Source organism: Streptomyces sp. PL-25 (assembly GCF_058344915.1).
Genome location: NZ_CP136997.1, coordinates 4,042,339 through 4,096,496, shown reverse-complemented (window position 1 = coordinate 4,096,496; position 54,158 = coordinate 4,042,339). Strand labels below are relative to the sequence as shown.

At 72.3% G+C, this 54,158-nt stretch carries 60 protein-coding genes (2 of these 60 only partly in view); 24 read left to right on the top strand and 36 right to left on the bottom strand.

The window, feature by feature from the left end:
* A protein-coding gene (locus tag R4Z62_RS18525; protein WP_491520382.1) for a hypothetical protein crosses the window boundary here: on the top strand, window positions 1–528 show its 3' portion. The gene continues 411 nt to the left of window position 1, outside the view; 528 of the gene's 939 nt are visible here — the last part of the coding sequence; the start codon falls outside the window, past its left edge; its stop codon occupies window positions 526–528.
* 220 nt (window positions 529–748) lie between these two features.
* Here the strand turns inward: R4Z62_RS18525 and R4Z62_RS18520 are convergent, their stop codons facing one another.
* From R4Z62_RS18520 to R4Z62_RS18510, 3 genes are read right to left on the bottom strand one after another with little or no spacing between them, the layout of a single operon-like run.
* Complete coding sequence (locus R4Z62_RS18520; RefSeq protein ID WP_491520381.1) at window positions 749–1,129, bottom strand: hypothetical protein; 381 nt, start codon at window positions 1,127–1,129, stop codon at window positions 749–751.
* On the bottom strand, window positions 1,123–1,551 hold the full coding sequence (locus R4Z62_RS18515; protein WP_491520380.1) for an ATP-binding protein: 429 nt from the start codon (window positions 1,549–1,551) through the stop codon (window positions 1,123–1,125). Before R4Z62_RS18515 ends, R4Z62_RS18520 begins: the two co-directional genes overlap by 7 nt.
* 46 nt (window positions 1,552–1,597) lie before the next feature.
* A complete protein-coding gene (locus R4Z62_RS18510) occupies window positions 1,598–2,005 on the bottom strand; it encodes an NUDIX hydrolase (protein WP_491521892.1) in 408 nt (135 codons plus the stop codon).
* Window positions 2,006–2,120: 115 nt separating this feature from the next.
* Here R4Z62_RS18510 and R4Z62_RS18505 point away from each other — a divergent pair, with 115 nt between their 5' ends.
* Window positions 2,121–2,909, top strand: coding sequence for a GntR family transcriptional regulator (locus R4Z62_RS18505; RefSeq protein WP_491520379.1), 789 nt, complete (start codon window positions 2,121–2,123; stop codon window positions 2,907–2,909).
* A 76-nt stretch (window positions 2,910–2,985) separates the two neighbouring features.
* On the opposite strand, the gene R4Z62_RS18500 is transcribed toward R4Z62_RS18505, so the two are convergent.
* Window positions 2,986–3,747 carry a phosphoglyceromutase gene (locus R4Z62_RS18500; protein ID WP_491520378.1) on the bottom strand — a complete coding sequence of 254 codons (762 nt, stop codon included), beginning with the start codon at window positions 3,745–3,747 and terminating at the stop codon, window positions 2,986–2,988.
* A 219-nt stretch (window positions 3,748–3,966) separates the two neighbouring features.
* Between R4Z62_RS18500 and R4Z62_RS18495 the strand changes: the two genes are divergently transcribed.
* Window positions 3,967–5,340: an MDR family MFS transporter gene (locus R4Z62_RS18495; RefSeq protein WP_385499704.1), complete on the top strand. Its 1,374-nt coding sequence runs from the start codon at window positions 3,967–3,969 to the stop codon at window positions 5,338–5,340.
* A gap of 95 nt (window positions 5,341–5,435) precedes the next feature.
* Here R4Z62_RS18495 and R4Z62_RS18490 read toward each other — a convergent pair whose 3' ends face one another.
* A complete protein-coding gene (locus tag R4Z62_RS18490) occupies window positions 5,436–5,927 on the bottom strand; it encodes a DUF2000 family protein (protein ID WP_385499701.1) in 492 nt (163 codons plus the stop codon).
* A gap of 65 nt (window positions 5,928–5,992) precedes the next feature.
* Between R4Z62_RS18490 and R4Z62_RS18485 the strand changes: the two genes are divergently transcribed.
* Entirely contained in the window at window positions 5,993–6,862 is an 870-nt protein-coding gene (locus R4Z62_RS18485; protein ID WP_385499697.1) for a helix-turn-helix domain-containing protein, read from the top strand.
* Here R4Z62_RS18485 and R4Z62_RS18480 read toward each other — a convergent pair.
* Window positions 6,816–7,418, bottom strand: coding sequence for a type III secretion system chaperone family protein (locus R4Z62_RS18480; protein ID WP_385499695.1), 603 nt, complete (start codon window positions 7,416–7,418; stop codon window positions 6,816–6,818). The two genes, R4Z62_RS18485 and R4Z62_RS18480, sit on opposite strands and share 47 nt — an antisense overlap.
* Complete coding sequence (gene mshA / locus R4Z62_RS18475; protein ID WP_064533844.1) at window positions 7,411–8,748, bottom strand: D-inositol-3-phosphate glycosyltransferase; 1,338 nt, start codon at window positions 8,746–8,748, stop codon at window positions 7,411–7,413. Before mshA ends, R4Z62_RS18480 begins: the two co-directional genes overlap by 8 nt.
* Before the next feature lie 409 nt (window positions 8,749–9,157).
* On the opposite strand from mshA, the gene R4Z62_RS18470 reads away from it, so the two are divergent.
* From R4Z62_RS18470 to R4Z62_RS18460, 3 genes are all read left to right on the top strand, one after another.
* The gene (locus R4Z62_RS18470; protein ID WP_385500113.1) at window positions 9,158–9,895 is read left to right on the top strand and encodes a class I SAM-dependent methyltransferase; all 738 of its coding nucleotides are present in this window, start codon (window positions 9,158–9,160) and stop codon (window positions 9,893–9,895) included.
* Between the two features lie 323 nt (window positions 9,896–10,218).
* Complete coding sequence (locus R4Z62_RS18465) at window positions 10,219–11,352, top strand: C40 family peptidase (protein ID WP_355479422.1); 1,134 nt, start codon at window positions 10,219–10,221, stop codon at window positions 11,350–11,352.
* A 530-nt stretch (window positions 11,353–11,882) separates the two neighbouring features.
* Entirely contained in the window at window positions 11,883–13,145 is a 1,263-nt protein-coding gene (locus tag R4Z62_RS18460; RefSeq protein WP_064533847.1) for a PP2C family protein-serine/threonine phosphatase, read from the top strand.
* A gap of 56 nt (window positions 13,146–13,201) precedes the next feature.
* On the opposite strand, the gene R4Z62_RS18455 is transcribed toward R4Z62_RS18460, so the two are convergent.
* The 4 genes from R4Z62_RS18455 to R4Z62_RS18440 form a co-directional block, all read right to left on the bottom strand.
* Window positions 13,202–13,555 carry a DUF2516 family protein gene (locus R4Z62_RS18455; protein WP_037873825.1) on the bottom strand — a complete coding sequence of 118 codons (354 nt, stop codon included), beginning with the start codon at window positions 13,553–13,555 and terminating at the stop codon, window positions 13,202–13,204.
* A gap of 118 nt (window positions 13,556–13,673) precedes the next feature.
* Window positions 13,674–14,375: a hypothetical protein gene (locus R4Z62_RS18450; protein ID WP_018568767.1), complete on the bottom strand. Its 702-nt coding sequence runs from the start codon at window positions 14,373–14,375 to the stop codon at window positions 13,674–13,676.
* An 80-nt stretch (window positions 14,376–14,455) separates the two neighbouring features.
* Window positions 14,456–14,932 carry a helix-turn-helix domain-containing protein gene (locus R4Z62_RS18445; RefSeq protein ID WP_382847065.1) on the bottom strand — a complete coding sequence of 159 codons (477 nt, stop codon included), beginning with the start codon at window positions 14,930–14,932 and terminating at the stop codon, window positions 14,456–14,458.
* Between the two features lie 351 nt (window positions 14,933–15,283).
* Window positions 15,284–16,132 carry a putative RNA methyltransferase gene (locus tag R4Z62_RS18440; protein ID WP_491520377.1) on the bottom strand — a complete coding sequence of 283 codons (849 nt, stop codon included), beginning with the start codon at window positions 16,130–16,132 and terminating at the stop codon, window positions 15,284–15,286.
* Window positions 16,133–16,509: 377 nt separating this feature from the next.
* Here R4Z62_RS18440 and R4Z62_RS18435 point away from each other — a divergent pair, with 377 nt between their 5' ends.
* Genes R4Z62_RS18435 through R4Z62_RS18420 form a run of 4 tightly spaced genes read left to right on the top strand, consistent with a single transcriptional unit; the run spans window position 16,510 to window position 21,343 of the window.
* Window positions 16,510–17,262, top strand: coding sequence for a TnsA-like heteromeric transposase endonuclease subunit (locus tag R4Z62_RS18435; RefSeq protein WP_491520376.1), 753 nt, complete (start codon window positions 16,510–16,512; stop codon window positions 17,260–17,262).
* Window positions 17,263–17,306: 44 nt separating this feature from the next.
* Complete coding sequence (locus tag R4Z62_RS18430) at window positions 17,307–19,310, top strand: transposase (RefSeq protein WP_491520375.1); 2,004 nt, start codon at window positions 17,307–17,309, stop codon at window positions 19,308–19,310.
* Window positions 19,307–20,359 (top strand): AAA family ATPase, encoded by a 1,053-nt coding sequence (locus tag R4Z62_RS18425; protein WP_491520374.1) that lies wholly within the window; start codon window positions 19,307–19,309, stop codon window positions 20,357–20,359. The genes R4Z62_RS18430 and R4Z62_RS18425 overlap by 4 nt, the downstream gene beginning before the upstream one ends.
* A 3-nt stretch (window positions 20,360–20,362) precedes the next feature.
* Window positions 20,363–21,343, top strand: a complete 981-nt coding sequence (locus R4Z62_RS18420) for a TniQ family protein (protein ID WP_491520373.1) — start codon at window positions 20,363–20,365, stop codon at window positions 21,341–21,343.
* A 175-nt stretch (window positions 21,344–21,518) separates the two neighbouring features.
* Here the strand turns inward: R4Z62_RS18420 and R4Z62_RS18415 are convergent, their stop codons facing one another.
* Window positions 21,519–22,166 (bottom strand): RraA family protein, encoded by a 648-nt coding sequence (locus R4Z62_RS18415; RefSeq protein WP_491520372.1) that lies wholly within the window; start codon window positions 22,164–22,166, stop codon window positions 21,519–21,521.
* A 254-nt stretch (window positions 22,167–22,420) separates the two neighbouring features.
* Between R4Z62_RS18415 and R4Z62_RS18410 the strand changes: the two genes are divergently transcribed.
* Complete coding sequence (locus R4Z62_RS18410; RefSeq protein WP_491520371.1) at window positions 22,421–23,296, top strand: nitroreductase/quinone reductase family protein; 876 nt, start codon at window positions 22,421–22,423, stop codon at window positions 23,294–23,296.
* On the opposite strand, the gene R4Z62_RS18405 is transcribed toward R4Z62_RS18410, so the two are convergent.
* The 3 genes from R4Z62_RS18405 to R4Z62_RS18395 form a co-directional block, all read right to left on the bottom strand.
* Window positions 23,230–24,420: a phosphotransferase gene (locus R4Z62_RS18405; protein ID WP_491520370.1), complete on the bottom strand. Its 1,191-nt coding sequence runs from the start codon at window positions 24,418–24,420 to the stop codon at window positions 23,230–23,232. The two genes, R4Z62_RS18410 and R4Z62_RS18405, sit on opposite strands and share 67 nt — an antisense overlap.
* Window positions 24,421–24,633: 213 nt before the next feature.
* Window positions 24,634–25,353, bottom strand: a complete 720-nt coding sequence (locus tag R4Z62_RS18400; protein ID WP_107440636.1) for an HAD family hydrolase — start codon at window positions 25,351–25,353, stop codon at window positions 24,634–24,636.
* Window positions 25,353–26,231 (bottom strand): winged helix-turn-helix domain-containing protein, encoded by an 879-nt coding sequence (locus R4Z62_RS18395; RefSeq protein ID WP_491520369.1) that lies wholly within the window; start codon window positions 26,229–26,231, stop codon window positions 25,353–25,355. The genes R4Z62_RS18400 and R4Z62_RS18395 overlap by 1 nt, the downstream gene beginning before the upstream one ends.
* Window positions 26,232–26,381: 150 nt before the next feature.
* Between R4Z62_RS18395 and R4Z62_RS18390 the strand changes: the two genes are divergently transcribed.
* Window positions 26,382–26,570, top strand: a complete 189-nt coding sequence (locus tag R4Z62_RS18390) for a hypothetical protein (protein ID WP_064533855.1) — start codon at window positions 26,382–26,384, stop codon at window positions 26,568–26,570.
* A gap of 18 nt (window positions 26,571–26,588) precedes the next feature.
* Here R4Z62_RS18390 and R4Z62_RS18385 read toward each other — a convergent pair whose 3' ends face one another.
* The 3 genes from R4Z62_RS18385 to R4Z62_RS18375 all read right to left on the bottom strand — a co-directional run bounded on the left by R4Z62_RS18385 (window position 26,589) and on the right by R4Z62_RS18375 (window position 29,893).
* A complete protein-coding gene (locus R4Z62_RS18385) occupies window positions 26,589–27,503 on the bottom strand; it encodes a winged helix-turn-helix domain-containing protein (RefSeq protein ID WP_491520368.1) in 915 nt (304 codons plus the stop codon).
* A 347-nt stretch (window positions 27,504–27,850) separates the two neighbouring features.
* On the bottom strand, window positions 27,851–29,116 hold the full coding sequence (locus R4Z62_RS18380) for a GNAT family N-acetyltransferase (protein ID WP_491520367.1): 1,266 nt from the start codon (window positions 29,114–29,116) through the stop codon (window positions 27,851–27,853).
* Between the two features lie 93 nt (window positions 29,117–29,209).
* Window positions 29,210–29,893 (bottom strand): RsiG family protein, encoded by a 684-nt coding sequence (locus tag R4Z62_RS18375; protein WP_064533858.1) that lies wholly within the window; start codon window positions 29,891–29,893, stop codon window positions 29,210–29,212.
* Window positions 29,894–30,042: 149 nt separating this feature from the next.
* Between R4Z62_RS18375 and dtd the strand changes: the two genes are divergently transcribed.
* Window positions 30,043–30,468, top strand: a complete 426-nt coding sequence (gene dtd / locus R4Z62_RS18370; protein WP_064537508.1) for a D-aminoacyl-tRNA deacylase — start codon at window positions 30,043–30,045, stop codon at window positions 30,466–30,468.
* Window positions 30,469–30,486: 18 nt separating this feature from the next.
* Here the strand turns inward: dtd and ygfZ are convergent, their stop codons facing one another.
* The 6 genes from ygfZ to R4Z62_RS18340 form a co-directional block, all read right to left on the bottom strand.
* Window positions 30,487–31,452 carry a CAF17-like 4Fe-4S cluster assembly/insertion protein YgfZ gene (ygfZ, locus tag R4Z62_RS18365; RefSeq protein WP_064533859.1) on the bottom strand — a complete coding sequence of 322 codons (966 nt, stop codon included), beginning with the start codon at window positions 31,450–31,452 and terminating at the stop codon, window positions 30,487–30,489.
* A 10-nt stretch (window positions 31,453–31,462) separates the two neighbouring features.
* Window positions 31,463–31,900, bottom strand: coding sequence for a Fur family transcriptional regulator (locus R4Z62_RS18360; protein ID WP_018568780.1), 438 nt, complete (start codon window positions 31,898–31,900; stop codon window positions 31,463–31,465).
* Window positions 31,901–31,931: 31 nt separating this feature from the next.
* Complete coding sequence (locus R4Z62_RS18355) at window positions 31,932–32,507, bottom strand: heme-binding beta-barrel domain-containing protein (RefSeq protein ID WP_064533860.1); 576 nt, start codon at window positions 32,505–32,507, stop codon at window positions 31,932–31,934.
* Between the two features lie 225 nt (window positions 32,508–32,732).
* Entirely contained in the window at window positions 32,733–33,020 is a 288-nt protein-coding gene (locus R4Z62_RS18350; RefSeq protein ID WP_491520366.1) for a DUF397 domain-containing protein, read from the bottom strand.
* 75 nt (window positions 33,021–33,095) lie between these two features.
* Window positions 33,096–33,434 carry a DUF397 domain-containing protein gene (locus R4Z62_RS18345; protein ID WP_491521891.1) on the bottom strand — a complete coding sequence of 113 codons (339 nt, stop codon included), beginning with the start codon at window positions 33,432–33,434 and terminating at the stop codon, window positions 33,096–33,098.
* An 8-nt stretch (window positions 33,435–33,442) separates the two neighbouring features.
* On the bottom strand, window positions 33,443–34,285 hold the full coding sequence (locus R4Z62_RS18340) for a helix-turn-helix domain-containing protein (protein ID WP_491520365.1): 843 nt from the start codon (window positions 34,283–34,285) through the stop codon (window positions 33,443–33,445).
* Between the two features lie 185 nt (window positions 34,286–34,470).
* Between R4Z62_RS18340 and R4Z62_RS18335 the strand changes: the two genes are divergently transcribed.
* The gene (locus R4Z62_RS18335) at window positions 34,471–34,857 is read left to right on the top strand and encodes a hypothetical protein (protein ID WP_491520364.1); all 387 of its coding nucleotides are present in this window, start codon (window positions 34,471–34,473) and stop codon (window positions 34,855–34,857) included.
* Window positions 34,858–34,951: 94 nt separating this feature from the next.
* Window positions 34,952–35,314 carry a DsrE family protein gene (locus R4Z62_RS18330; RefSeq protein ID WP_491520363.1) on the top strand — a complete coding sequence of 121 codons (363 nt, stop codon included), beginning with the start codon at window positions 34,952–34,954 and terminating at the stop codon, window positions 35,312–35,314.
* A 38-nt stretch (window positions 35,315–35,352) separates the two neighbouring features.
* Here R4Z62_RS18330 and R4Z62_RS18325 read toward each other — a convergent pair whose 3' ends face one another.
* From R4Z62_RS18325 to R4Z62_RS18290, 8 genes are all read right to left on the bottom strand, one after another.
* A complete protein-coding gene (locus tag R4Z62_RS18325) occupies window positions 35,353–35,610 on the bottom strand; it encodes a DUF3099 domain-containing protein (protein WP_026252680.1) in 258 nt (85 codons plus the stop codon).
* A gap of 97 nt (window positions 35,611–35,707) precedes the next feature.
* A complete protein-coding gene (locus R4Z62_RS18320) occupies window positions 35,708–35,995 on the bottom strand; it encodes a DUF1416 domain-containing protein (protein WP_004986406.1) in 288 nt (95 codons plus the stop codon).
* Window positions 35,996–36,037: 42 nt separating this feature from the next.
* Window positions 36,038–36,883, bottom strand: coding sequence for a sulfurtransferase (locus R4Z62_RS18315; protein ID WP_064533863.1), 846 nt, complete (start codon window positions 36,881–36,883; stop codon window positions 36,038–36,040).
* A gap of 124 nt (window positions 36,884–37,007) precedes the next feature.
* Entirely contained in the window at window positions 37,008–37,088 is an 81-nt protein-coding gene (locus R4Z62_RS18310; RefSeq protein WP_350751515.1) for an Ms5788A family Cys-rich leader peptide, read from the bottom strand.
* A gap of 187 nt (window positions 37,089–37,275) precedes the next feature.
* Window positions 37,276–38,001, bottom strand: a complete 726-nt coding sequence (locus R4Z62_RS18305; protein WP_064533864.1) for an LmeA family phospholipid-binding protein — start codon at window positions 37,999–38,001, stop codon at window positions 37,276–37,278.
* A gap of 189 nt (window positions 38,002–38,190) precedes the next feature.
* Entirely contained in the window at window positions 38,191–39,555 is a 1,365-nt protein-coding gene (locus tag R4Z62_RS18300) for a hypothetical protein (RefSeq protein WP_491520362.1), read from the bottom strand.
* Between the two features lie 3 nt (window positions 39,556–39,558).
* Window positions 39,559–39,813: a MoaD/ThiS family protein gene (locus R4Z62_RS18295; protein ID WP_064533866.1), complete on the bottom strand. Its 255-nt coding sequence runs from the start codon at window positions 39,811–39,813 to the stop codon at window positions 39,559–39,561.
* A gap of 46 nt (window positions 39,814–39,859) precedes the next feature.
* Window positions 39,860–40,822, bottom strand: a complete 963-nt coding sequence (locus tag R4Z62_RS18290) for an alpha/beta hydrolase (RefSeq protein WP_491520361.1) — start codon at window positions 40,820–40,822, stop codon at window positions 39,860–39,862.
* Window positions 40,823–41,060: 238 nt separating this feature from the next.
* On the opposite strand from R4Z62_RS18290, the gene R4Z62_RS18285 reads away from it, so the two are divergent.
* The 6 genes from R4Z62_RS18285 to R4Z62_RS18260 all read left to right on the top strand — a co-directional run bounded on the left by R4Z62_RS18285 (window position 41,061) and on the right by R4Z62_RS18260 (window position 47,006).
* The gene (locus tag R4Z62_RS18285) at window positions 41,061–41,846 is read left to right on the top strand and encodes a response regulator transcription factor (RefSeq protein ID WP_491520360.1); all 786 of its coding nucleotides are present in this window, start codon (window positions 41,061–41,063) and stop codon (window positions 41,844–41,846) included.
* A 117-nt stretch (window positions 41,847–41,963) separates the two neighbouring features.
* A complete protein-coding gene (locus R4Z62_RS18280) occupies window positions 41,964–42,986 on the top strand; it encodes a LacI family DNA-binding transcriptional regulator (protein WP_078510108.1) in 1,023 nt (340 codons plus the stop codon).
* A 131-nt stretch (window positions 42,987–43,117) separates the two neighbouring features.
* On the top strand, window positions 43,118–44,320 hold the full coding sequence (locus tag R4Z62_RS18275) for a S1C family serine protease (protein WP_491520359.1): 1,203 nt from the start codon (window positions 43,118–43,120) through the stop codon (window positions 44,318–44,320).
* Window positions 44,321–44,433: 113 nt separating this feature from the next.
* Window positions 44,434–44,673 (top strand): hypothetical protein, encoded by a 240-nt coding sequence (locus tag R4Z62_RS18270; protein WP_491520358.1) that lies wholly within the window; start codon window positions 44,434–44,436, stop codon window positions 44,671–44,673.
* Window positions 44,674–44,805: 132 nt separating this feature from the next.
* Complete coding sequence (locus R4Z62_RS18265) at window positions 44,806–45,555, top strand: response regulator transcription factor (RefSeq protein WP_064533870.1); 750 nt, start codon at window positions 44,806–44,808, stop codon at window positions 45,553–45,555.
* Window positions 45,552–47,006, top strand: a complete 1,455-nt coding sequence (locus R4Z62_RS18260; RefSeq protein ID WP_491520357.1) for a HAMP domain-containing sensor histidine kinase — start codon at window positions 45,552–45,554, stop codon at window positions 47,004–47,006. The genes R4Z62_RS18265 and R4Z62_RS18260 overlap by 4 nt, the downstream gene beginning before the upstream one ends.
* A 92-nt stretch (window positions 47,007–47,098) precedes the next feature.
* On the opposite strand, the gene R4Z62_RS18255 is transcribed toward R4Z62_RS18260, so the two are convergent.
* Window positions 47,099–48,301, bottom strand: coding sequence for an IS110 family RNA-guided transposase (locus tag R4Z62_RS18255; protein WP_491518842.1), 1,203 nt, complete (start codon window positions 48,299–48,301; stop codon window positions 47,099–47,101).
* A gap of 276 nt (window positions 48,302–48,577) precedes the next feature.
* Here R4Z62_RS18255 and R4Z62_RS18250 point away from each other — a divergent pair, with 276 nt between their 5' ends.
* Window positions 48,578–50,395 (top strand): immunity 49 family protein, encoded by a 1,818-nt coding sequence (locus R4Z62_RS18250; RefSeq protein WP_491520356.1) that lies wholly within the window; start codon window positions 48,578–48,580, stop codon window positions 50,393–50,395.
* 63 nt (window positions 50,396–50,458) lie between these two features.
* Window positions 50,459–51,379 carry a mycothiol synthase gene (gene mshD, locus R4Z62_RS18245; RefSeq protein WP_382847090.1) on the top strand — a complete coding sequence of 307 codons (921 nt, stop codon included), beginning with the start codon at window positions 50,459–50,461 and terminating at the stop codon, window positions 51,377–51,379.
* On the opposite strand, the gene R4Z62_RS18240 is transcribed toward mshD, so the two are convergent.
* The 3 genes in view from R4Z62_RS18240 to R4Z62_RS18230 are tightly spaced (at most 41 nt apart) and all read right to left on the bottom strand, a layout consistent with a single transcriptional unit that may run on beyond the window.
* On the bottom strand, window positions 51,357–52,025 hold the full coding sequence (locus R4Z62_RS18240) for a hypothetical protein (protein WP_064533874.1): 669 nt from the start codon (window positions 52,023–52,025) through the stop codon (window positions 51,357–51,359). The genes mshD and R4Z62_RS18240 overlap by 23 nt on opposite strands.
* A gap of 41 nt (window positions 52,026–52,066) precedes the next feature.
* Window positions 52,067–53,647 carry an ABC transporter permease gene (locus tag R4Z62_RS18235; protein ID WP_491520355.1) on the bottom strand — a complete coding sequence of 527 codons (1,581 nt, stop codon included), beginning with the start codon at window positions 53,645–53,647 and terminating at the stop codon, window positions 52,067–52,069.
* A protein-coding gene (locus R4Z62_RS18230) for an ATP-binding cassette domain-containing protein (protein ID WP_355479469.1) crosses the window boundary here: on the bottom strand, window positions 53,647–54,158 show its 3' portion. It continues 349 nt past the right edge of the window; the window shows 512 of its 861 coding nt (coding positions 350–861); the start codon falls outside the window, past its right edge — the gene reads right to left on this strand; it ends in the stop codon at window positions 53,647–53,649. Before R4Z62_RS18230 ends, R4Z62_RS18235 begins: the two co-directional genes overlap by 1 nt.

The window sequence follows — 54,158 nt, the reverse complement described above, 5'->3', positions numbered from 1 at the left end:
TCCGGTTCGAATGTAAGTAGTGGTGAGATAGCGCAGATTGTCACCTCCTTTCACGCTGCTGACGCCTGGAACGAAATATCTCTTATCGCACGTAGATGTGGTGCGGGCAGCTTGCCGCTAAAATCGGCTTACGACCAGGCGATGCGGTGGCGTCACGAGGCAGCCCACAATGCTGATGCCGACACTCAGCCGCGAGATCTGGAGACTTTTTGCACGCAAGCCGTGTCAATTGCTCTGGGGTTTGACGTCATCCTAAGCAGGGCTGCTCGGCTGCTGAAACAAGGTGACGCTAAAATCCTTGCCGGAAAAATCAAAGTCTCGACGGGGTTGAGTCTACGATTCTTGGATCCGGGCCCTAGGGGATATCGCGAAATGGGGGAAAGCGCAACTCGTGCCGCCAAGGTGACTAGGAGTCTAGATGATGCACTAAAGGCTGCAATACAGAATGCATCGAAAAATTACGAACCGGTCGTGTTGCGAGATTCTCAAGGTTTGCCGGCCTCGTGGGTGGTAACGGACGTCATGTAGCGGTCACGCCACTTCTTAGGTCGGCGGAGCGGCTTTGGGGTGGCGCTGCTTTGGCGCGAGTGACCCTTTCTCTGGCATCAGGCGGCTGCATGCTGTGCGCGCGGCACGGGCGCCGGCCGGGCTGGAGCGGGGCGGAGACAGGAGCGCAGGCCCGGCCGGGGGTCGGGCCGCGTGTGGTGAGCGGAGCGAGCCGCCTTGAACCCGTAGAGAAAGTTGTAACTCACTCTGTCGCGCGGGGCTGGAACTCGTGTGCGCATGCGGGAAGTTCGGCGCCTTGGCGGTGCGCGAGTGGCAGGAAGAGCACCGGTCGGATCGTCCAGGTGATGCGGGTCTTGGCATGGGTCACTGACACCGAGCACGGCTCGGCGCGCAGCAGGGCTCGACGGGTCTCGATGCGACCCTCGTACAGCCACTCCCATGCCTCGTCGGAGGCGTCCGCGTCCAGGGCCGGTGAGATGGTGCGGAGGGCAACAGCTACCCAACGGTCGGCCTGAGGCGCCGAGTACGCGTCGAACGACGCCAGCAGTGCTGGCCCCCACTGCTCGGTCAGGTCCTCGGTCCAGCACTCGCACCAGTAGCCCCGCTGCGGCAGCTTCAGCATGGATGGCCTCCCTGACGGGCGTCCGCGTACAGCTCCGCGGTGACCGTGTGGCCCTGGTCGCTGTCGTGCACGACGACCCGGTGAGCGATCGCGCTGACCATGCCCAGCCCTCGGCCGTGCTCGGCGTCCTGGTCCTGGTGCTCGATCTTCGGGGCGGTGGCCGTGACGCCGTCGTCCGTGACGGACACCGCTACCACCTGAGCCGAGACGGCGACCGCCAGGTGGAAGGTGCCGTACTCCCGGCCGCTGGCCGTGTGGAGGATCGCGTTCGCGCTCAGCTCGCTCACGATCAGTTCGGCGTCGTCCGCCAGAGGGGATCCCCGCAGGATGTCACGGGTCCAGCGGCGGGCCCGGCTCACTTCTTCCGGGAATCCTGGGCAACTCAGTCCCCAGACCCGGACTGTACTCATATGCTCGTGCATACAAGTTCCTTCGTGCTGGTAGGCAGCCATGTGCAGCGGGTTCGGGCTAGACGAGTTTCACGCCGTTGTGGGCGCGGACGGCTGGCGGGGACGTCGCGTCGAGGGCGTCCAGGACGCGGATCGCGTACGCCTCGTCGGCGAGGTCGGTGACCTCTTCGCGGGTGGCCCAGCGCAGGGCGCGGGTCTCGTCGCCGGTCGTGGGCGTGCCGTCGGCGGCCTCGCAGCGGAAGACGAGGGAGACGATCAGGCCCGTCATGTTCTTGTAGACGCCGGTCAGGGTGGCGGGGAGGGCGATCTTGATGCCGGTCTCCTCCAGGACCTCGCGCTGGAGGGCTTCCGGGATGGTCTCCTCGCGTTCGAGGACGCCGCCCGGCGGCTCCCACTTGCCGTTGTCGCGGCGCTGGATCAGAAGGGCACGGCCCTGATCGTCGACGACGACTCCGGCGACGCTCACGGAGTGCGGGCGGTCTGCGCTGTTCACGTTCCTCGGCCCTCTCGGCTGGCTAGGCTCGTCACCGTAGCAACACCACTCGGCAACTTGTCTAGATATCTAAAGGAGTACACGCGTCGTGAGTGTTCTTCCCTCCGGGGCTCTGGGCGATCTCGATCCCACGAGCGATCGTGCGGTCTTCCGGCAGATCGCCGACCAACTGCGCGAGGCCATCGGCCGCGGACGTTTCCGGGAAGGGGAGAAGCTGCCCTCCGAGGCCGAACTCGTGGAGCACTACGGCGTCTCCCGCATGACCGTGCGCAACTCCTTCTCCATCCTTCAGGGTGAAGGACTCGTGCACGCCGAGCACGGCAAGGGGGTGTTCGTACGGCCTCGGCCGCCGGTGCGGCGGCTCGCGTCCGACCGGTTCGCCCGTCACCACCGGGAGCAGGGCAGGTCCGCGTTCCTCGTGGAGGCCGACGCGGCCGGTGGCCGACCGGCCGTCGACAGCCTGGTCGTGAAGGAGGAGAAGGCGAGTCCGGAGGTCTCCGCGCGGCTCGGTGCCGTACGCCGCGTGCTCGTGCGGCGGCGCCGGTACCTGCTCGACGGGCGGCCCGTCGAGTTCGCCGCCTCCTACCTGCCCCTCGACATCGCGCGCGGTACGCCCATCGCCGAGGCCAACCCCGGCCCCGGCGGCATCTACGCCCGCCTCGAAGAACTCGGCCACCGCCTTGACCACTTCGACGAGGAGATCCGCGCCCGCATGCCCTCGCCCGACGAGGTGCGCACCCTGCGCCTCGCGCCCGGTGTGCCCGTCATCCACCTCGTCCGCACCGCCTTCGACACCGAGGGCCGGGCGGTCGAGGTGTGCGACACCGTCATGGCCGCCGACGCCTACGTCCTCGCGTACCAGCTTCCCGCCACCTGACCAGCACGATACGCAGACGAAAGCCGCCTGCCCGCGGACGGCGGTTCCGCGGGCAGGCGGCTCAAGAGCAGGGGCGTTACTTCTTCTTGCCCTGGTTCTTCACGGCCTCGATCGCCGCCGCGGCCGCGTCCGGGTCGAGGTAGGTGCCGCCCGGGTTGAGGGGGCGGAAGTCGGTGTCGAGGTCGTAGGTGAGGGGGATGCCGGTGGGGATGTTGAGGCCGGCGATGTCGGCGTCGGAGATCTGGTCGAGGTGCTTGACCAGGGCGCGCAGGCTGTTGCCGTGGGCGGCGACGAGGACCGTGCGGCCGGTGAGGAGGTCGGGGACGATGCTGTCGAACCAGTACGGCAGCATGCGGGCGACGACGTCCTTGAGGCACTCCGTCTGGGGGCGCAGCTCCGGCGGGAGGGTCGCGTAGCGCGCGTCGTCGAACTGCGAGAACTCCGCGTCGCGGGGCAGCGGCGGCGGCGGGGTGTCGTAGGAGCGGCGCCAGAGCATGAACTGCTCCTCGCCGAACTCCGCCAGCGTCTGGGCCTTGTCCTTGCCCTGGAGGGCGCCGTAGTGGCGCTCGTTCAGGCGCCAGGAGCGGTGGACGGGGATCCAGTGGCGGTCGGCGGCCTCCAGGGCGAGCTGGGCCGTGCGGATCGCGCGCTTCTGGAGGGACGTGTGGACCACGTCGGGCAGCAGGCCGGCGTCCTTCAGCAGCTCACCGCCGCGGACCGCCTCCTTCTCGCCCTTCTCGTTGAGGTTGACGTCCACCCAGCCGGTGAACAGGTTCTTCGCGTTCCACTCGCTCTCGCCGTGGCGGAGGAGGATCAGCTTGTACGGTGCGTCGGCCATGTCTCCGAGCCTAATCCACGCATTCGGCGCGCCGCCCGTGCGCCCGGCAGGCGGACAGGGGGCCGGTCCCGGGGAGGCGGTTCGCCGGGGCGTGCCGCCGACAGTTGACGGCTTCTGTTAATTGACTGGTTGGGCGGCGGGCCGGGCTCGTAGGTTGTGCGTACGGCGGGCGCGTAAGCCGCGCTACGAGCAGCAGCCACTTACATCCGGGGGTCGTCCATGTCCGTCACCAGTCCCAGACGCGCCGCCGGTCTGCGGCGTGCCGCCCGCGAGACGGTCTCCGGGCTCCCCCGCGAGTTCTGGTGGCTGTGGACGAGCACCCTGGTCAACCGGCTCGGCGCCTTCGTCGCCACGTTCATGGCGCTCTACCTCACCCTCGACCGGGGGTACTCCGCCTCCTACGCCGGTCTGGTCGCCTCGCTGCACGGGCTGGGCGGGGTCGTCTCGTCGCTCGGCGGGGGCGTGATGGCCGACCGGCTGGGGCGGCGGCCCACCCTGCTGATCGCGCAGGCGTCGACGGCCCTCTCCGTCGCGCTGCTCGGCTTCGTGCGCGACCCGGTCTCCATCGCCGGTGTCGCCTTCCTGGTCGGCATGGCCTCCAACGCCTCCCGTCCGGCCGTGCAGGCGATGATGGCGGACATCGTGCGGCCCGAGGACCGGGTGCGCGCCTTCTCGCTCAACTACTGGGCGATCAACCTCGGTTTCGCCGTCTCCTCCATGGCCGCCGGCTTCATCGCCGAGTTCAGCTATCTGGCCGGGTTCCTGATCGAGGCCGCGATGACGATGGCCTGCGCGATCGTCGTCTTCCTCAAGCTGCCCGAGTCGCGGCCCGGCAGCGACGGCGGCGACGGCGGCGAGTCCGGCCGGGAGGCGGGCGCGGAGGCGTCCGTCGGGCTGGTGACCGTGCTGCGCGACCGCCGTTTCATGAGTGTCGTGGGGCTGTCCTTCCTGGTCGCGGTGGTCTTCCAGCAGGGGTCGGTCGGGCTGCCCGTGGCGATGGGCCGGGCCGGGTTCACGCCCGCCGACTACGGTCTGGCCGTCGCCGTCAACGGCATCCTCATCGTCGCCCTCCAGATCCCGGTCACCCGGCTCATCGAGCACCGGGACCCCAAGCGGCTGCTCGTCGTCTCGTCCCTGCTGGCCGGGTACGGGTTCGGGCTCACCGCCTTCGCCGGGTCGGTCGGTGTCTTCGCCCTGACCGTGTGCGTCTGGACGCTGGGCGAGATGATCAACGCACCGACCCAGACCGGGCTGGTCGTCCGCCTCTCCCCCGTGCACGGGCGCGGCCGCTACCAGGGCGTCTACACCCTGTCCTGGTCGCTGGCCGCCCTCGTCGCCCCGCTGATGTCCGGCGCGGTCATCGACCGGCTCGGCGCCCAGTGGCTGTGGGGGATGTGCGCGGTCGTGGGGACGGCCGCCGCCGTCGGGTACGGCGCCCTCATGCGGAGCCTGCCGCAGGAGGACGACCGTCCGTATCTCGACGGACAGGGCGGCCAGGACGGCCAGGACGGCGACAAGGGGCTCGCGGGTGCCGGTGCGGTGGATCGGGCGGTCGCCGACACCCGTCCCTCCGCCGAGGCCGGTACCGCGTGACCCGTACCCATGTGACCCGCGGCCCGTGACCCGCGGCCCGTGACCCGCGGCCCGTGACTCGTACCCGTGCCCCGTGACCCGCGGGGCGGGCCCTCTCACGGGTGCATCCGCGCCCCCTTCATCACCTTGTCCACCGCGTTCCGCGGGCCGTACACCGCCAGACCCGCCAGGTCCAGGCCGGCGGTCCGTACGGCCCGTACCGCCGCGCGGTTGTCGCGGTCGTTGCCGGTGGCGAAGAGGTCGGTGGTGAACAGGGCGCGCGGGAGGGCGCGGGACAGGGCCCGGCCGTGGGCCGCCGCCAGGGTCTCCTTGGTGCCCTCGAAGACCAGCACCGGCTGGCGGAACATGGGCAGGTAGGACACGTCGTCGGCGTCCGCGTACGGCTCGCCGACCACCTCCGGGACCGTGGTGCCCAGGCCGCTGACCAGGAACGCGGTCACGTTCAGGCGCTGCCAGGTCTCCAGGTCCTCGCGCAGCAGTACGGCGATCTTCGTGTCGAAGCGGACGGGCACGGGAGCGGAGGCGGGGGCCTCGGGAGCGGCGGCCTCGGAAGCGGCGGGCTCGGGGCGGGAGGGCTGTTCGTTCATGGGACGAGGCTCCCGGGCCGCGTACGCCGTCGTCTTGTACGTTCTTTGCGCGGTACGTTCGACACGTGGCCGACCAGCGACAGGCACCCCAGGAAGCCCCGGCGGTCCGGGCGGACCCGGCCGCCCGCCGGGACGTCTCCGCCTGGCGCCCCGGTGTCCCGGGCGTCGTGGAGGTCCTGCACGCGCACTTCACCGGCTACGCCTACCCGATGCACGTGCACGAGGCGTGGACGCTGCTGGTCGTGGACGACGGCGCCGTACGGTACGACCTCGACCGGCACGAGCACGGCACCCCGCACGACACGGTGACGCTGCTGCCGCCGCACGTGCCGCACAACGGCTCACCGGCCGCGCCGAGCGGCTTCCGCAAGCGGGTCGTGTACCTGGACAGCAGCCGGCTGGGCGAGGAGCTGATCGGAGCGGCCGTGGACGGGCCCGAGCTGCGGGACCCGGTGCTGCGACGGCGCGTCGGGCAGTTGCACTCCGCCCTCGGCCGGCGCGGCGACGAGCTGGAGGCGGAGAGCCGGCTGGCGCTCGTCGGCGGGCGGCTGCGGGACCATCTGCGCCGCCACCGGACGGACGCCGCCGCGCACCTGGAGCGGCGGGACCCGGTGCTCGCGCGGCGGCTGCGGGAGCTGCTCGACGCGCGGGTGGTGGCCGGGGTCCCGCTGGAGGAGGCCGCCCGGCTGCTGCACGCCCATCCGGCGCATCTGGTACGGGCGTTCAGCGGCGCGTACGGCATCGCCCCGCACCAGTACCTGATGTCCCGCCGGGTCGGGCGGGCGCGCCGGCTGCTGCTGGACGGGCTGCCGCCCGGGGAGGTCGCGTCGGTGACCGGCTTCTACGACCAGGCCCATCTGACCCGGCACTTCAAGCGGCTGGTCGGGGTCACTCCGGGACGCTTCCGGGGGCCTGGCGTTCGATCAGGTGGGTGAAGGCGTCCAGGTTCCGCGTGGACTCCCCGCGGGAGGTCCGCCAGGCGTACTCCTTGCGGATCGCGGAGGCGAAGCCCAGTTCGAGAAGGGTGTTGAAGGCGCCGTCGGCCGCCTCCAGGACCTGGCCGAGCAGCCGGTCGATCTCGTCGGCGGTGACGGAGGCGAGGGACAGCCGGGCGGTGACGTAGATGTCGCCGAGCCGGTCGACGGCGTAACTCACGCCGTACATCCGCAGGTTGCGTTCGAGGAGCCAGCGGTGGACGCCCGCCTCGTTCTCGTCGGGGTGGCGGATCACGAAGGCGTTCAGCGAGAGGGTGTGGCGGCCCGCCAGGAAGGAGACCGTGGTGGAGAGCTTGCGGGTGCCGGGGAGCTTGACGACATAGGTGCCGGGCCGCGGGCTCTCCCATTCCAGGCCGGTGTCCTCGAAGGCGGCTTCGAGGGTGCGCGCGGCGCGCTCCGCCTCGCCTCCGGTGCCGGTGCCGGAGCCGGTGCCGGCACCTGCGCCGGAGTGACCGTCCGTCCCGTCCGTCCCGCCCGCCTCGTCCGTCTCAGCCATGGTGGGAGCGTACGCGACGCCGGTACGACTGGAGCGCGGCCGTGTACACCTCGGCCGTGGCCGCCGCCGAGGCGTCCCAGCCGAAGGAGCGGGCGTGCCGGGCGGCGGCGGCGCCCGTGCGGTCGACGAGCTCCGGGTGGTCGGCGAACTCGCGCAGCACGCGCGCGTAGGCGGCCGGGTCGTGGCCCTGGACCAGGAAGCCGGTCTCGCCGTGCCGGACGGCCACCGGCAGGCCGCCGACCGCCGCCGCGAGCACCGGGGTGCCGGTGGCCTGGGCCTCGATCGCGACCAGCCCGAAGGACTCGCTGTAGGAGGGCATGACCAGCACGGACGCGGCCCGGAACCAGTCGGCGAGCTGGTCCTGCCCGACCGGCGGCCGGAACCGTACGACATCGGCGATGCCCAGCCGGGCGGCCAGCTTCTGCAGCCCCTCGGGCTTGGCGAGGCCGCTGCCGCTGGGGCCGCCGACCACCGGTACGACGATGCGCGAGCGCAGGTCGGGCCGCTCGTCGAGGAGCACGCCCACGGCCCTGAGCAGCACGTCGGGGGCCTTGAGCGGCTGGATGCGGCCGGCGAAGAGCGGGATCAGGGCGTCCTGGGGCAGGCCGAGGCGGGCGCGGGCGGCGGCGCGGCCGTCGCCGGGGCGGAAGCGGTCGAGGTTGACGCCCGGGTGGACCACGGCGACCTTGGCCGGGTCGGCGGTGTAGTGGCGCACCAGTTCGCCGGCCTCGTCCTCGGTGTTGGCGATCAGCCGGTCGGAAGCGGCGACGATCTGGGTCTCGCCGATGACGCGGGCGGCGGGCTCGGGGGTGTCGCCGTCGGCGAGGCTGGCGTTCTTGACCTTGGCCATGGTGTGCATGGCGTGCACCAGGGGGACGCCCCAGCGCTGGGCGGCGAGCCAGCCGACGTGGCCGGAGAGCCAGTAGTGCGAGTGGACGAGGTCGTAGTGGCCGGGGCGGTGGCCGGCCCAGGCCTGCATCACGCCGTGCGTGAAGGCGCACAGCTGGGCGGGCAGCTCCTCCTTGGCGAGGCCCTCGTACGGACCGGCGTCCACATGGCGGACCAGGACGCCGGGCGCGAGGTCGACGCGGGGCGGCAGGCCGCCGGTGGTGGCCCGGGTGAATATCTCCACCTCGATGCCCTGGGCGGCCAGGCGCTGGGCCAGCTCGACGATGTAGACGTTCATGCCGCCGGCGTCGCCGGTGCCGGGCTGGTGGAGCGGTGAGGTGTGCACGGAGAGCATGGCGACGCGCCGGGGCCTGCGGTAGAGCCGCAGCCGCGCGGGAGCCGACGACGAGCGACGCCCGAGCCTGCCGACGTACTGGCTCACGTGGCGTTCCTCCTTGCTGCGGGCATGCCGGACCCTGGGCGCGGTGCGCCCTTCAGGGGGCAACGCCGTCGGGGGCGGCTCCCTTCCCGATGCCCGGGTCTTTGCACAATCATTACCAATCTCGATCAACCGTTCGACGGTGGGATGCGTACGGCTGTTCGACGGTCGGTGGTGTGCGGTGGTGTGCGGTGGTGTACGACGCGTGTCCTGGGCCGAGTGCCCCCATACCCTCGTATCCATGACACCCCGTGCAGCGTCCGCCCCCCGCGCCCGGCTCCGTGCGAGCCGCGCGGGCGTTCCGGGCGGCCGGAGCGGCTCGGGCGGCGGGCCGGGCGGCGGTTCGGGCGGGCGGGTTCCCGTCGTCGGGACGGTGACGCGCGGGACGACCAACCCGAACCGGCTGCGCCGCATGGACCGCTGGATCGCGGCGGTGCACGGCGCCGAACTGCGGCGCGCCGACGAGCCGGTGGCCGTCGACCTCGGCTACGGCGCCGCGCCCTGGACGGCGGTCGAACTCCTCCAGCGGCTGCGCACCGTGGCTCCACGCACGCGCGTGGTGGGCGTCGAGATCGAACCGGCGCGGGTGACCGCCGCGCTCCCCTACGAGCGCGACGGGCTCGTCTTCCGGCACGGCGGCTTCGAGGTGCCCCTCGCGCGGCGCCCTCAGCTCATCCGCGCGGCGAACGTACTGCGGCAGTACGACGAGGACCAGGTCACCGCCGTGTGGGAGCGGCTGTGCGCCCGGCTCGCCCCGGCGGACGGGCACGCGCGCGGGGGACTGCTCGTGGAGGGCACCTGCGACGAGATCGGGCGGCGGCACGTCTGGGTGGCGCTCGGTCCTGAGGGGCCGCGCACCGTGACCTTCGCCACTCGGCTCGGCTCCCTGCACCGCCCGTCCGACCTCGCCGAGCGCCTCCCCAAAGCACTGATCCACCGCAATGTGCTGGGCGAGCCGGTGCACGCGTTCCTGCGCGACTTCGACCGCGCCTGGGCCGCCGCCGCGCCCTACGCCTCCTACGGCGCGCGGCAGCGCTGGATCCGCGCGGTGCGCGACCTCACGGCCGACTGGCCGGTGACGGACGGGCCGACTCGCTGGCGGCAGGGTGAAGTGACGGTGGAGTGGGGGGCGTTGGCGCCGCGCGGCTGAGCCGGGACCGCATCCGTTCCGACGCCCGCGCAGCACCTTTCCGAAGGGCCGCCCCGGAGCCCGTCCCGAGGCCCGACCCGAGGTCCACCGCCGGATCCCGCACGCCTCGCGCGCCCCGCGCGCCCCCTCCCGTGCTCCCTTCACCTCCGCCCGTCGCACTTGTGGCGACCTGCGGGGAACGATCTTCGGGGGCCGCGCGTCACACAGGCGGGTGGTCGGCGCGAGTGGGCATCGGCGACCGGCCTCTGTCGTTTTGGGCGCCGTCGTGGCACTATCCCCCGGACGGCACATGTTACTGACGGTAAATCAGTTGGGGGCGGGGTATGGGACGGGGCAGGCGCAGTGTGCTCGCGGTGGCCGTGACCGTGGTCTGCGCGGTCACCGTACTGGGGGCGTCGGGCACGGCGTTCGCGAGCGCGGGGCCCGACCCCGCGCCGACCTCGACCGCCACGGCGCCCGCTGCCACCACGCCTTCCACGCCTTCCACGCCCTCCGCCCCGCCCGTCACGGCCCCGCCGGACAAGGACCTGGAGGCCGTCCGCGCCAAGCTGGACGAGCTGTACCACGACGCCGCCGTCGCCACGGACGCGTACAACGCCGCCGAGGAGAAGTCGAAGCGGCAGTCCGCCGAGGTGGTCGGCCTGTCCCAGAAGATCGTCGAGCAGCAGCGGAAGCTGGACGAGCTGAAGGACCGGGCCGGTGCCGCCGCCCGCGCCCAGTACCGCACGGGCGGGCTGCCGCCCCAGGCACAGCTGCTGCTGAGCGACGACCCGCAGCACTTCCTCGACGGGGCCGGCCGCGTCCTGGAGGGCGAGCGGGCCACCAGCGGCCTGCTCCAGGAGATGACCCGCACCCAGCAGGACCTCCAGCAGTACGCCGCCGACGCCGCCGACCAGCTGCACAAGCTGGAGGACAACCGCAAGGCCAAGGCCACCGCGCAGAAGCGGATCCAGGCGCGGATCAAGGAGGCGGAGCAACTGGAGGCCCGCCTGGAGAAGCGGCAGCAGGAGCGGCTGGCGCAGCTGGAGCGGGAGGCGGCCCAGCAGGCGCAGGCGGCCTGGCTGGACACCGGCATCCTCAAGGAGATCGGCGGCAGCGCGACCGAGGCCGGCAAGAAGGCGGTGCAGTACGCCACGGCCCAGATAGGCAAGCCGTACGAGTGGGGCGCCGAGGGCCCCAAGACGTACGACTGCTCCGGGCTGACCTCGCAGGCCTGGGCGGCGGCCGGGCATCCGGTGCCGCGCACCTCGCAGGAGCAGTGGAAGCAGCTGAAGCACGTGTCCGTGAAGGACATGCGGCCCGGTGACCTGATCATCTACTTCGGCGACGCCAGCCATGTCGCGATGTACGTCGGCAAGGGCCGGATCGTCCACGCCCCGCGCCCCGGCCGCACGGTGACCCTCGCGGGCGCGGGCACGATGCCGATCCTGGGGGTCGTACGCCCGGACGCGTCCTGAGAGGACGGGTTCGTACGAGGGGGGGTACGGCAGCCCGGCGCACGCCCCGGCCGGGACCGGGAAGCCGGAACCGGCCAAACAGCACCCGAACGGCACCCGAGCGACACCCGGCCGGGCGGACCGGCGTACGCCTCCCCGCCCCCGTCCGCCCCCTGTCCCGTCCCCGCCCCTGTCCCGCCCCGGCGGACACCGCACCGCGCCCCGCGTCCTCCGCCACGCGTTTCCCCAGTACGCCGCCCGCCCCCCCGGCCCGCCGCGCCGCGCGCGGTGCCGCCCCGGTGACCTGGGCCATGTGATCCACCGCACCCCCGGCCGCCGCCAAACCCCCCTGGACGTGACCTTCGTCATTCCGGGGCGGCCGGCGCCCTGACCAACTCCGGTACGGATCGCGGCATATGCCAGCGGCCGAAGCGCGAGCGACGCGCCTCACACCATTCCCCCGCGGCGCCGACTACCGCTATGGTCCCCGTCGGTGGAACGAGGTCCCTCGTGCCCGCCATGCCCTCGGGGGGAGGGAAGGAACCGAAACGATGCCCGTGCCCGTACCGCGGCAGAGAGAGATCCCGGCCGCGGAGAGCGGCCAGGCGCAGACCGTGTCCCACGGCGGCGGCCCCTCCGGCGCGCAGCTGACGCTGCTGCTGATCGAGGACGATCCCGGCGGCTCGCCGATCGTGCCCGAACTGCTCGACGCGTCCGGCAAGCCGATCCGCGTCCGCACGGCCCGCAACCTCACCGAGGCCGAGCGGCTGCTCACCGACGACGTGCACTGCATCCTGCTGGACCTGGCGCTGCCCGCCCCGGGCCGCTCGGGCGCGGACGACGACGAGCTGGCCGTACTGCGGCACGTGCTGGAGCTGGCGCCCCGGCACGCCGTGCTCGCGCTCACCGCGTCCGGGGACGCCGAACGCGGCGCCGAGGCGGTGCGCGTCGGCGCCCAGGACTATCTGCTCCGCGACGAGCTGGACGGACCGCTGCTGAGCCGGGCGATCCGGTACGCGGTGGAGCGCAAGCGCTCCGACACGGCCGAGCGGCGGCTCGCCGAGGGCCGGCTGCGCGCGCAGGAGAACCGGCGCCTGGAGCGCGGTCTGCTGCCGACGCCCCTGCTGGACGGTTCGATGCTGCGGTTCGCGGCCCGCTACCGTCCCGGCCGCTCGCGCGCGCTGCTCGGCGGCGACTTCTACGACGCCGTCCGCACCCCCGACGGCACCGTGCACGCCATGATCGGCGATGTCTGCGGGCACGGCCCCGACGAGGCGGCGCTCGGCGTGGAGCTGCGTATCGCCTGGCGGGCGCTGACGCTGGCCGGGCTGTGCGGCGACGACCTGCTGAACACGTTGCAGCAGGTGCTGGAGCACGAGCGCTCGGACGACGAGATCTTCGCGACGCTGTGCACGGTGGACATCGCGCCGGACGGGCGCCGCGCGGGCCTGTGCCTGGCCGGGCATCCGTCACCGCTGGTCATGACACCGGACCGGCCCGCCAGACTGCTGCCCTACGACAACAACGGCCCCGCGCTCGGCGTGCTGTCCGGCGCGCGCTGGCCCCGGCTTCAGGTGGAGCTGGGCCCCCGCTGGAGCCTGATGCTCTACACGGACGGTCTGATCGAGGGCCGGACCGGCCAGGACGGCGAGCGGCTCGGCCAGGACGGCATGCTGGACGTGGTCCGCCGCCAGCTGGCCGAGGGCCTGCGCGGCGAGGATCTGCTGCGGGAGGCGGTCCACGAGGTCCGCACCCTCAACGGCGGGGAGCTCACGGACGACGTGGCGGTGGTCCTGCTGGACCGGGAGCCGTAGGAAGCCGCGGCGCGGGAGACCGCGGCGCGACTCCCCCGAGGCCGCGGGCGGCGGTCCTACCGGCCGCCGTTGTACGGCCCGTACGGACCGTCGCTGCTGCTGCCGCCGCGACGGCGGCCCCAGCCGCCGCCACCGCCGCCGGAGACCTGCTTGACCGCGGGCCGCACGTCGACGATGTAGACGATGCTCGCGATCACGCCGATGATCGGCAGGAACGACAGGATCGAGAACAGGTAGCTGACGACGAGCGCCAGGGCGAGGATGATCAGCCAGAACGCCTTGTTCTGCTTGTCGGCCGCGCGGAACGCGTCCTCGCGCCGGATCGCGGCGTCGCACAGCCCGAACGCGGCCAGGACCATGAGCAGGATCTTCAGGATCCCCAGGAACCCCGCGAAGCCCAACATCAGCATGCCGTCCACCGCCCGTCTCTCCGATTCCTGTGCGGCCACCGTACCCGGAGAACGGGCCGGACACCCCAAGGGTGCCCGGCCCGCCGGTCCGGGCGGTCCGCTGCTTCTGCTGCTGCTTCTACTTCGCGGGCGGCGGGGTGGTCTTGCGGGCGTTGGCGCCGGTGGTCCGGCGCACGGCCGGGGCCTTCTTCGCGGGCGCCTTCTTCGCGGCGGCGGGCTTGGCGGCCGGTCCGGCCGCGGCGGCGGGCTTCTCGTCCTTGACCACGACCGGCTCGGGCCGGGTCCGCCGGGGCTCGGGCTCGACCGCGACGGCCAGTTCCTCGACCTCCTCGGCGATGTCCTCGATGCCCTCGGCGGCCTGGCCGCGCCAGGTGCGGACGGTCTTCTCGCCGTGCTCGGCGACCTTCTCGTAGGTCTCCCGGGCCCGTACGGCGTACTCGGCGGCGACGCCGACGCCGCGCAGGGCGAGGTCCTGGGCGTTCTCGCCGAGCCGCTTGAGGTCGGCGTCGAAGTTGGTGCTGAGCTTTTTCAGGTCGGTGTCCAGCGAGTTCAGGAACTCGGTGACCCGGCTCTGGACGGTCGTCTGCGTCTCCTTGACGCGGGCGCCGGCCTCCTTCGCGCGGGCGGTCGCCCGCTCCTGCACGGCCTTCGGGTCGGTGTTGCGCACGGCGTCGATCCTGGCCGGGGCCTCGGCGGCCAGCTGCTCCACCAGAGCGGGCACCTTGCGGGCCTGGCGCAGGGCCAGGTCGGCGGTGCCGGCGGCGAAGTAGAGGGGGGTGGGGTCGCTGAGGGTCTTGCGCAGGTCGTCGGCGATGGCCATGGTGATGATCCTCCCGGATCGCTTTCGGCTGAGGGTGGTCTGTCCCGCGGTCGGCCGCCGGGCCCGTACGGGCCCCGGGGTCAACCGGCCGTCTCCCGCGGTTCGTTGTCACTGCCGCCGGACGTACGGTCGCGGCGCTCGGCGGACGCGGGGCGGCCGGACGGTATGGCACCGTCGTCGGCGCCGGCGCCGTCGGGGCGGGCGCCCCCGAACCCGTTCTCCTTGCGGAAGGACTCGTAGATCTGGAGCAGTACCTGCTTCTGCCGTTCGTCGAGCGTGGGGTCCGCCAGGATGACGGCGCGCGTCTCCACCTCGTCGCGGTCGCGCTCGGCATCGAGGATGCCGGCCCGTACGTACAGCGTCTCGGCGGAGATCCGCAGCGCCTTGGCGACCTGCTGCAACACCTCCGCACTCGGCTTGCGCAGCCCGCGCTCGATCTGGCTCAGATACGGATTGGACACCCCGGCGGCATCGGCGAGCTGCCTGAGCGACAACTGCGCGTTGCGCCGCTGCTCGCGCAGGTACTCACCGAGATTGCCGACGTTGAGCGATGCCATGCCTCCACCATGCACCACCCTTGCTAACAATTGCAAGCACAGCGCTTGCAAGAGTGTTCCGAGGCGCGCAGGGCAGCACCGGGAGGGGCGGGCGGCCAGTGTCCGTTCCCGGTATTTCTGCGGTTTCCCGCCGTTTCTGCAGTGTGAAGTGAGCGAGTCCCGGACAACCTGCGCAGCGAATTGCCCCACCCAGGCCACCTGCCCGGGAGAGATCTGGCCGTCGTACACCCGGCCTGGAGAGAACGCGGCGGCGGCGGACGGGCGCCCCACCCTTCCCCGAGTTACCAGGAAGGGTGGGGCGCCAGGCGCGCGTCCGTTGGTTCGTCGGTCAGCAGGCCCGCGCGTTCGTGGTCACCGAGGCTGGTAGGAGGTGGCCAGCACGGAGACGGTGACCTGGTCAGGTAGGGGACCGTGACCACTCAGGTCCGCGTGGGTCAGGTGGCGTGCGCTCGGTGTCATCCCCACCAGGTCGATGGCTTCTTGCCTGGTCAGAGGTGCGGTGTATTCGACGTGCTGGGTGCAGGCGGCCTCGAAGTAGGGGTCCAACGCCTGGTGCAGGCGCTGTTCCTTGTCCGGGTCGATCGTGACCATCGCGGGGACTCGGCCCCGTAGCTCAGCCAGGTGCCGCTCGACGGGGCGCACCACGATCAACCGGCCGGTCGAACGGAGTACTCGGTGGAACTCAGCCGGGTTGCGCGGGGCGAACACGTCCAGCATCACGTCGACCGTCTGGCCGACCAAGGGGAAGGGGCGAAAGACGTCCCAGCTTGCCGCAGCGGCTCGCGGATGGGCTCGGGCTGCCGAGCGCAGGGCGCGTACGGACGCGTCCAGCCCTAGGCCGCGGGCGCCGGGAAGTTGATCGAGTACGCCGGCCAGGTAGTAGCCGGTGCCGCATCCGATGTCCACGACCGTGCCTTGACCAGGCAGGACGTCGGCTGTCATACGGGTCAGGGTCTGGCGAATAGGGGCGTACCTGCCGGTGGACAAGAACTGGTTTCGGGCCTGAACCATTGATGTGTCGTCACCACTGGTGGCGCGGGCGCCCGTCAGGAGGCTGACGTAGCCCTGACGGGCGATGTCGAAGGTGTGGCCCGACGGGCAGCGCAGTGAGCCACGGTCAGGTCGGAGACTGGTGCGGCACACCGGGCAGCGCAGCAAGTCGAGGAACGGTTTGAGGGCAGGGGGAAGCAACGCAGGCACGAGGCACTCCTGGCAACGGTGAAGGAAAGGGACCGTGCCTGTACGCGCTCTCAGAGGCCGCCGTCGTAAGAAGACGAGGCCCGGTATCCCGTCGCCTCGGTGCGGGCGGCGCAAGGAAGATGGATCACGTAGCAGGCACGCCAAGGAGGGCGACGCCCTACGGCATCGCCCTCAATACCTCGTGATCACAGAGCCTGGGTGTGCTGGGTCCACATGCCTACACCTTACGAGGCTCGCCGAAAGCCCCTTGCCTCGCCTGAGCAGTTAAGAGACACGGCACAGCGACGCGGGTTCGCGCCGGACTGGGTAATCACCCGGACGAGGGGTTTGGTCCCATTCAAGCTGCCCAGTCCCTCCAGGTCTGCAAAGTGGCGTACATGGGGCTGGGTGTGTTGGAGGGGATGAAGCCGTCACAAGTAGACGGCTTCGAGGTCGGCTGGCGGGACGACCAGGGTGAACATCGGCTGCCGTTGGCGGATGCGGTCTCGGTGCCGTTCGAGGACGGGCGGCCGGTCCGCGACTTCCCGTCATATCGCGGGCAACGGCATTTCCCTGGGTTGTACTGGTCGTCGACGACCGGTGGGCACGTGGGGTTCGAGTCCTGGCTGGAGCGGGATCACGCGATGCTGCTCGACTTCACACCAGAAGTGACGGGGCTGCTGTCGCAGCCGTTGTGGCTGTCCTGGAAGGACGATCGGGGCAAGCGGGTCTCGCACGCTCCGGACTACTTCGCTCGGTTCGAGGACGGGCGGGGGCTGATGGTGGACTGTCGGCCGCTGGACCGGATCGACGCACGGTCGGCGGCCAAGTTCGCGGCTACGCAAGCAGCTTGTGAGGCGGCGGGGTGGGGTTACCGGGTTGTCGGCGAGGTGGATCCGGTGCGGATGGCGAACGTTCGCTGGCTGGCGGGATACCGGCATCCTCGGTACGGGGCCGATGAGGGGCTCGTGGCCCGGTTGTTGGCACTGTTCTCGGTGCCTTCGCCGCTGGTGGCACAGGTTGCGTTGCTGGGTGATCCGATCGCGGTGTTGCCAGCGATGTTCCATCTGCTGTGGCTGGGGCGGCTGGCAGCGGATCTTTCGCGACCACTGTCGGATGCCACGCTGGTGTCGCCAGCGGAGATCCGGTGAGCGGGCGCCCAGGGCCACGGGCGGCGTTGCGGGTCGGGGATCGGGTGCGCCTGGATGACCGACTGCACACGGTCGTCGGCTTGTCCGGGACGACGGTGCGGCTCCTCGACGAAGCCGGGTCGGCGAGCCTGGTGTTGTTGTCGCATCTACTGGCCTCGGAAGGCTTTGAACTGGTTGGCCAGGGTGCCGATCAGGGCCGTATGCCGCCGTTCGCGCTGTTGGACATCGTGCCGGAGCGGGAAGCCGAGAAGGCGGCGGCATGGGAGCGGCATGTGACCGAGGTGGAGTTCGGCAAGCCGCTGGATGCTGATCCCACGGCCCTGCCTCGTCCGGAATACGACCCGGCCCGTCACCCAGTTGAGGAGCGGGTGGCGGCCAAGGCGGCGGAACTGCGGGCTATCGGCTGGCAGGCGAGTGTGGGGACCGTTCAGCGGATGCGCAGGCGCTACCGCGAGCAGGGTCTGTGGGGGTTGGTCGATCACCGTGCAACTCGTCTGTCCTCACCGACGGGAAGGGCCGATGACCGGGTGGTGTCCGCCATCACGGAAATCCTGGCCACGACGACGAACGAGTCCACCGGCACCCGCGGCCGGCTGCGTCGGCGGGTGGAGGCGCTGCTGGCGGAACGGCACGGGCCGGGAACAGTGGCGATGCCGTCGAAGTCGGCGTTCTACCGGCTCGTCGAGGCGATGAGCGAGGGCACGCACGCCTTCGGCGAGGCCACATCCCGCAGGTCGGCGGCTCGCCGCCCGCCAGGAGCATTCACCCCTTCCTCGGCCTGCCGCCCCGGCGAGATGGTGCAGATCGACACGACACCGCTGGACGTGCTGGTGGTCCTGGAGGACGGGGTGAGCGGACGCCCGGAACTCACGATCGCCGTCGACGTGGCAACGAGGTCGATCTGCGCCGCGGTGCTGCGACCGGCAGGCACCAAAGCCGTGGACGCCGCGCTGCTGCTGGCCAAGATGCTGGTCCCTGAGCCGCTACGGCCCGGCTGGTCGGACGCGCTGGCGATGTCGGCGACGCTGATCCCCCACCAAAGGCTGCTGAACATCGACGCACGCCTGGAGCAGGCGGCAGCCAAACCGGTGATCGTGCCGGAAACGATCGGCATCGATCACGGCAAGGTGTTCGTCTCCGACACCTTCCTGACCGCCTGCCGGTCGCTGGGCATCTCCGTCCAGCCGTCCCGCCCGGCGACCCCGACCGACAAGGGAATCGTCGAGCGGACGTTCTCCTCGATCAACACGCTGTTCTGCCAGCACATCCCTGGTTACACCGGTTCGAACACGACCCGCCGTGGCGCCGGAGTCGAGGCCGTCTGGACACTCGCGGAACTCGACGACCTGTTGCAGGAGTGGATCGTGGCCTGCTGGCAGCAGAGGCCACATGAAGGACTGCGCAGCCCGTTCCTACCGGGCCGCCCGATGTCTCCCAACGACGCGTACGCCCTGCTGGTCTCCCGCACCGGCTACCTGCCAATGCCGCTGAGCGGCCTCGACTACCTGGAGCTGCTACCGGCACTCTGGCGTTCGGTCAATGACTACGGCATCCGCATCGACCACCGCACCTATAACTGTCCCGGACTGAACCCGCTACGGCGCCGCTCCTCGGGAGTGACCGCCAAAGGCGGGCTCTGGGAGGTCCACTACGACCCCTACGACCTGTCCCAGGTCTGGGTACGCGACGCGCGCCCCGGAGAGTGGATCACTGTTCCGTGGACACACCGGCACCTGGTCTCCGCACCGTTCGCGGACTTCACCTGGCGCCGAGCCCGGGACCTGCTCGCGACGCGGGGCCGGGACGACACCGACCAGGCCGCCGTGGCCGCCGCAGTGGACCAGTTGCTGACCCGGGCGGAAAGCGGGCCGGACCGCCGGATCGCGGCCCGCACCCGCGCCGCCCTGGAGCCCGCTCGGCCCGTCGCCATGCTGCCGCAGGCATCTGCTCCGGACGACGTCGAGGACGAGACCACCGTCCTGGAGCAGCCGTCGAACGTCATCCCCTTCGGCGTCTTCGACGCCTTCACCGACGGGAGCCGCCTGTGAATCAGGCGCCACCACAGGACATCGCCAACCCGCAGGCTTCGCTGACCACGAAGGAAGGCTGGCGGGCGTTCGTCGACGAGAACCCCGAGCCCCCACCGTCCCTCCCACCCGGAGCAGTTCTGGACGAGGGCGAACTGGAGTCCTACAAAGAGGCGCGGATCGACTACCACACACGATCCGTCATCGTGAACACCCCCACGATCCGCGGCGTCGTTGCTACCGGCCGCAAACGCATCGTGCTCAACCGGCACCAGGTCTCCGCCCGGCGCGGCCTGATCGTGTCCGGTTCGGCCGGCACTGGCAAAACCACCGCGATCACTCAGCTGGGCAAGAACGTCGAACAGATCACCCGGCGTCGCAACCCCGCCGCCGTCAGCGGACTGCCAGTCGTCTTCGTCACCGTTCCCCCAGCCGCCACCCCCAAGATGCTCGCAGGCGAGTTCGCCCGATTCCTCGGCGTCCCACTGGAGCACCGCATGAGCCAGGTCCAGATCACAAACGCCGTCTGTGACCTGCTCGGCAAGCTCGGCACCACGCTCGTCCTGGTCGACGAGATCCACAACCTCGATCTGACGACCAGCCACGGAGCCGAGGCATCCGACCAGCTGAAGTACCTCTCGGAACGGATCGCGGCCACCTTCGTGCTTGCTGGTCTCGACGTCGAGACCAGCAGCCTGTTCCAGGGCACCCGCGGGCAGCAGATCGCTGGCCGCTACACGGTCATCCCCTCCCGGCCCTTCGGCCACAAGAACCGCGCGGACAAGGAGCACTGGCAGGCCCTGGTGGCGACCATGGAAGACGCCCTGCAACTACACGCTCATCGTCCCGGCACCTTGGTCGCCATGACCGGTTACCTCCACGAACGCACCGGCGGGCTGATCGGCAGCCTCTCCCAGCTCATCCGAGAAGCCGCCGTCGACGCCATCGATACCGGAACAGAAAAGATCACCAAGCGCATGCTCGACGAGATCGAGCTCGACCACGCCGTCCAGCAGTCCCAGCCTGAGCACCGCCGCGCCAAGCGCACCCGCACGCCGAAGGCAGCCTGAGCAATGGAGCCTTGGGAAACCCCGGCCCGACTGCTGCCGCTTCCTCTGCCACCGGTCCACGGGGAGGTCTTCGGCTGGTATCTGCACCGCCTCGCCGCCGCCAACCAAGTGACGGCAGGCCAACTGGCGAAAACCCTCACACCGTTCAAAAACGCGCAGGTCGGCAAGCGGACAGACACGCTATGGCGCTGGACTCCGATGGTTCTGCCACGGCTGGCCATCCTGACGGGTCTTGCGCCCGAGACCCTCCGGATGCTGCTACCAGCAATCGCCAGGATTGAGGCGCGCACCGCTGGTGACGTCGTCCGCTACCGTCGGCGTCTCTACGTCGCCTGCTCACACTGCATGCATCGGCGCGGGATCACCGGGCCCGTCCTCGCCCACCGCCCCGCCGATCTCCAGCTCTGCCGCCGACACGGCACCTGGGTCGACGGCAATCGCCACTACCGCGTCGGCCACCTCCCAGAGCTCATCACCGCTGAGCTCCGACACCGACGGATCGCCCGCCGTTTCCCCGACACCCTGGAAGCAGCGACGAAGGAAGCGCAGCACTTGGTCCGCTCCTGGCTCCTGAACAAAAACCAACCTCATCTGCTCTCACGCTGGAATGACCGCCTCGCCCAGCTCCCTCCCAAGGAAGCCATCTACGGGAACATCATCAGGCGACGCGTCGACGAGCGGGAGTACATCGCCACCTATCCAGAATTCGTCACGCTGCTGGGCATGGTGGCCGATCCTGCTTGGCGGGCACTACGGGCGCCTCGTCGATGGGCGAACCTCAGCCAGCACCGGCGCACCATCGACGCCGTCTACACAGAGGCCGAGCACCGGCTGAGCGTCCCCACCCTTCGCGAAAGGATCCACTCCCACACCTTCTCCAACGACGCCCTCTTCCGCTGGACCGAGTCCTTGGGAAGGTCTCTGATGCTCGTAATGACACCGGAGGACCACGACGCCCTGCGGGATGAGTCCCAGCAGAACTGAAAGACACCAGGCCACAGCTACGCGGTCAGACAGAATGAGTGGGACGGTCCCAGCTCAGGCTCATCACCGTTCAGATCCGCTGGGCCGGTCAGCTTCGGAGCCGTCCCAGCAGAACTGACAAGGCCCAGCTCAGAGACACCTCGCCCATTCAGATCATTTGGGAACGGACAGCGGTCTACTCGAAGCTCTCCTGGAAGCCCTGTGCGGCGAGGATCGTGTCGATGCGGGTGCGGTGGTCCTTCTCCCAGGCGTCCAGGGACTGGGCGGCCTCCTCGGCGAGGCGGGCGCGGGCCGCGGTGAGGATCTCGGCGGTGCGGGCGGCGGGGACCGTCACGGTGCCCTCCTCGTCGGCGACGACGACGTCACCCGCAGCGACGAGGACACCGCCGCAGCGCACGGGCTCGTTGAGGGGGCGTACCGCCGACTTGGCGCCGGGGACCGGGACGGTGCCGCGGGCGAAGACCGGGAAGCCCAGCTCGCGCACCTCGGCGAGGTCGCGGACGAGGCCGTCGGCGACGAAGGCGGCGATGCCCCGCCGCCGCGCCACGGCGCACACGTTGCCGCCGGCGAGGGCGTACTCGCGGTCGCCGGACTCCACGACGATCACCGAGCCGGGCGCGGCGCGGTGGATGGCGGCGTGCAGCATGAGGTTGTCCCCGGGCGGGCACCGCACGGTGAACGCCGGTCCCGCCACCCGCGGCACCGGCTGCCACAGCGGGTGGATCCCGGGGTCGATGACGTGCTCGCGGCCCAGCAGGTCGGCGAGGGTGGTGGTGGGGACGTCCCGGAAGTCGGCTGCGGTGGTCGTCTCTGCGTCGGTCATGCGGGTGACCCTAGTCCGCCGTACTCCCAAGAGGCGTCCGGCAGAAGTACGTTGCCCGCGCCCGGCCGGCCCGCTACGGTCGACGGTATGACTGCCGGGTCGGCCTTGTGCCGTGAGCGAGTCGGGTACCCGGCCTCCGAGTGAGGTCCGGGCGGGCCCGGAGCCCGCCGTTTTCTCCGTGTCTTCCACACAGCACCGCGAGGCGCGCGCAGCGCGCCGGAAGCCCACGACGGAGAAAGCAGACACCCCACCGCATGCCCAACGACTTCAACCAGCACGTCATCGACGAGTTCCGCGCCCACCGCGGCCGGCTCACCGGCCCCTTCGAACACGCCCGGCTGCTCCTGCTGACCACCACCGGCGCCCGGAGCGGCGCCCCGCACACCACCCCCGTCGGCTACCTCCCGGACGGCGGCGACCGTGTCCTGGTCATCGCCTCGGCGGGCGGTTCGCCCCGGCACCCGGACTGGTACCGCAACCTCCTCGCCCATCCGCGCGCGACCGTGGAGAGCGGCGCGTTCACCTACGAGGCGCGGGCGGTGGTACTGGCCGGCGAGGAGCGCGACCGCGCCTTCTCGCGGGCGGTGGAGGCCGATCCCGGCTGGGCCGCCTACCAGGAGAAGACCGAGCGGATCATTCCCGTGGTCGCCCTGTACGAGGCCGGGCGCGGCGGACCGCCGCCGGTCAACGCCTCCTCGCCCGGTGCGGCGATCAAGGTGGTGCACGACGCGTTCCGCCGCGAACTCGCGCTGATACGCCGGGAGATGACCACCGGCGGCGGCAGCACGCTCGGCGCCCAGTTGCGCGTCAACTGCCTCACCTTCTGCCGGGGCCTGCACCACCATCACACCGGCGAGGACACGATGCTGTTCCCGTTCCTCGCCGAGCGGCATCCGGAACACGGCCCGGTGCTCGACCGGTTGCGCGCGGAGCACGTGCGGATCGCCGAGCTGGTGGAGCGGCTGCGGCGGGCGGTCTCGGGCGCCGGGTCCGGTGACGGCGGCGCGGCGGACGCCCGCGCCGAGGTGGTCCGGCTGACCGAGGAGCTGGAGGCGCATCTCACCTACGAAGAGGAGCAGTTGCTGCCCCTGCTCGATGCCGGTCCTGGTGCGTCCGGCCCTCCGGCCTGACCTCGGAACGGCAGCGGGCGCGCGTGCGGTCCGTGCGGTCCGTGCCGTCCGTGCGTACGGTGCCAGCGCGCGAGGGCGGCCGCGACGCGGGCGGGCGAGGGCACCGACTCCAGCGCCAGCGGGAGGGCGGCGGCCGCCAGGATCCGGTGCAGCCTGCCGCCCAGCGCGGCGAGGCCGCGCCGGTCGGGCTCCGCTCCGGAGCCGAGCGACAGCGCCGTACGGATCACGTCGGTGAAGACCGACTGGGCCCGCTTGAAGTCCACGAGCAGACCGAGGTCGTGCTCCCAGCCGCGGGAGCTGCCGGGGCGTACGGCCTCGGCGGTGCGGCACCACGCCTGCGTCATCCGGCGCGCCTGCCAGCGCGGGTAGCGCATCAGGTACAGATGGGTGGCGAGGTCGTACAGCGGGTCGCCGAGCATGGCCAGTTCCCAGTCGATGGTCCACAGCCGGCGCTCCGCGTCGACGATGAAGTTCTCCCGGTGCAGATCGGCGTGGAGCAGGCAGAACGGGCGCTCGCGCAGCCCCTTGAGGTGCTTGCGCAGCCGCTTGAACACCTCCGCGTCGATCCGCAGATCGGTGAAGAGGCCGCCGAACTCCGCGAGGTTGCGGGCGTAGACCCGCTCCTCGGCGAACAGGACCAGCCGCTCCAGGAAGGCGGCGGTGTCCCCGTCGGCCGGGCGGTCCTCGGCCGCGCAGCGGCGCTCCACGGCGAGCATGCCCGGGGTCACCGCGATCAGTTCGCCGAACAGGGCGGCGGTCTGCCGGAACAGATCGCCCGGTACGGCGTTGCCGGAGGGGCACAGCGCGCCGAGCGTGCGGCCCTCGACGAACCGCTGGAGCCGGGTGCCGCCGACCTCGACCAGCTCCGGAATCCGGCCGATCCGCCCCCGCAGGGCGGACAGCAGCTGCTCCTCGGAGGCGAAGCAGCGGCGGTCGAACCAGAGCAGGTCGCCGCGCGGCTCCCGGCACTTCCACCGGCCGGGGCGCAGCGCGCCCGCCTCGCCCGCCAGCGGGAACACATAGGTCTCGTGGTGGTAGCCCCGCAGCGGTCCCTCGACCCTGCTCTCGTCACCACTCGCCCCGACCGCGTGCAGCCGGGCGCTGGAAGCCAGTTCGAGCGGCATCGCCCGTTCTCTCTCGCCGTGAACCCTCTGCGTGGACCCTCTGAGGAACGAGCCCTGCCGAAGGGGCGAACCCCTCCGAAGGGTGCAGAAGTGGGAACACGCTACCCCCACCCGGCACGCGGCGCGCAGCGAACCTCTCGCGTCTCACTCGTGTCCCGTCCTCCGGGCCCCGACGCGCCCCCCGTACGCCCCCGTCGCGCTCCCCGCCCGAGGTCACGCGGGGCGCAGCGCCGCCAGCAGGGTGTCCAAGGAGTGGACGATCATCCGCGCGCCCGCCGCCGCGAGGATCTTGCTCTTGCCCGGGTTGCGGGCGTAGCCGAGGAAGGGGACGCCCGCCCGCTCGGCGGCCCGGAGGTCGGTGGGGGTGTCGCCGATCATCAGGGCGGAGGCGGGGGCCGCGCCCATGGCGTTCAGCGCGCGCTGGAGGCAGTGCGGGTGGGGCTTGAGGTGGTGCAGCTCGGCGGTGCGGCCGTACAGGTGCGGGGCAAAGCAGGGCAGCAGTCCGCGGCCCTGGAGGTAGGCGCGCACCACGGCCGGGGAGTTGTTGCTGGTGACGGCGAGCCGGGCGCCGACGGCGGTCCAGGTGCGGATCAGCGGATCGGCGTACGGGGTCGGCATGGCGCTGGCGGCGGCCTTCAGCTCCTCCTGGGTGAGGCGCTCCTCCAGCTCCGTCACCAGGTCGCTGCGCGGGCGGCGGCGGTCCACCGCGCGCAGCAGGGCGTGCGGGTCCAGCGGTTCGCGTTCGGCCTCGCTCAGCAGTCCGTGCAGGCCCTGCTCGCCGAGCCAGTCCAGCAGGCCGTGCGCCACCCGCTCCGCCGAGTGCCCCGCGAAGAGCCGGCAGACCGGGCCGTCGAAGTCCCAGAGGACCACCTGCGCCCGGGAGACCAGTTCCCGCAGCGCCCTGCTCTCCGTCTGCGTCGTGTCAGAAGTCACTAGGAGAGTGTCAGGTCCGTGGTGATGGTTTCCCAGAGGGCGTCGAACCACTTCTGGGACTCCTCGACGAACGCGGCGTCGCGGTGCCCGGCCCGTCTGGCGAAGGAGAACAGCAGGGACTTGGAGCCGAGGGCGTCGTACATGTCGAGGGTCTGCTCGCCCCAGTCCTCCGCGCGCCGGGTGAGGGTGTAGTAGCCCATCAGGGCCTCCTCGCCGCCCAGCAGGTAGAGCTTGACGGGCGGGGTGAAGGGCAGCGCGCGGAAGGTGACGCGCACGTCGATGTCGTGGGTGGCGCGCAGGGACAGCAGATTGTGCCGCAGCACCTGGCCCTGGGCGTTGCGCATCTCCAGCCAGCGCCGGTGCACCGCGTCGTCCTCGCCCGGTCCGGTCACGGACACCGGGAAGGCCAGCGCGATGTTCCGGGAGGGCACCAGCACCCGTACGTCGATCGAGTCGGGGCGCATACGGCCCTCGTGGATGAGGCGCAGCGGCTCGCCCATGGCCACCATCAGGGTCTCCGCCGTGTGGCAGACGACGTCGATGCGCACCCGGCGGCCGGCGAACACCTCGGTCAGCCGGGGGGCGAGGCCGACCATGGTCGGCTGCGGCTCCTCGCGTACGGGGGCGGCGTCGGCGATCCTCGGCGGGCTGCCCTTGCTGACGTTGCTGAGCAGGCCGTCGCTCTGCAGTGACCGCAGGGCCTGGCGCACGGCGCCGCGCTCCACGCCGAACTCCTCGGCGAGTTCGGCCTGGGTGGGCAGGCGGTCGCCCGGCCTCAGCTCGCCCGCGCGGATCCGCTCGCGCAGGGTGTCGGCGATCTCCTGCGGAGAGCGTCTCCGACTGCCGTCCACGGCCAGGTCCTCATGGGTCACGACCAAACGGTACAACTTTGATCCACCTGGCGGGAGTTGTTCGAAACTTGTTTATCGGTATCGACCAAGTGGGGACAACTAGAAGTGAGTTGGCTGCCAACTCGGGGGAGTTGGTGGGAGTTTTCCGGCCAGCCAGGTAGGTAAGGGGGAACCACCGTGCCCGTCCTCGCTCTTGTCTCCGCCGTCCTCGCCGTCGGCTTCGAGCAGTTCGTCCAGTGGCGGTACGGCGCCGCGGGCATGGTCGGCCTCGTGCTGCTCACCGTCGGCACCAAGGCGAAGAACCACACGGTCAGTTCGGCCGGCGCGGTGCTCCTGGCGCTGCTGCTCGCCGGGCCCGCCCTGTGAGCCGGGCGCCGGGCGCGGTCAGCCCGTGAGCGTCAGCTCCGAGCTGATCGTGCCCCACAGCGCGTCGAACCACAGCCGCGACTGCCCGACGAACGCCGTGTCGCGCGGGCCCGCGCCCGCCGTGAAGGAGAACAGCACCGACCGGGTGCCCTGCGCGTCGTACAGCGGCCGGGGCGCGTGGTCGATCTCCTCCTCGCGGCGCCCCACGGTGTAGTACGCGAACAGCGCCTCGGCGCGGCCCAGCAGGTAGAGCTTGACGGGCGGGGTGAAGGGCAGCGCGCGGAAGGTCACGCGCACGTCGATGCCGTGGGTGGCGCGCAGGGACAGCAGATTGTGCCGCAGCACCCGGCCCTGGGCGTTGCGCATCTCCAGCCAGCGCCGGTGCACCGCGTCGTCCCGCCCGCCCCTTCCCCGGCCCTCCGCGGACACCGGGAAGGCCAGCGGGATGTTCCGCGACGGCACCAGCACCCGCACGTCGATCGTGGCCGGTTTCAGCCGTCCGGCGTGGATCTGGCGCAGCGGCTCGCCGAGGGCGAGGGTCAGCGAGACGGCGGTCAGGCAGAGCGCGTCGACCCGCACATGGGGGGCGGCGAAGGCGGCGGTGATCCGGGGCGCGAGCGCGGCGGTGGTGGGCAGCGGGGGCGCGGGGACACCGGCCCCGCCGCGCTCCGGGTGGCCGGTGACGAACGCCGGTCTGCCCCGGGTGACCTGGGAGAGCAGGTGCTCCGCCGCCAGGGTGCGCAGGGCCTGCCGCACGGTCGCGCGCTCGACGCCGAACTCCGCGGCCAGCACCGCCTGCGCGGGCAGCCGCGCGCCCGGGGGCAGCGCGCCGCTCCTGATCCGCTGCCGCAGTTCGTCGGCCACCTCGCGCGGCGGTCTCCGCTGTCGCGGGGTGCTCTGCCGCCCCGGGCCGAAGGCGTGTTCGGGGTCCACGTCCGCACCGTACAACTTCCCGCCATCTTGGGGCAGTTCCCTGGAAGGTGGTTATAAGTCGCGCCCAAGTGGAGATAAGAAAAGTAGAGTTGGCAGCCAACTCGGCCGACCTGGTCGGAGCTTCGGCTGGTTGGCTCCACGGTGACATGAGAACGACGCCGGACCGCGTTTCCCTCCGGAGGGGAGCCGGGAGCACGGTCGCGGCGCCGCACAGCCACAACTGAACAGCCGCGCCGAGGGCGCGGACAGCACAGCCACAACTGAAGAAGGTCCACCCGCACAGCCACAACAGAACAGCACGCTACGGATGCGTCACCCCTGCCTCGGTCACCGGCGGGAAGGAGCGTTCAGAACATGTCCGGGCACCACGGTCGCCGGGACGTGCGGAGCAGGGCGTCGGCCAGCCGGGCGGCGCCCGCTCGTTCTTCCCGGACCCGGCCCAGCGCCACCAGCCGCACCGCCGATTCGTCACCGAGCCACAGCGGCGCCAGCTCCCGGACGTCCAGCGCCAGATCGGCGGAGCGCGCGGTCGGCGCGCAGGACGCCCCCTCGGGCGACGCCTCCAGCAGCCAGCGGCCCCGCGCCCAGCCGCCCGCCTCGTCCGCGATCTCCAGCACCAGCGAGCCCCGCCCCGCGTAGGTGCGCGCCTCCAGCGCCCGTACGACGTCCAGGATCCGCACCCACAGCCAGTCGGCCTGGGTGGTGATCACGGCGGCGCGCGGGTCGGGCAGGAAGAAGGGGAGCAGGTCGTCCGGGGCGCGCCGGCCGCTCTTGACCTTCACCACCCAGTCCGTCGCGCACACATGCAGCCAGAGCGCGCGCTCGGCGGCCGGGGAGACGGCGATCAGGCTCTTCACCGTCGCGGTGTTCAGCGGCTGCTTGGCGTCCGTCCAGGTGTCGTCGCAGACATAGGCGGCCAGCCCCTCGACCGTGCCGTCCGCCGCGCGGTACACGGCGTGGAAGGGCTCGGTCCACGGACTGCGGTCCAGGCGCACCGCTCCGGTGTTCACCTGCCACCAGCGCTCCGTACGGTCGATCGCGCCCGGCTGGACGCGGCGCAGCCGCTCGTGCAGCTCGGGGCCGAGCTTGCGGACGTCGTCGGCGTCCACGAGGTCGACCCGGCCGCCGCCGTCCGGGGCCGGGCGGCGCGCGTCGAGGCCGGCCCGGGGCACGTCGATCGTCCACTCGGTGGCCCAGGTGGCGGGACCGAAGCCGTAGCGGCCGTAGATCGGGTACTCGGCGGCGATCAGCGTGGCGACGACGTCACCGCGCTCCCGGGCCGCCGACAGGTCCCGCGCCATCATGCGGGTCAGCAGGCCGCGGCGGCGGTGGGTGGCGGTGACCGTGACGCTCGTGACGGCGTCGGCGGGGACGGTGGCGCCGCCGACCACGGTCAGTTCCTGCGCGAAGGACCGGAAGGTCGCCACACACCGGCCCCGGTCGAAGGCGCCCAGCGTCCGGGCCGGTTCGAGGTAGGAACGGCGGTCGGCGATCTCCGCGTCGGAGACCTCCGGACTGCGCAGGAACCCGGTGTTCAGCGCGCGGATCCAGTCGGGGATCTCCGCCTCGGTGACGGGGCGGACATCGAGGGGGAACTGCTCGCCGGTGGCCATGGTCCGACCGTAGGCCGTACGGACAGGAGGTGTCGCGGGCTTTTCCGGCGGCCGGGGCGGACGCGCGCCCCGGCCCGCGCGCGCCCCCCGGGATCACAGCAGCAGGTCGTCCACCTGGGCCTCGCCGTCGCGGTATCTGCGGGCGATCTCCGCGCTGCATCCGTCGGCGGTGCGCTGGAGCCGGTGGCGGCGGACGGACACCCGCTGCTCGTAGCGCACGAGCCGGGCCATCCCCGCGCCCAGTTCCAGGTCGGTGCGCGCGTCCAGGTCGGACAGCTCGACCTCGGCGAGCATCTCGGCGGACAGCCGCCGGTACTCCTCGCCGTACGGGGTGCCGACGGTGACGTGCCGGGCCGAGGAGCGCTGCCGGGCGGGCGCGTCCCGCAGGATCTCCGCCAGCCGCTCGACGACGGACGCCCCGGCGCCCTCCACGGCCGACACGAACCCGGCCTCGCCCTCGGAGAGCCGGTCCCGGCAGCCCCGCCGCGCCAGCTCCGCGCGCAGGATGTCGATCCGCCCCTGGAGCAGCCGCCGCACATAGCTCAGGTCGGCCTCGTCCCGCTGCGCCGCCCGGCGCAGCGCGCGCAGCTCCGGCAGGCTCAGCACGGTCAGGTCGCAGTCCGCCGGATCCTCCTCCCGCGCCGGACGCGGGTCCACCACGGGCGGGCTGTCGGTACGCTGCACCGGCGGCCGGTGGGCGGTGGGCTCCGCGACCGCCGCGCACAGCGGCGGCACCGCCCCGGACTGCGGTTGTTGCTCGGTACTCGATGTGCTCATGCGCCTCAACCGTCCCCTCGACCGGCGCGTACGGAAGCATCGTGCCACCCCGAGTGGCCAGTATGTGACCGAGTGCCCCCGATCCGCCCCAGATGGGGGGTTACGAAGCATAAAGAAGCACGATATGGACGTCGGGCATCATGGTCGGCATGCGTGCAGTGGTGCAGAGGGTGGACGGCGCGAGTGTCGTCGTGGACGGCGAGACGGTGGGGGCGATCGAGGGCGAGGGGCTGTGCGTCCTCGTCGGCGTCACCCACGAGGACACCGAGGAGAAGGCGGCGCAGCTCGCCCGCAAGCTGTGGTCGGTCCGGATGCTGCACGACGAGAAGTCGTGCAGCGACATCGGCGCGCCGCTGCTGGTGATCAGCCAGTTCACGCTCTACGGCGACGCCCGCAAGGGCCGCCGCCCCACCTGGAACGCGGCGGCGCCCGGCGCGGCGGCCGAGCCGCTCGTCGACGAGGTGGTCGCGCAGCTCCGCGCGCTGGGCGCGACGGTGGCGACGGGCCGGTTCGGCGCGCGGATGCGGGTGTCGCTGACGAACGACGGCCCGTTCACCGTCCTGCTGGAGATCTGAGCCAGGTGGCGCGGAAGCCTACGGCTCGACGACGGTCTCCTGGGCCGCCGCCGTGTCCCCCGCCATCAGCCGGGCGTCCACCGGGACGTTCCGCTTGACCAGGGCGAGGGCGACCGGGCCCAGCTCGTGGTGGCGCGCCGAGGTGGTGATCTGGCCGACGCGGCGCCCGTCCGGGCCCTCGTCGGCGAGCCGGATCTCGGTGCCGTGCGCGGGCAGGTGCACCTCGCTGCCGTCGAGGTGGAGGAAGACCAGGCGGCGCGGCGGCTTGCCCAGGTTCTGCACCCGGGCGACCGTCTCCTGTCCCCGGTAGCAGCCCTTCTGGAGGTGCACGGCGGTGCCGATCCAGCCCAGCTCGTGCGGGATGGTGCGGTGGTCGGTCTCGAAGCCGACGCGCGGGCGGTGCTGCTCGACGCGCAGCGCCTCGTGGGCGAGGATCCCGGCGGGCGGCCCGGCCTCGGCGGCGTAGGACTCCAGGTCCTCGCGGGGCAGGAACAGGTCACGGCCGTACGGGGTCTCCCGGACGACGGCGCCCTCGGGGACCCCGGCGATCGAACCGGCCGGCAGGTGCACCACGGCGAAGTCGGCGGTGCGGTCGGCGACTTCGACTCGGTAGAAGAACTTCATCGACTCCAGGTAGGCGATCAGCGCCTCCTGGGTGCCGGGCTCCACATGCGCCCAGACGGTCTCGCCGTCGTCGACCAGATAGAGCGCGTGTTCGATATGGCCGTGGGCGGTGAGGATCAGCGCCTCGGTGGCCCGGCCGGCGGGCAGATCGCTGACGTGCTGGGTGAGCAGCAGGTGCAGCCAGCTCAGCCGGTCCTCGCCGGAGACGGCGACGACACCGCGGTGCGACAGGTCCACGAAACCGGCGCCGTCCGCGAGAGAGCGCTGTTCGCGGAACAGGTCGCCGTAGTGCGCGGCGACGCCTTCGTCCACGCCTTCGGCGGGGACGGCGCCGGGCAGCGACAGCAGGGGGCTCTTCATACGGGCAAGCCTACGACGCCGGGTCCGCGCCCTTCCGTGAGCAGTCCGCGCAGCGGCCGAAGATCGCGAAGTGCTTCATGTCGGTGTCGAACCCGAACTGCCGCCGCAGTTTCGCGGTGAACTCGGCGGCCACCTCCACATCGGCCTCGATCACGTTGTCGCAGTCGCGGCAGACCAGGTGGAGGTGGTGGTGGCGGTCGGCCAGATGGTAGGTCGGCGCACCGTGCCCGAGGTGGGCGTGGCTGACCAGGCCCAGCTCCTCCAGCAGCTCCAGGGTGCGGTAGACGGTGGAGATGTTGACCCCCGACGCCGTCTTGCGCACTTCGCACAGGATGTCGTCGGGGGTCGCGTGTTCGAGGGTGTCCACGGCTTCGAGCACGAGTTGCCGCTGCGGCGTCAGCCGGTAGCCGCGCTGCCTGAGGTCGCTCTTCCAGTCGGTGCTCACCACACCACGAGTCTAGGCCCTGGGGCCGGGGGCCCTACTTGAAGAAGGCGATGCCGTCGTCCGGGAGGTCGTCGGGGAGGGCCTTGGCCCAGCGCTCGACCTCCTCCGGGGTGACGACCTTCTTGAGGTGGGCCGACATGTAGGGGCGCAGCTCGACCTCGGGGGTCTGCTTCTCGCCGACCCACATCAGGTCGCTCTTGACGTAGCCGTACAGCCGCTTGCCGCCGGTGTAGGGGGCGGAGGCGGGGGTGCGGGCCACGGCGTCCGTGACCAGGTCGATCTGCGGCTTCTTGTCGGCCATCTCGCCGTACCAGATCTCGATGACGCCGTCGTCGCGGGTCATCGTGACCTCGACCTTGCGCTCGGCGTCGATCCGCCAGAAGCCGGACTCGGACTCCAGCGGGCGCACCTTGTTGCCCTCGTCGTCCAGCACCCAGGTGTGCGAGCGGTACTCCAGGAAGTCCCGCCCGTCATGGGTGAAGGAGACTTCCTGGCCGAAGTTGCACTTCTGGGACCCGGGGAAGTCGTGCACACCGGCGCCGGCCCAGTCGCCGAGCAGGAACGCGAGGGGGACCAGGTCCTTGTGGAGGTCGGACGGGATCTCGATCATGAGCGGGGACTCCTGGACGTGGTCAGCGCTGGCCCTGGTACAGCTTCTTCACGGTCAGGTAGGCGAAGGCGAGGACGCCGACGCAGACCAGGACCAGCAGGGTTTCGAAGAAGATCTCCACGGGGTGCTCCTTGTCGAGCGCGGTGCGGTACGTACGTACTCAGGGCCGGACCCCAGCTTAGTCGGCCGGGGCCCGGCCCTCTCTTCGAGGTGGGCTGTGCGGGGTCAGCCCCGCGGGCCCCCGCGCTTGACGCCGTCCACGAACCCGTGCCACGCCGCCGCCTCGAAGAGGAGGGCGCCCCTGGCGGGGTCCTTGCTGTCCCGGACCGGGACGAGAGAGGGGAGGTTGTGAGCGACCTCCACGCAGTTCCCGCCGTCCGGGTTGCTGTAGCTGCTCTTGCGCCACTCGGCGGTGTTCAGGAGGTCGTCGGAGACCTCGACGCAGGCTCCGCCGTCCTGATTGCTGTAGCTGCTCTTGCGCCACATCACTGTGCTCAGGTCAATGGCTCGCATGGCGCTTCCTCCAGCATCCGTTCGAAGAACTGCCGTGACTGTCCGGGCTCTCCCTTCGAGGCGGGCCCTACGGGGTCAGCCCCGCAGACCGCCGCCCCTGACCCCGTCCACGAACCCGTGCCAGGCCGCCGCCTCGAAGAGGAGGGCACCCCTGGCGGGGTCCTTGCTGTCCCGGACCGGGACGAGGGAGGGGAGGTTGCGGGCGACCTCCACGCAGTTCCCGCCGTCCTGATTGCTGTAGCTGCTCTTGCGCCACTCGGCGGTGTTCAGGAGGTCGTCGGAGACCTCCAGGCACTGTCCGCCGTCCTGATTGCTGTAGCTGCTCTTGCGCCACTCGGCGGTGTTCAGGAGGTCGTCGGAGACCTCCAGGCACTGTCCGCCGTCCTGATTGCTGTAGCTGCTCTTGCGCCACATCACTGTGCTCAGGTCAATGGCTCGCATGGCGCTTCCTCCAGCATCCGTTCGAAGAACTGCCGCGACTCGCCCGGAGACAGGGCCAAATCGCGTACCCGATCGTAGCGGAGCTGGAGACGTTCGACGGCTGCTGTTTCCTGGACCAACTCGCCCGAGTAGCCGGTCTCCACCCATGCCACGGTCTGGCCATTCGAGCCCCGCAGAAACATGGTGTCGGTGTTCGACAGCCCGTGTAGGCCAGCTGACCACGGCAGCACTTGGACGATGACGTTCAAGCGATGCCCCATGGCATCAAGATGTTCCAACTGCGCGTGCCACTCTCCGGCGTCTTGAAGCGGAGTACGCAGCACAGTCTCGGAGAGGAGCGTGCGGAACTGTGGCGCGCTATCCGTGAGCAGCAACTCACGACGCCCCATGCGCGCCTCAACCTGGGCATCCAGTTCTTCACCCCTGAGACCGCCAGCTCTGAGCAGCTCTCGGGCATATTCAGGAGTTTGGAGCACTCCAGGGAGGTTCGAAGTCGCGTAATGCCACATACTCACCGCCTCCGCCTCCAGCACCATGTACCGCCGGTACCGCTCCTTGAACTGCGTCGGGTCGGCCATCGCCAGCTCCCACAGGGCCAGCAGCAGGCCCGGTGTCCCGTAGTACTGGTCGAGCGCTTGGACCACCTCGGGGCTGCCCAGCGTGTGGCTGTTCTCCATCTTGCCGAACAGGGACCAGTCCCAGCCGACCTTCTCGCCCAGCTCGCGCAGCGAATCCCCCTTCGCCGCCCGCAGTAACCGCAGCTCCTCCGCGAACCGCTGCCTCGGCTCCTGGCTCCGGCCCGTGATCACCCGCCTCGGCGGCATCGCATCCTCCGTCCCCTCCGCGACAAGCGCTGTGGAATTTGTGGAACTAACGCTCCGGGGCGACGAAGAACCGCTCGTCAGCGGTGTGCCGCCCCCGTCGCTGCGCCATGCTCGGTACAGCCCATATTGCGCACAGTAACTCAACTGTCGCAATCTGTATAGAAGTTGGATGAAAGGCGCGCATCATGAGGACGGAGCCATCGGCTTCCTTCAAGCCCGGAGCGCTTCTCTACGACCCGGCACGCGCCCAGGTGGGCGAGTACCGCGACCGCTCGGGCCCGTACGCGATGCTCCGGCCCGTCGGGGGTGGCCGGGAGTGGCAGGCCGATCCCGCCGCACTGCGGCCCGCGACGCCCGACGAGCGGCTGACCGCCGGTGTGCGGGCGGCCAACCGGAGGAGCACCGAAGTCCCGGACGACCTGAGCCGCCCGCCGCTGCCCGTGCGCGGCTGCGCGGTCTGCGAGGAGCTGAACACCCAGCGGCTGGCCGCCCGCGCGGAGAGCGACGGCAGCGCCGAGACCGACGCGCACGTCCTGATGCGGCGGCACAAGCGGCAGGAGCACCCGGCATGAGCCGGCGGCGGGACGACGCCTTCTGGTCCGCCGTACTGATCGTGCTCAGCCTCGCGGGTCTGCTCGCGGCGATCGCGGCGACTACGCTTCCGGCATGGCGAAGAAGCTCGTGATCAAGGTGACGGCCGGGGCGGACGCCCCCGAGCGGTGCTCGCAGGCGTTCACGGTCGCGTCGGTGGCCGTGGCCAGCGGGGTGGACGTGTCGCTGTGGCTGACCGGGGAGTCGTCGTGGTTCGCGCTGCCGGGGCGGGCGGCCGAGTTCGAGCTGCCGCACGCGGCGCCGCTGCCCGATCTGATCGACGCGATCCTCGCGGCGGGGCGGATCACGCTGTGCACGCAGTGCGCGGCCCGCCGGGACATCACCGAGCGGGACGTGATCGACGGCGTGCGGATCGCCGGGGCGCAGGTCTTCGTGCAGGAGGCGCTGGGGGACGGGACGCAGGCGCTCGTCTACTGAGCGGCCCCGCGCACCCCGCGCGTTGAAGGCACCGCCGGTCAGTGGCGTTTCTTGCCGTCCAGCTCGTCCCACCACTCGTCGGACTTCGGGTCGCCGGACGGGTCGTCCCACCAGCGGTCCTCGGGGCCGCGTCGGTTGGCGACCATGGCGGCGACCGGCGGGATGACCATGGCGAACAGGCACATGCCGACGGCGGCCGGCACGGACCAGATGCGCACGACTCCCCAGGCCAGGACGAACAGCCCGATGCAGGTGCCCATCATGGCGAAATACGCGTGACGACGGCGTGCGTACATGTGTCCAGGGTAGGTCCGCCGGGCCCGCGCGGGCAGGCCGGAGGGCCGCACCCCTGGCGTCCAACCCCGGGTGCGGCCCTCCGCGTGCTCGGCGGTCTCAGACCGCGATCGCGACCTCCGCGAGGCCGCCCTGCTGCGCCACGACCGTACGGTCGGCGGTGCCGCCGGGAACGAGGGCGCGCACGGTCCAGGTGCCCTCGGCCGCGTAGAACCGGAACTGGCCGGTGGCGGAGGTCGGCACCTCCGCGGTGAACTCACCGGTCGAGTCGAGCAGGCGCACGTAGCCCGTCACCGGCTCGCCGTCGCGGGTCACCTGCCCCTGGATCGTCGTCTCACCGGGCTTGATCGTCGAGGCGTCGGGGCCGCCGGCCTTCGCTCCACACATGGCGTACTCCTGAAGAGAGGTCTTGAGAGGTCGGTCGGGCGGTTACTTGCCGGAGCCCAGCTCGATCGGCACACCCACCAGGGAGCCGTACTCGGTCCAGGAGCCGTCGTAGTTCTTGACGTTCTCCACGCCCAGCAGCTCGTGCAGCACGAACCAGGTCAGCGCGGAGCGCTCACCGATGCGGCAGTAGGCGATGGTGTCCTTGCCCAGGTCGACGTCCTCGTCGGCGTAGAGGGCCTTCAGCTCCTCGTCCGAGCGGAAGGTGCCGTCGTCGTTGGCGTTCTTGGACCACGGGATGTTCTTGGCGGAGGGGACGTGGCCCGGACGCTGGGACTGCTCCTGCGGCAGGTGGGCCGGGGCGAGCAGCTTGCCGGAGAACTCGTCGGGCGAGCGGACGTCGACCAGGTTCTGCGCGCCGATGGCCTTGACCACGTCGTCGCGGAAGGCGCGGATCGCGGTGTTCTGCGGCTTCGCCTTGTACGCGGTCCTCGCGCGCTCGGGCACGTCGGTGCCGTCGACCAGCTCGCGGGCGTCCAGCTCCCACTTCTTGCGGCCGCCGTCGAGCAGCTTGACGTTCTCGTGGCCGTAGAGCTTGAAGTACCAGTACGCGTAGGAGGCGAACCAGTTGTTGTTGCCGCCGTAGAGGATCACCAGGGTGTCGTTGGCGATGCCCTTCTCCGACAGGAGCTTCTCGAAGCCCTCCTGGTCGACGAAGTCACGGCGGACCGGGTCCTGGAGGTCCTTGGTCCAGTCGATGCGGATCGCGTTCTTGATGTGGTTCTTCTCGTAGGCGGACGTGTCTTCGTCCACCTCGACGAGGGCGATGTTCGGGTCGTCCAGGTGTTCCTGGACCCAGTCGGCATCGACCAGTACGTCGCTGCGGCTCATGTTCCATCTCCTCCGGGGCAGTCGCGGGGGCGTGAGAGTGCGTGGCTGCGCGCTCGCGGGGCGAGCGGCGCATGAGGGGGCCCGGCAGGCGGGCGGGAGACGCGGAGCCTCGCGGGGCGTCCGCTCAGAAGGGGCGACAGAGCATGGCGGCAACGCGGCACAGGTCCACTGCCCGCCGCTTGGTGAGATCCGCCTGTCGCTTCATGGCCTCGATCGTAGGGAGGGACAGGCGGCCATGTCACCGGCATGTCGCATGATGAGACGGGATCGTCCGCAATGCGGGATGGAGGGGTGGTGACGTAACGGCGGGTACGGGGTCGGGGCGGGCGGTTCCCCGGTCGGCGCCGGGTGTCCATCTGCGGTGCGGACGGGCGTGTCTCGCCAGTCGGACGCTATCCGGCCAGCTTGACCTTCGAGCCCTTCACCGTGATCTCGACGCCGTTCTTCGCGGCCCGCACCGAGGCGAGCCGGATGCCGCCGGGGAGCTGGTCGATGGCCTGCTGGAAGTCGGTGACCGACCGCATCCGGCCCTCGGCCAGCGCGAGACCGGCCAGGTCCGGCAGGCCGTCGGCCTTGACGCGCACCTTGTTGTTCTCGACGCTGACGGAGCTGAGCACCTGGATCGGGGCGGGCAGCGCGGACACCTTCACCGTCACCTTGATCTTGCCGTTGCCGCCGTCCGCGAGGCCCACCACCCGGGTGGTCACCCCCGGCAGCACCTGGGTGGACTCGGCCCCGGCGGTCTTCAGCAGCTCGGCGTAGGCGATGGTCGCGGTGCCGGTCGCGTCGGCGGCCGTGGCGGAGCTGTAGTCCCCGGAGAACTCGACGCCCCTCATGTCGGCCTTCAGGTCGTCGATCCGGATCTTCTGCCCCCGCTCGCCGCCGTCCGCCTCGTAGTGCTCGATGCCGACCTCGACGTCGTCCAGCTTCCCGCCCGCCACCTGGGTCAGGAACGGGAAGCCCTTGATGGACACGTCCGGGCTGCTCGGCAGGTGCTCCGTCTCCCGCAGCTTGTCCGCGACCTGCTGCTCGGCGAAGTGCACGGCCACCCGGTCGGCCACCGTGAAGAGCACGCCGAGGACCACGACGACGATCAGCAGTATTCGCAGCGCGCGCATCCCGTGCTTCCCCCACTCGGCGGTTCCCGACGGCCCCGGACGGCCGTCAGGCGCGAGCGTAACCCGCCGGGCGGGCCCGACCCGGACTTTGTCGACCAGCTGTTACCAGCTGTTACGAGGCGCGCCCGGCCCGAGCACCCAGCGCTGCGCCCGGCCCGAGCACCCAGTTTGAGCGCCCGGCCCGTGCGCTCAGCCCAGCGCGCGCCCCAGCAGCCACACCACCGGCGCCGCCGCCGACAGAGGCAGCGCCACCCCGGCGGTGAAGTGCACGAAACGCGAGGGGTAGTCGTAGGCGGCCACCCGGTGCCCGACCAGCGCGCACACGCCCGCGCCCGCGCCGAGCAGCGCGCCCCGGGCGCCGAGCCCGGTCAGACCGCCCACCGCGATGCCCGCACCGGCCGCCGCGAGCAGCGCGACCACCACCGAGGCGGCACCGGGCAACGGCAGCGCCCGCGCCACCACGGCCGCCGCGACCGCCACCGCGCCCACCGCGACCGCGTCCGCACCGGCTCCCAGATAGCCGGTCGCCAGGATCGCCAGCGCCGCCGAGGCGACGGTCGCCATCAGCCCGTACATCCGCTCGTCCGGCTCGGCGTGCGAGCGCAGTTGCAGGACCAGGGAGAGCAGCACCCAGACGCCGAGCGTGCCGAGGATCGCCGCGGGGGCGTGCGCCCGGCCCGCGCCGAGCACGGCCGCGTCCGAGACGAGGGCGCCCGCGAAGGCGAGGGCGATGCCCTGGCGGGCCGGCCACATGCCGTTCAGCCGGAACCAGCCGGCCGCCGTCACGGCCTGGAGCACCACCAGCGGTACGAGCAGCGCGTATGTGCCGGCCTCGGCCGCGCCGGCCAGCAGCAGGCCCAGCAGCGCGGTCAGCCCGGCGGGCTGCATGCCGGGGTCGATGATCGGCGAGCGGCCCTCGGCGCGGGCCCGCTGGGCGTCGGTGACGCGCGTGTTGCCACCGACTGTGGCGGGGCCGTAGCCGGAGCCGGCGCCCGGCCCCTCACCGGCCGGGGCGGGGGCTTGGGCGGGAGCCGCTTCGGGGGCCGGGGCGGCGGGCTGGGGCTGGTGCTGGGGTTCCGGGTGGGCCAGCGGGGGCAGGTAGGCCGTCCGCGCGGCGGCGGACTCCGGCGCGGGGGCCGGTTCCCGCGCGGTGACGACGGGCTGCCCGTGCGTCTGGGTGTCCCAGGTCTGGCCCTGCCACTGCTGCGTGTGGTCCAGGTCCTGGCCATGGCCGTAGCCCTGGCTCTGGTCCTGGTTCTGGCTGTGGTCCTGACTCTGGGGAGCGGTGTACGGATCGGCGTACGGCTGCTGCCCCTGGCCGGGCCAGACCTGCTGCGGCTGGGCGGCCTGCTGTCCGTACTGGTCGTACTGGTCGTACTGCCCGTGCGGCTGACCGTACTGCTGGCCGTACTGCTGCCCGTACCGGTCGTACCGGCCGTCGGGCTGCTGCTGGTACCGCTGCCCGTTCTGCTGGTGCGCGTAGGGGTCGTAGCCCTCCGGGGCACCCTGGCGGGGATCGCCGTACCCGGCGCCCTCATACGGCTGGTCGGTCATCGCTCACCCTCCTGCGAACGGCGGGAGCACCTCGACCGTGCCGCCCTCGGTCAGCCGTACCGTCTCATGGTCGCGCGTCCCCACGGGGTCACCGTCGATGAGGAACGAGCAGCGCCGCAGGACGCGGGAGAGCTCGCCGGGGTGCCGCTCGCGCACCGCGTCGAGCGCACCGGCGAGCGTCTGCGCCTCGTACGGCTCCTCGGCGACCCCGGCCGCGGACTTCGCCGCGGCCCAGTAGCGCACCGTGACCTTTGCCATTCGTTCCTCGATACTCGGTGTCGGACCGGCAATGAACACGGTCAGGCTAGCCCGCCCGTGCGACGGCCCAGCGCGCGATGCGGTGCAGCAGGGGCCCGGGGGCGGCGTTCTCGGCGTGGCCCATGCCCGGCTCGACCCAGAGTTCGCCGTGGTCACCGGCCGCCGCGGCCAGCATCCGTGGGTGGTCGAGGGGGAAGTAGGCGTCCTGGTCGCCGTGCACGATCAGCAGCGGTACGGGCGCGATGCGCGCCGCCGCCTCCACCGGGGAGAGCGGGACGGGGTCCCAGGCGCGGTGGTGGATCCGGGTACGGAAGCCGTAGCGGCCCACCAGGCGGCCCTCGGGGCGCATGACCAGCCAGTGCAGCCGGCGCATGGGGGCCGTGCCCCGGTAGTACCAGCGCGCCGGGGCGCTCACGGAGACCACGGCGTCGGTGTGCTCCGCCGCACGCCCCCGGGCGCCGCCGCCCTCCGGGCCGTACAGCGCCGCGTGCCGCAGCACCACCGAGCCGCCCATGGAGAAGCCGACGGTGACCACGCGCGCGTGCCCGAGGCCCCGTGCCCACGCCACCGCCGCGGCGAGGTCCAGCACCTCCCGGTCACCGACCGTCGAACGGCCGCCGGAGGCGCCGTGGCCGCGGAAGGAGAAGGTGACCACGGCTCCGTACTCACCGAACACCTGCGCGATACGACGCACGTGCGGGCGATCCAGATCACCGGTGAAACCATGTGCGATCACGAAGACGGGGCGCGGGGCCGCGGCACCGGACGGCACGTCCGCCTCAGCCGCCTCAGCGGTCTCGGCCGCCCCGGCCGTCCCGGCGGTCCCGACCGCCACAGGCTCTCCGGCGGGGTCCCGGCGGGTCCGTCCGGCGGCGCCCGGCTCGTACAGCGCGTCGACCGCCACCCCGTCCGCCGCCCGCACAAACCTTCTGACCTGCGTACGGGGCGGCGTCTCGGAGTCCGGGACGATCGTCGGACGCGCCACATGACCTGCCGTATCCCCGCTCATGTCGGCTATTCTGCTGGGAAGAGGACTCGGGCAGCGAAGCCCCCGGGTCCTTTTGTGCTTTCGGCGGGCGTTGTATACGACGCGGGAAACCGCAGGTGTACGCCGGTCGCCGGGGCGCGGTGGCTCTTGACACGCGGGCGGTACCCCAGCGCCGGGACCCCGAGGAGGAACCAGAGGCCATGGACGAGCGAACCGTGTACGACCATACGAGGCGGACGGCCCGGACGGGGTGGTCACGATGAGTTCACTGCTGCTCCTGACCAACGCCCTCCAGCCGTCCACCGAGGTGCTCCCCGCCCTCGGTCTGCTGCTGCACCAGGTGCGGGTGGCCCCGGCCGAGGGCCCCGCGCTCGTCGACACGCCGGGCGCCGACGTCATCCTGGTCGACGGGCGGCGCGAGCTGCCCCAGGTGCGCAGCCTGTGCCAGCTGCTGCGCTCCACCGGACCGGGCTGCCCGCTGGTCCTCGTCGTGACGGAGGGCGGCCTCGCGGCGGTCACCGCCGACTGGGGCATCGACGACGTCCTGCTCGACACCGCGGGTCCCGCCGAGGTGGAGGCCCGGCTGCGGCTCGCGCTGGGCCGCAGGCAGCTCGTCGACGACGACTCGCCGACGGAGATCCGCAACGGCGACCTGTCCGTGGACGAGGCCACCTACAGCGCCAAGCTCAAGGGCCGGGTGCTGGACCTCACCTTCAAGGAGTTCGAGCTGCTGAAGTACCTGGCGCAGCACCCGGGCCGCGTCTTCACCCGCGCCCAGCTCCTCCAGGAAGTCTGGGGCTACGACTACTTCGGCGGCACCCGCACGGTCGACGTCCACGTACGGCGGCTGCGCGCCAAGCTCGGACCCGAGCACGAGTCGCTGATCGGCACCGTACGGAACGTCGGCTACCGCTTCGTCACCCCGGAGAAGCCGGAGAAGAGGGCGGAGAAGCGGCCGGAGAACGCGGCGAGCACGGCGAAGGCGCAGCCGGAGGACGTCGAGGGCGCGGGGAATCAGGGGAAACCGGTCCGCGCCGAGGCGTGAGCCGGGGGCGCGGGGGCGGCGTGCCGCCACCCGTCCCCGCGGGCGGGACGTTGCGGTTGCACATCCATGCCGTGACAAGCCCTGCCCGGGGCTGATCCATCCGCGTAGACTCCGCGCGTGGCCAAGGTGACTCGGGACGACGTGGCGAGACTGGCGGGGACTTCCACCGCCGTGGTCAGCTATGTGATCAACAACGGACCCCGGCCGGTCGCCCCGGCCACGCGCGAGCGCGTCCTCGCCGCGATCAAGGAGCTGGGGTACCGGCCCGACCGGGTCGCCCAGGCGATGGCCTCGCGGCGCACGGACCTGATAGGTCTGATCGTCCCGGACGCCCGCCAGCCCTTCTTCGGGGAGATGGCGCACGCGGTCGAGTGGGCGGCGGCCGAGCGCGGGAAAATGGTCCTCGTCGGCAACTCCGACTACGTGGCCGAGCGCGAGGTCCACTATCTGCGGGCCTTCCTCGGGATGCGCGTCTCGGGCCTCATCCTCGTCTCGCACGCGCTGAACGACCTGGCCGCCGCCGAGATCGACGCCTGGGACGCCCGCGTGGTGCTGCTGCACGAGCGGCCCGAGGCCATCGACGACGTGGCCGTGGTCACCGACGACCTGGGCGGCGCCCAGCTCGCCGTACGCCACCTGCTGGAACACGGGTACGAGTACGTCGCCTGCATGGGCGGCACCGCGGACACGCCCGCCGTGGGTGACCCGGTCTCCGACCACGTCGAGGGCTGGCGGCGCGCGATGGCCGAGGCCGGGCTGTCCACCGAGGGACGGCTGTTCGAGGCGCCGTACAACCGCTACGACGCCTACCGGGTCGGCCTGGAGGTCCTGGCCGGACCGGACCGGCCGCCGGCGGTCTTCTGCTCCACCGACGACCAGGCGATCGGCCTGCTGCGGGCCGCCCGCGAGCTGCGGATCGAGGTCCCCGGCGAGCTGGCCGTGGCGGGGTTCGACGACATCAAGGAGGCGGCGCTCGCCGACCCGCCGCTGACGACGGTCGCCTCCGACCGCTCCGCGATGGCCCGCGCGGCCGTGGACCTGGTCCTGGACGACGGGGTGCGGGTCACCGGTTCGCGGCGCGAGCGGCTGCGGGTGTTCCCCTCCCGGCTGGTGGTGCGCGCCTCCTGCGGCTGCGGCTGACGGCCCGCCCGCCGGTCCTCTCTCCTTTCCGCCCCCGCCCGAGGCGCCTTTATATCGGGCATACGAGGTTCTGTCGGGCTTTTCAGGGGGGACTCACGAAGCTCTCATGATCCCGGGACACTCTCAATGACATGACCGAGAGCATCCGCCGCAGCGGCGAGTACGAGTACTCCCAGGGTGACGCACAGACCCCGACCGCCTCCTTCGCGCAGCCGGCGGACCCGCACCGGTCCGCCGCCTCCTCCGCGAGCCCGGTGAACCCGGAGTGGCCGCCCCCGCCGGCGTACGCCCCGGCCACTCCCCCGGCGTACGCCACCGGCGGCCACGGCGGTCATGACGGCTACGGCGGCCACGGCGGGCAGGGCTACGGCGGTCACGGCTTCGGCGGCCATGACGGCGGCACCGCTCTCCTGCCCACCGCCCCGGCCGGTCCCCCGCCCGCCCCCCGCAAGCGCGCCAAGGGACCGCTCGCGCTGCTCGCCGCCGTGGCGATCGCGGCGGCGGCGGTCGGCGGCGGCACCGCCTACGCCTTCCAGCAGCTGACCGGCAAGGACACGGTCGCCGCCGGAACCACCAGCACCAACGTGGTGCCCTCCAGCCAGCGCGGCAGCATCGCCGCGATCGCCAAGGCGGTCAGCCCCAGCGTCGTGGAGATCACCGCGACACTCAGCAACGGGACCTCCACCGGTTCCGGTGTGATCATCAGCAGCGGCGGCGAGATCGTCACCAACAACCACGTGATAGCGGGCGCCTCCACGATCAAGGCGCGGACCAGCAACGGCGACACGTACACCGCGCAGGTCGTCGGCACCGACAGCTCCAAGGACCTCGCCCTGATCAAGCTGGCGGGCGCCTCCGGGCTGAAGCCCGCCGCGCTGGGCGACTCCAGCGCCGTGGCGGTCGGCGACCAGGTCGTCGCGATCGGCTCCCCCGAGGGCCTGACCGGCACCGTCACCAGCGGCATCGTCTCCTCGCTCAACCGCGACGTGACCGTGTCCACCGACGAGAGCCAGGGTCAGGGCCAGGGTCAGGGGCAGGGCGACGGCCAGTGGCCGTTCGAGTTCGGCGGCCGGCACTTCAACGGCGACACCAGCTCCTCCACCACCACCTACAAGGCCATCCAGACCGACGCGTCCCTGAACCCGGGCAACTCCGGCGGCGCGCTGATCGACGCGGCGGGCAACATCATCGGCATCAACTCGGCGATGTACTCGGCGGCAACGTCCGGTTCGGGTGACTCCTCCAGCGCCGGCAGCGTCGGACTCGGCTTCGCCATCCCGATCGACACCGTCAAGGCCGACCTGGCCAAGCTGCGCTCCGGCGCCCAGAACTGACACCGGCGGGCCACGGCGGCGCCCCCTCGGGACCCGCCCGCCGCCCCGCCCACCGCACCGCGAGAAGGGACACGCGCAGGCACCACGGCATCCCGCACGACAAGGAGCACGCCATGATCCAGCAGCTGATCCACGCGAGGACCCCGAAGAACGCCACCGCCCACGCTCCCGCCACCGGCGCCCCCGCGCGCGGTACGGCCCCGGCCCCCGGCCCCGGCATCCCCGCACGCCGCGCCCCCGAGGCCGCCGCCGGCTCCGTGGCCGTACCGCACCTGATGGGGCTGCGGATGCCCGCCGACCGCCCGCACCGGCACAAGGTGCCCCTGGGCCGGCTGACGGCCGTGGCGGCCTGAGCGGACGCGCGGCGCACGGGACAGGTGCCGGACATGGGAATCTGGGAGCAGCCCACCCCGGGCCCGGGGAGCGACCGGCCGGTCGTCCCGCCGGGTCCGGACTGCCCCGAGGAATCCGAGGAACCACCACCGATGAGTCCCGCCGACGGCGACCGCGACGACCGCGACCGAGTCTCCCAGCGCATCCTGATCGTCGACGACGAACCCGCGGTGCGCGAGGCGCTCCAGCGCAGTCTCGCCTTCGAGGGGTACGGCACCGAAGTGGCCGTGGACGGCGCCGACGCCCTGGAGAAGGCGGGCGCCTACCGGCCCGACCTGGTCGTCCTCGACATCCAGATGCCCCGTATGGACGGCCTGACCGCCGCCCGCCGGATCCGCGCCGCCGGCGACACCACCCCGATCCTCATGCTGACGGCCCGCGACACGGTCGGCGACCGGGTCACCGGCCTGGACGCCGGGGCCGACGACTACCTGGTCAAGCCCTTCGAGCTGGACGAGCTGTTCGCCCGGATCCGCGCGCTGCTGCGCCGCAGTTCGTACGCGGCGGCCGTGGACGCCTCCGTCGACGAGGGCGACGTGCTCGCCTTCGCCGATCTGCGCATGGACCTGGCGACCCGTGAGGTGACGCGCGGCGGGCGCCAGGTGGAGCTGACCCGCACCGAGTTCACCCTCCTGGAGATGTTCATGGCCCATCCGCGCCAGGTGCTCACCCGTGAGCAGATCCTGAAGGCGGTCTGGGGCTTCGACTTCGAACCCTCCTCCAACTCGCTCGACGTCTACGTCATGTACCTGCGCCGCAAGACCGAGGCGGGCGGTGAGCCGCGCCTGGTGCACACGGTGCGCGGGGTCGGCTACGTCCTGCGGCAGGGCGGCGCGGAGTGAGCAGGGCCCTGCGCCGCTTCCGTTCCCTGCCGATCCGCTCGCGACTGGCGCTGCTGGTGGCGGCGGCGGTGGCGTTCGGGGTGGCCGCGGTGTCGGTGACGTGCTGGTTCATCGTGCAGGGGAAACTGATCCAGCAGATCGACGACGACCTGCGGGCGGCCACGAGCCCGGTGGGCTCGCGCAGCGTGCAGAACCTCCTCGCCAGTTGCAGCAACACGCCCGGCAGCACGGACGAACGGGGCCCCGGCTCCACCGACTACTACGTCCAGATCATCGACTCCGCCGGCCGGACCTGCGTCTTCGACAATTCCGTAGGCACGGTCAAGGTGACGGGCACCGACACCGCCATCGCCCAGAACGCCGACCGGGGCCTGTCGACGCTGCACGACAGCACCGACACCAAGGGCGACCCGGTGCGCGTGCTGGCCTCCCCGCTGCTCATCGCCTCCCCGGCGGGCCCGCAGATCTACCCCGGCCACGCGCTGCTGATCGCCTCGCCCCTCAAGGACACCGACAAGACCCTCAACGACCTGGCGCTCCTGCTGCTGCTCGTGTCGGGGATAGGTGTCGTCGGGGCCGGTGCCGCGGGGCTCGCGGTGGCCCGCGCCGGTCTGCGCCCGGTCGACAAGCTCACCGAGGCCGTCGAGCACGTGGCCCGCACCGAGGACCTGGCGGTCCGCATCCCGGTCGAGGACGACAGCGAGGACGAGATCGCCCGCCTGTCCCGCTCCTTCAACTCCATGACCGCGTCCCTGGCGTCCTCCCGCGACCTCCAGCAGCAGCTGATCGCCGACGCCGGACACGAACTCCGCACGCCGCTGACCTCGCTGCGCACCAACATCGAACTGCTCACCCGCAGCGAGGAGACCGGCCGCCCGCTGCCCGAGGCCGACCGCAAGGCGCTGCTCGCCTCGGTGAAGGCCCAGATGACCGAGCTGGCCGCGCTGATCGGCGACCTCCAGGAACTGTCCCGCCCCGAGGGCCAGCGCGGCGAACGCGTCCAGGTGATCGCGCTCCAGGACACCGTCGAGTCCGCGCTGCGCCGCGCCCGGCTGCGCGGCCCGGAGCTGACCATCACCGCCGACGTCGAGCCCTGGTTCGTCCGCGCCGAACCGGCGGCCATGGAACGCGCGATCGTCAACATCCTCGACAACGCGGTGAAGTTCAGCCCCGAGGGCGGCGTGGTCGAGGTCCGGCTCTCCCACGGCGTCCTCACCGTCCGCGACCACGGGCCCGGCATCCCGGCCGACGAACTCCCGCATGTCTTCGACCGCTTCTGGCGCTCCCCCGGCGCCCGCGCCCTGCCCGGCTCGGGCCTCGGCCTCTCCATCGTCGCCCGCACCGTCCAGCAGTCCGGCGGCGAGGTCGCCCTCACCCCGGCACCCGACGGCGGCATGATCGCCACGATCCGCCTCCCGGGGGCGCCCACTCCACCGCCCGAACTGCCGTGACCTGCGGGGATGACCCGCTGTCAGTGGTCTCTTCTAGGGTGGGACCCTGAGCGTGGACGGCAGGCTGTGGGGGGGTGCCTCTATGTCCTTCGTCAAGCGAGGCGAGGGCTGCGGGGTTCGTAGAAGGTTCCGTCGCGGAGCATGGCGAACAGGACGCTGATGCGGTGGCGGGCGAGTCGGAGGAGGGCCTGGGTGTGGGTTTTGCCGCGGGCTCGGCAGCGGTCGTAGTAGGTGCGGGAGGCGGGATCGTGGAGGGCTGCGAACGCGGAGAGGAACATCGCTCGTTTCAGCTGCCGGTTGCCGCCTCTGGGGGCGTGCTCGCCGTGGAGCGACGTGCCGGACTGGCGGGTTGCCGGGGCAAGGCCGGCGTAGGAGGCCAGGTGGGCGGCGGTGGGAAAGCTGCTGCCGTCGCCGATGGTGGCCAGGAGGACTGCGGCGGTCCTGACGCCGATGCCGGGCATCGAGGTCAGGACCTGGGAAAGAGGGTGGGCCTCCAGCAGTGCCTCGATCCGCGTTTCCAGGGCCCGGCGTTGTTCGTGGACGGCGGCCAGCGACTTCGCCAGCGACGGCACGATCACGTCGAGGGTGCCGGTGCCCGGGACGACGACGGTCTGCTCGTCGAGCGCGGTGAAGATGTCGTCGACCAGCCGCTCGGCCATGCGCGGCGCCCGGGGCCGGACGACCTCGACCAGTTTGCGGCGGCCCGCTTTGCGGAGTGCTTGTGGGGATCCGTAGCGCTCGAGGAGCCAGGTCACTGCCGGATGGTCCAGGCGCGGGCCCAGGACGCGTTCGAGGCTGGGGTGGAACTGGGTGAGCAGGCCGCGGATGCGGTTGGAGGTGCGGTTGGCCTCGCCGGCGAGGTCCTGGTCGAAGCCGGCGAGCATGGTCAGCTCGGCGGTGACCTCGTCGGTCAGGTCGAGGGTGCGCAGGGTGTGGGGCATGGTGCGGGCGGCGTCCGCGATGACGGCGGCGTCCTTCGCGTCGGTCTTGGCTTCGCCGGGGTAGAGGTCGGCAATCCTGCGCATCGCCAGGCCGGGCAGGTAGGCGACCTGACAGTCGGCGTCCCGGGCGACGGTCAGCGGCAGGGCGCCGATGGAGGCGGGCTGGTCCACGACCACCAGGACGGTGCCGAACTTGGCCTTCAGCTTGTCGAAGACCGCCCGCAGCTTCGGTTCGCTGTTCGGCAGCGGCTTGTCGAAGACCGTCTTCCCGGCCGGGGTCAGTCCGTGTCCGTGATGGGTCTGCTTGCCGACGTCCAGGCCCAGGAAGACGCCCACCCCGTCGATGCTGATCACCGTGCCCCCACATGTGTCGACGTGTGCCGGCCCCGAGGTCGGGAGCCGTTCTCGCGCAGCCACGTTATGCAGACCTGCCGCCCGCGAGCAGCCGGGCATTTCGCCCGGCCAGGCGATGGTCGGACCTCTGATCAGCGTCTCCGACGGCACCCCCCGGGCCCGGTGACACCACCCCCCAGGTCATCCGATCGACAGGGGGCAACAGTCATGCCGGGCCCGGAGGCCAGCGGCCCTCTTGCAGGACCGCGAAGAAGATAACGGGGCAGAGCGGTGCGGGTGGAGCGGCATCAGGTGGGGGACGCCCGGGTGGCGGCCGCGGTGGAGGGGTTCGCCGGGCGGGTCGGGCGGCTGGTGCATTCGTTCTCGAAGGCCGGGCCGGTGACGGCGTACGAGTACCGGCTGATCACGGAGGAGTTCCTCGACTGTCTGGGGGCGCTGTCCGTGGCGGACCCGGGGCTCGGGTCGCCGGAGGCGAAGGCGGTGCTGGAGGACGCGGCGGAGGCGGCCGTGGGGGCGGTGGCGTACGCGGCGTACCACCCGGTGTACCCGTTCGACGTGTTCCTCCCCTATGTGAACTGGGGGGTCTGCCACGACCGCGAAGAGGGCGAACCGCTGCCGGTCCCCCTGCGGACGGACTGGTGGCTGGACGCGTTCTGCCTGGCCGTGCCGGCCGGGCGGGCCGAGGACCACGCGGAGACCTTCCGCTTCGCGTGGTGGGCCCGGCGCACTCCCGCCGAGAGACGGACCGGACTGCCCGACGACGAGCTGGTCAACGGCTTCCTGGCGTACGTCCTCGGGGACACGGGCGGCGAGGAGGACGGCCACCCGCCCTCCGACGAGCAGCAGGTGGCCGCGCTCGACGCGGCGATCGGGCGGGTGCGGGCGGGAGACGGCGGGGGAGGTGCCGCCGGGCCGGACGACCGGGCGGAGACCGTCGGGCTGCTCGCGCTGCGGGCGCTCGCTGCGGGAGACCGCGAGGCGTTCCGGGACGCTCTGGTGCGGCTGCTGCGGCCGGTCGCCGAGGCCGCGGGGCCGGATGCCGCCCCGCGCACACTGCTGCCGCTGCTGCCCCTCGCCCTCGCGGCCCTCGCCCACCGGCGCGAGGGCCGGCCGCCGGAGATCGAGAGCGACTATCTGCCGTACGGGCCGGTCACCGGGTTCGAGCGCGAGGGGCCGCGGGTCGGGCCCTATGGACAGGACGCGCGGTCCGGCACCCGTGCCGAACCGCCCACCGGACCGCCCATCGAACCTGCCACCGGACCTGCCGCCGGGCCGGTGCGGTTCGCGCGGCCCGAACTGCCCGGCGGGACGCGGCCGGACAGAGAGACGTGGCTCCGGGAGCAGGTGCGCGACGCGCTGGACCCCGACCCCGCCGACCCGTACGCCACCTGGGAGCTGTCGCGCGCCCTCCACCATCTGGAACTGCTGGTCACGGGCCGGGCCCGCGGGGCGGCCGATCCCGGCGAGGCGATGGCCGACGACGTGCTGCTGGGCTCGCGGTGCGGCGCCGTCGTCTTCCGCGCGGCCCTCGCCGAGCCCGGCACCGAGGTCGAGGCCGAACTCGGCGGCAGGACGGTCCGGTACGCCGCCTGGAAGGCGGACGACGGGCCCGACGCGCGCACCTGGCAGCTCGCCGTGAACCTCGCCCTGATCTCCGGCCGCCCCGACGACCTCGCCCCGCTGCTCGCGGGCGGACCGCCCGAGGAGCGCTACGGCGACACCCCGCTCACCGGCTACCGCCGCGCCCTGCACGCCCAGCTGAGCGGCACGGACCCGCGGCCCGCCCTCGACGCGGCCCTGCGGCGGTGCGCGGCGATACGCAGCTCCGCGTTCCTGCCGCCGCCGCTGGTGCTGCTCTCGCAGTTCACCGGTGGTGACGAGGAGAGCTTCAACCTGGCCCTGCTGGACGCCCTGGAGACCCATCGCGACCACTTCTCGGTGGGCGACCGGGCCGAGGGCCCCGACGCCGCCCTCAGCCTGGACGTCCTGGCGCTGGCCTGCCACGCCCGCCGCCGGGGCTGGGAGATCGGGGTCGAGTCGCCCTATCTGCCGCCCCGGCTGCTCCGGCCGGCGCGCCCGCTCCAGAGCCCGTAGGGCGAGGGGCCCGATCCGCGCGAGACCTCCGCCGCCCGGTCCCCGCTCGGTACTCTCGGACGCATGACCAGCGACGAGACCGCACCGACCGCCCGCTCACTGGAGACCGTCACCGCGCTCTCCCCGGACCAGGCCGACGCCGTCCTCGGCCTGATCGCCGCGGCGGCCCGCGCCGACGGGCAGCAGGCCGTGTCCGAACAGGGCAGGCTCCAGTTGCGCGGCGGCGCCCGCGAGGGGGTGTCGCATCTGCTGCTGCACGTCGACGGCGAACTGGCCGGGTACGCGCAGCTGGAGGACACCGACCCGGTGGAGGCACCCGCCGCCGAACTGGTCGTGCACCCGGCGCACCGCGGGCACGGACACGGCAGGGCGCTCGGCTCGGCGCTGCTGGCCGCCTCCGGACGGCGGCTGCGGGTGTGGGCGCACGGGGGGCACTCCGCCGCCCGGCACCTCGCCCAGGTCCTCGGGCTGACCCTGTTCCGCGAACTGCGGCAGATGCGGCGCCCGCTCGCCGGCTTCGACCTGCCCGAGCCGGTGTGGCCGCAGGGCGTCACCGTACGGGAGTTCGTGCCCGGCCAGGACGACGCCGCCTGGCTCGCGGTGAACGCGGAGGCGTTCGCCCACCACCCTGAGCAGGGCTCCCTCACCCAGCGGGACCTGGACGCCCGCAAGGCCGAGTCCTGGTTCGACCCGGGCGGCTTCTTCCTGGCCGAGCGCGAGGGCCGGCTGATCGGCTTCCACTGGACCAAGGTGCACGCCGAGGACGGCCTCGGCGAGGTGTACGTCCTCGGGGTGCGGCCCGGCGCGCAGGGCGGCGGCCTCGGCAAGGCGCTCACCGTGACCGGCCTGCGGCACCTGGCCGCGCGCGGTCTGCCCACCGCGATGCTGTACGTCGACGCCGACAACAAGGCGGCGGTCTCGGTCTACGAGCGGCTGGGCTTCACGACGTACGAGACGGACCTCATGTACCGGACGGAGATCTGAGGCCCGCGCTGCCCCGGTGACCGGCCGCGCGCCGGCGGCCCAGGGGGTCGGGCAGGCACGCCGCCCAGGCCAGCGCGGCGGTGACGCCGATCGCCGCCCACCACCGGTGCGCCACCGCCCAGTTCGGGTCGTCCGGGACCGGCAGCAGGCTCCACCGCTGCGGTGCCAGCAGCAGGGCGACGGCGAGCACGAGCAGGGTGAGCGCGACCGTCGTGCCCGGCGTGGGCTCGGGGCCGAAGCGCACCGTGGCCGCCGCGAGGGCCAGCGCGGTCAGCGCGACCGCCGCCGCCTCCAGGGTGAGCGGGCCGGCCGGCGGGCGGGCCCGCTCCGGCACGAGGAGCAGCGCGGCGGCCCACCACGCCGCGGCGAGCGGGGCGACGAGCGCCAGCCGCAGCGCCGCGCGCACGGGCCGCCGTACCGGCACCGCCGAGGTGGTGTGCCGGGCCGGGTCGTCGAGCAGGAACGCCAGCGCGAACCCGCCGAGCAGCGCGACCAGCCGCAGCACGACCACTCCGGCCGCCGGGCCCGGACCGCCACCGGACACCAGCCGGGTGCCGCCCGCGCAGAGCAGTGCCAGCCCGCCCGCCGCGCCGAAGACCCGCCACGGCAGCGCCCGCCACACCGGCCGGACCAGCGCGCCGATCACCCGGCGCGGCGTCCCGTCGGCGCCCCGCTCCTGACCTCCCGTCACCTCTCGCACGAGTCCGTGTCCTTCCCGTGGCCGATGCCCGGCACGTGCAGCAGTTCGGCGACCCGGGCCGTGGAGGTGCCGGGTGCGGTCAGTTCCTTCCAGTGGCCGCGTACGGCGGAGGCGACCTCCGCGTGCGGGCGGCCGAGCAGCGTGCGGACGACGTCGGTCTGGCCGGCGCTCATCAGCAGGTTGCCGGTGGGCGTCAGCGCGACGGCGCCGCCCTCGACGCTGTCGTCGATGCGGACATCGCGCAGGGAGGCGAGCGGGTCGGCGTCCCCGCCCAGGGCGAGCCACAGGACGGTGACGACGCGGCCGTCGCACAGTTCGGACCCGGCGTGCTCGTCGCCCGCGACCAGGACGGAGGCGAGGCCGACGGCGTACTCGGGGACGCGGTTGCCGCCCCAGCGGGTGCCGACCGTGACCGTGCCGGGCACGGTGGACGGGTCGTAGAAGGGGTCGTTGTCCAGGCCGTAGCGCGCCTCGACGCGCTGGCGCACGGTCAGCGGGCGGGTGGCGGCGGTGCCCCCGGCCAGGCCGCGGACACGGTCGGTGGTCCTCGCCCAGGCCCCGGTGCGGCCGGTCCACTCGGGCAGCGCGCAGTACGTGGTGGCGCCGTGCGCCGTGCAGCGCTCGACGGCCTCCGGGTGCGCGGACACCTGGGCGCGGGCCGCCAGAAGCGCGGCGGAGGGCCCCTGGGACTGGCCGGCGATGCCGGTGGCGGTCGCGGCGAGCGCGAGCGCGGTGAGCGCCGCGACGCCGGTGGAGCGCCCGCCCGAACGCAGCAGGGCGGCACCCAGCAGCAGGACGACGAGGCCCGCCAGATAGAGGGCGTGCCAGGCGGCCGGGCGGCCCACCAGGTCGGAGGGGAACGGGTCGGCGCCGCTCTCGGTGACGACCGGGGACAGCCAGCGCTTCCAGTGGGCGCCGCCCGTCGCCGTGGTGAGGAACAGACCGGCCAGCAGCACGCCGACGACGACGAGCGGCGCGGCGTGCACCGAGGGGACCAGCCGGGCCAGCAGCACGCCCGCGACCCCGCCGAGCAGGGTCACCAGCGGCGCCACCGACAGCTCGGCGAGCGAGCCGTGGCCGACCGCGCCCGGCTCCAGCGCGTCCGAGGTGAAGCGGGCGGCGACGACGAGGGCGGTGAGCAGCGCGAACGGCACGACGGACAGGGCGTGGGCGAGGGTGCGCCGCCACGGCTCCATGACCAGCACGCCGAACTGCTCGTCGGTGCCCCGGCGCAGGGAGCGCAGCACGGCCCGGTCGGCGCAGACGAACAGGGCGAGGCCGAGCAGCAGTCCGCCGCTCTGGGTGGCCCGGTCGGCGTCCTGGAGGGCGGGGTGGTCGGCCATGCCCTCCCGGCCGGTCAGTTCGTGCCAGCCGGTGTGGCCGGAGTAGATCTGCCAGGCGGTCGCGGCGACGTACACCGCGAAGAAGACCAGCACCACGGGGTGCCGGGCCAGTTCGCGGGTCTCGGCGCGGGCCAGGGCGAGGACGGCGCGGGCGCGCGGGCCGCGCGGGCCGCCGTCGGCGGCGGTCGCGGCCGGGTGCGCCGGGCGTGCGGTGGTCGTCGTCATCACGCCGCCGCCTCGCTGCCGGAGTCGTCGAGGGCCAGCAGGTAGCCGTCCTCCAGGGTGGGTTCGAGCAGGCGGGCGCCCTCAGGCGGATCGCCGACGTTGCGGAAGTCGCCGGTGCCGGTGCGCCAGCCGGCGCGGGCGGCCGGGTCGCGCTCGGTGCCGCTCCACACCCGGCCCGCGGCCTGCGCGGTCAGTTCGGCGGGGGTGCCCTCGAAGCGGATCCGGCCGCCGGCCATGACGATCACGTGGTTGCAGAGCATCGCGACGTCCTCGGTCTGGTGGGTGGACAGCAGCACGGTGCGGCCCTCGGCGGTACGGGTGACCAGGTCCCGGAAGCGCATCCGCTGCTCGGGGTCGAGGCCGACGGTGGGTTCGTCCAGCACCACGAAGCGGGGGGCGCCGACGAGCGCGGCGGCGAGGGCCACGCGCTGGCGCATGCCGCCGGAGAGCTTCTTGATGCGCCGTCCGCGTACGTCGCCGAGCCCGGCCTCCTCCAGGGCGCGCCGCACCG

Coding starts and splice junctions, on each gene's coding strand:
- R4Z62_RS18355 (WP_064533860.1), bottom strand. CDS start 32,507: ATGATCGAGATCCCGTCCGACCTCCACAAGGACCTGGTCCCCCTCGCG.
- dtd (WP_064537508.1), top strand. CDS start 30,043: ATGCGTGCAGTGGTGCAGAGGGTGGACGGCGCGAGTGTCGTCGTGGAC.
- R4Z62_RS18500 (WP_491520378.1), bottom strand. CDS start 3,747: ATGGCCGACGCACCGTACAAGCTGATCCTCCTCCGCCACGGCGAGAGC.
- R4Z62_RS18265 (WP_064533870.1), top strand. CDS start 44,806: ATGAGTCCCGCCGACGGCGACCGCGACGACCGCGACCGAGTCTCCCAG.
- R4Z62_RS18410 (WP_491520371.1), top strand. CDS start 22,421: ATGCCCAACGACTTCAACCAGCACGTCATCGACGAGTTCCGCGCCCAC.
- R4Z62_RS18320 (WP_004986406.1), bottom strand. CDS start 35,995: ATGTGTGGAGCGAAGGCCGGCGGCCCCGACGCCTCGACGATCAAGCCC.
- R4Z62_RS18300 (WP_491520362.1), bottom strand. CDS start 39,555: ATGACCGACCAGCCGTATGAGGGCGCCGGGTACGGCGATCCCCGCCAG.
- mshD (WP_382847090.1), top strand. CDS start 50,459: ATGACCAGCGACGAGACCGCACCGACCGCCCGCTCACTGGAGACCGTC.
- R4Z62_RS18270 (WP_491520358.1), top strand. CDS start 44,434: ATGATCCAGCAGCTGATCCACGCGAGGACCCCGAAGAACGCCACCGCC.
- R4Z62_RS18310 (WP_350751515.1), bottom strand. CDS start 37,088: ATGAAGCGACAGGCGGATCTCACCAAGCGGCGGGCAGTGGACCTGTGC.
- R4Z62_RS18275 (WP_491520359.1), top strand. CDS start 43,118: ATGACCGAGAGCATCCGCCGCAGCGGCGAGTACGAGTACTCCCAGGGT.
- R4Z62_RS18375 (WP_064533858.1), bottom strand. CDS start 29,893: ATGAGCACATCGAGTACCGAGCAACAACCGCAGTCCGGGGCGGTGCCG.
- ygfZ (WP_064533859.1), bottom strand. CDS start 31,452: ATGAAGAGCCCCCTGCTGTCGCTGCCCGGCGCCGTCCCCGCCGAAGGC.
- R4Z62_RS18455 (WP_037873825.1), bottom strand. CDS start 13,555: ATGCTGATGTTGGGCTTCGCGGGGTTCCTGGGGATCCTGAAGATCCTG.
- R4Z62_RS18285 (WP_491520360.1), top strand. CDS start 41,061: ATGAGTTCACTGCTGCTCCTGACCAACGCCCTCCAGCCGTCCACCGAG.
- R4Z62_RS18520 (WP_491520381.1), bottom strand. CDS start 1,129: ATGCTGAAGCTGCCGCAGCGGGGCTACTGGTGCGAGTGCTGGACCGAG.
- R4Z62_RS18480 (WP_385499695.1), bottom strand. CDS start 7,418: ATGGCTGAGACGGACGAGGCGGGCGGGACGGACGGGACGGACGGTCAC.
- R4Z62_RS18445 (WP_382847065.1), bottom strand. CDS start 14,932: ATGGCATCGCTCAACGTCGGCAATCTCGGTGAGTACCTGCGCGAGCAG.
- R4Z62_RS18515 (WP_491520380.1), bottom strand. CDS start 1,551: ATGCACGAGCATATGAGTACAGTCCGGGTCTGGGGACTGAGTTGCCCA.
- R4Z62_RS18315 (WP_064533863.1), bottom strand. CDS start 36,883: ATGAGCCGCAGCGACGTACTGGTCGATGCCGACTGGGTCCAGGAACAC.
- R4Z62_RS18420 (WP_491520373.1), top strand. CDS start 20,363: ATGGAGCCTTGGGAAACCCCGGCCCGACTGCTGCCGCTTCCTCTGCCA.
- R4Z62_RS18325 (WP_026252680.1), bottom strand. CDS start 35,610: ATGTACGCACGCCGTCGTCACGCGTATTTCGCCATGATGGGCACCTGC.
- R4Z62_RS18235 (WP_491520355.1), bottom strand. CDS start 53,647: ATGACGACGACCACCGCACGCCCGGCGCACCCGGCCGCGACCGCCGCC.
- R4Z62_RS18465 (WP_355479422.1), top strand. CDS start 10,219: ATGGGACGGGGCAGGCGCAGTGTGCTCGCGGTGGCCGTGACCGTGGTC.
- R4Z62_RS18290 (WP_491520361.1), bottom strand. CDS start 40,822: ATGAGCGGGGATACGGCAGGTCATGTGGCGCGTCCGACGATCGTCCCG.
- R4Z62_RS18405 (WP_491520370.1), bottom strand. CDS start 24,420: ATGCCGCTCGAACTGGCTTCCAGCGCCCGGCTGCACGCGGTCGGGGCG.
- R4Z62_RS18335 (WP_491520364.1), top strand. CDS start 34,471: ATGAGGACGGAGCCATCGGCTTCCTTCAAGCCCGGAGCGCTTCTCTAC.
- R4Z62_RS18340 (WP_491520365.1), bottom strand. CDS start 34,285: ATGCCGCCGAGGCGGGTGATCACGGGCCGGAGCCAGGAGCCGAGGCAG.
- R4Z62_RS18330 (WP_491520363.1), top strand. CDS start 34,952: ATGGCGAAGAAGCTCGTGATCAAGGTGACGGCCGGGGCGGACGCCCCC.
- R4Z62_RS18295 (WP_064533866.1), bottom strand. CDS start 39,813: ATGGCAAAGGTCACGGTGCGCTACTGGGCCGCGGCGAAGTCCGCGGCC.
- R4Z62_RS18490 (WP_385499701.1), bottom strand. CDS start 5,927: ATGAACGAACAGCCCTCCCGCCCCGAGCCCGCCGCTTCCGAGGCCGCC.
- R4Z62_RS18460 (WP_064533847.1), top strand. CDS start 11,883: ATGCCCGTGCCCGTACCGCGGCAGAGAGAGATCCCGGCCGCGGAGAGC.
- R4Z62_RS18450 (WP_018568767.1), bottom strand. CDS start 14,375: ATGGCCATCGCCGACGACCTGCGCAAGACCCTCAGCGACCCCACCCCC.
- R4Z62_RS18305 (WP_064533864.1), bottom strand. CDS start 38,001: ATGCGCGCGCTGCGAATACTGCTGATCGTCGTCGTGGTCCTCGGCGTG.
- R4Z62_RS18435 (WP_491520376.1), top strand. CDS start 16,510: ATGGGGCTGGGTGTGTTGGAGGGGATGAAGCCGTCACAAGTAGACGGC.
- R4Z62_RS18470 (WP_385500113.1), top strand. CDS start 9,158: ATGGACCGCTGGATCGCGGCGGTGCACGGCGCCGAACTGCGGCGCGCC.
- R4Z62_RS18415 (WP_491520372.1), bottom strand. CDS start 22,166: ATGACCGACGCAGAGACGACCACCGCAGCCGACTTCCGGGACGTCCCC.
- R4Z62_RS18345 (WP_491521891.1), bottom strand. CDS start 33,434: ATGTGGCGCAAGAGCAGCTACAGCAATCAGGACGGCGGACAGTGCCTG.
- R4Z62_RS18380 (WP_491520367.1), bottom strand. CDS start 29,116: ATGGCCACCGGCGAGCAGTTCCCCCTCGATGTCCGCCCCGTCACCGAG.
- R4Z62_RS18350 (WP_491520366.1), bottom strand. CDS start 33,020: ATGCGAGCCATTGACCTGAGCACAGTGATGTGGCGCAAGAGCAGCTAC.
- R4Z62_RS18495 (WP_385499704.1), top strand. CDS start 3,967: ATGTCCGTCACCAGTCCCAGACGCGCCGCCGGTCTGCGGCGTGCCGCC.